At 65.7% G+C, this 57,286-nt stretch carries 54 protein-coding genes (1 of these 54 running past the window's edge); 16 read left to right on the top strand and 38 right to left on the bottom strand.

The window, feature by feature from the left end; all coding sequences use genetic code 11:
- Positions 1-155 carry the end of a quinone oxidoreductase family protein gene (locus MKK62_RS20790; protein WP_240258065.1) on the top strand. The gene continues 826 nt to the left of window position 1, outside the view, so 155 of the gene's 981 nt are visible here — the last part of the coding sequence; its start codon lies beyond the left edge, outside the window; it ends in the stop codon at positions 153-155.
- Here the strand turns inward: MKK62_RS20790 and MKK62_RS20785 are convergent, their stop codons facing one another.
- The 9 genes from MKK62_RS20785 to MKK62_RS20745 form a co-directional block, all read right to left on the bottom strand.
- A complete protein-coding gene (locus MKK62_RS20785) occupies positions 156-446 on the bottom strand; it encodes a WXG100 family type VII secretion target (RefSeq protein WP_240258066.1) in 291 nt (96 codons plus the stop codon).
- Positions 447-458: 12 nt separating this feature from the next.
- The gene (locus MKK62_RS20780) at positions 459-752 is read right to left on the bottom strand and encodes a WXG100 family type VII secretion target (RefSeq protein WP_240258067.1); all 294 of its coding nucleotides are present in this window, start codon (positions 750-752) and stop codon (positions 459-461) included.
- 48 nt (positions 753-800) lie between these two features.
- On the bottom strand, positions 801-2,444 hold the full coding sequence (locus MKK62_RS20775) for a PPE family protein (RefSeq protein ID WP_240258068.1): 1,644 nt from the start codon (positions 2,442-2,444) through the stop codon (positions 801-803).
- A 2-nt stretch (positions 2,445-2,446) separates the two neighbouring features.
- On the bottom strand, positions 2,447-2,755 hold the full coding sequence (locus tag MKK62_RS20770; protein ID WP_240258069.1) for a PE family protein: 309 nt from the start codon (positions 2,753-2,755) through the stop codon (positions 2,447-2,449).
- Between the two features lie 104 nt (positions 2,756-2,859).
- A complete protein-coding gene (locus tag MKK62_RS20765) occupies positions 2,860-3,819 on the bottom strand; it encodes a hypothetical protein (protein ID WP_240258070.1) in 960 nt (319 codons plus the stop codon).
- Positions 3,819-5,024: a JmjC domain-containing protein gene (locus MKK62_RS20760; protein WP_240258071.1), complete on the bottom strand. Its 1,206-nt coding sequence runs from the start codon at positions 5,022-5,024 to the stop codon at positions 3,819-3,821. Before MKK62_RS20760 ends, MKK62_RS20765 begins: the two co-directional genes overlap by 1 nt.
- The gene (locus MKK62_RS20755; protein WP_240258072.1) at positions 5,024-6,508 is read right to left on the bottom strand and encodes a PPE family protein; all 1,485 of its coding nucleotides are present in this window, start codon (positions 6,506-6,508) and stop codon (positions 5,024-5,026) included. The genes MKK62_RS20760 and MKK62_RS20755 overlap by 1 nt, the downstream gene beginning before the upstream one ends.
- Positions 6,509-6,623: 115 nt before the next feature.
- Positions 6,624-8,123 carry a PPE family protein gene (locus MKK62_RS20750; protein WP_240258073.1) on the bottom strand — a complete coding sequence of 500 codons (1,500 nt, stop codon included), beginning with the start codon at positions 8,121-8,123 and terminating at the stop codon, positions 6,624-6,626.
- Positions 8,124-8,223: 100 nt separating this feature from the next.
- On the bottom strand, positions 8,224-9,144 hold the full coding sequence (locus MKK62_RS20745) for a heme o synthase (RefSeq protein WP_240258074.1): 921 nt from the start codon (positions 9,142-9,144) through the stop codon (positions 8,224-8,226).
- Between the two features lie 257 nt (positions 9,145-9,401).
- Between MKK62_RS20745 and tkt the strand changes: the two genes are divergently transcribed.
- From tkt to pgl, 5 genes are all read left to right on the top strand, one after another.
- Entirely contained in the window at positions 9,402-11,504 is a 2,103-nt protein-coding gene (gene tkt, locus MKK62_RS20740) for a transketolase (protein ID WP_240258075.1), read from the top strand.
- Positions 11,505-11,518: 14 nt separating this feature from the next.
- The gene (gene tal / locus MKK62_RS20735; RefSeq protein ID WP_240258076.1) at positions 11,519-12,637 is read left to right on the top strand and encodes a transaldolase; all 1,119 of its coding nucleotides are present in this window, start codon (positions 11,519-11,521) and stop codon (positions 12,635-12,637) included.
- The gene (gene zwf, locus MKK62_RS20730; RefSeq protein WP_240258077.1) at positions 12,634-14,172 is read left to right on the top strand and encodes a glucose-6-phosphate dehydrogenase; all 1,539 of its coding nucleotides are present in this window, start codon (positions 12,634-12,636) and stop codon (positions 14,170-14,172) included. The genes tal and zwf overlap by 4 nt, the downstream gene beginning before the upstream one ends.
- 49 nt (positions 14,173-14,221) lie before the next feature.
- Positions 14,222-15,133, top strand: coding sequence for a glucose-6-phosphate dehydrogenase assembly protein OpcA (gene opcA / locus MKK62_RS20725; protein WP_240258078.1), 912 nt, complete (start codon positions 14,222-14,224; stop codon positions 15,131-15,133).
- 61 nt (positions 15,134-15,194) lie between these two features.
- Entirely contained in the window at positions 15,195-15,935 is a 741-nt protein-coding gene (gene pgl / locus MKK62_RS20720; protein ID WP_240258079.1) for a 6-phosphogluconolactonase, read from the top strand.
- Here the strand turns inward: pgl and MKK62_RS20715 are convergent.
- A complete protein-coding gene (locus MKK62_RS20715; protein ID WP_260060443.1) occupies positions 15,932-16,063 on the bottom strand; it encodes a hypothetical protein in 132 nt (43 codons plus the stop codon). The genes pgl and MKK62_RS20715 overlap by 4 nt on opposite strands.
- Before the next feature lie 56 nt (positions 16,064-16,119).
- Here MKK62_RS20715 and MKK62_RS20710 point away from each other — a divergent pair, with 56 nt between their 5' ends.
- Positions 16,120-16,509, top strand: coding sequence for an ATPase (locus MKK62_RS20710; RefSeq protein ID WP_240258080.1), 390 nt, complete (start codon positions 16,120-16,122; stop codon positions 16,507-16,509).
- Between the two features lie 49 nt (positions 16,510-16,558).
- On the opposite strand, the gene ppc is transcribed toward MKK62_RS20710, so the two are convergent.
- The 9 genes from ppc to MKK62_RS20665 form a co-directional block, all read right to left on the bottom strand.
- On the bottom strand, positions 16,559-19,351 hold the full coding sequence (gene ppc, locus MKK62_RS20705; RefSeq protein ID WP_240258081.1) for a phosphoenolpyruvate carboxylase: 2,793 nt from the start codon (positions 19,349-19,351) through the stop codon (positions 16,559-16,561).
- A 79-nt stretch (positions 19,352-19,430) separates the two neighbouring features.
- Entirely contained in the window at positions 19,431-19,667 is a 237-nt protein-coding gene (gene secG / locus MKK62_RS20700; RefSeq protein WP_240258082.1) for a preprotein translocase subunit SecG, read from the bottom strand.
- A 31-nt stretch (positions 19,668-19,698) separates the two neighbouring features.
- Positions 19,699-20,883: a PecA family PE domain-processing aspartic protease gene (locus MKK62_RS20695; protein ID WP_240258083.1), complete on the bottom strand. Its 1,185-nt coding sequence runs from the start codon at positions 20,881-20,883 to the stop codon at positions 19,699-19,701.
- Positions 20,884-20,967: 84 nt separating this feature from the next.
- Positions 20,968-22,170, bottom strand: a complete 1,203-nt coding sequence (locus MKK62_RS20690; protein ID WP_240258084.1) for a hypothetical protein — start codon at positions 22,168-22,170, stop codon at positions 20,968-20,970.
- Positions 22,171-22,351: 181 nt separating this feature from the next.
- Entirely contained in the window at positions 22,352-23,584 is a 1,233-nt protein-coding gene (locus tag MKK62_RS20685; protein WP_240258085.1) for a hypothetical protein, read from the bottom strand.
- Positions 23,585-23,703: 119 nt separating this feature from the next.
- Positions 23,704-24,489, bottom strand: a complete 786-nt coding sequence (gene tpiA / locus MKK62_RS20680; RefSeq protein WP_240258086.1) for a triose-phosphate isomerase — start codon at positions 24,487-24,489, stop codon at positions 23,704-23,706.
- Positions 24,490-24,505: 16 nt separating this feature from the next.
- Positions 24,506-25,717 (bottom strand): phosphoglycerate kinase, encoded by a 1,212-nt coding sequence (locus MKK62_RS20675; protein ID WP_240258087.1) that lies wholly within the window; start codon positions 25,715-25,717, stop codon positions 24,506-24,508.
- Positions 25,718-25,719: 2 nt separating this feature from the next.
- Positions 25,720-26,742: a type I glyceraldehyde-3-phosphate dehydrogenase gene (gap, locus tag MKK62_RS20670; RefSeq protein ID WP_240258088.1), complete on the bottom strand. Its 1,023-nt coding sequence runs from the start codon at positions 26,740-26,742 to the stop codon at positions 25,720-25,722.
- Positions 26,743-26,823: 81 nt separating this feature from the next.
- Entirely contained in the window at positions 26,824-28,572 is a 1,749-nt protein-coding gene (locus MKK62_RS20665; RefSeq protein ID WP_240258089.1) for a DUF3556 domain-containing protein, read from the bottom strand.
- Between the two features lie 210 nt (positions 28,573-28,782).
- On the opposite strand from MKK62_RS20665, the gene MKK62_RS20660 reads away from it, so the two are divergent.
- A complete protein-coding gene (locus MKK62_RS20660; RefSeq protein ID WP_240258090.1) occupies positions 28,783-29,415 on the top strand; it encodes a hypothetical protein in 633 nt (210 codons plus the stop codon).
- On the opposite strand, the gene whiA is transcribed toward MKK62_RS20660, so the two are convergent.
- From whiA to MKK62_RS20620, 8 genes are all read right to left on the bottom strand, one after another.
- Positions 29,412-30,389 (bottom strand): DNA-binding protein WhiA, encoded by a 978-nt coding sequence (gene whiA, locus MKK62_RS20655; protein WP_240264026.1) that lies wholly within the window; start codon positions 30,387-30,389, stop codon positions 29,412-29,414. The two genes, MKK62_RS20660 and whiA, sit on opposite strands and share 4 nt — an antisense overlap.
- On the bottom strand, positions 30,386-31,411 hold the full coding sequence (gene yvcK / locus MKK62_RS20650) for a uridine diphosphate-N-acetylglucosamine-binding protein YvcK (RefSeq protein ID WP_240258091.1): 1,026 nt from the start codon (positions 31,409-31,411) through the stop codon (positions 30,386-30,388). Before yvcK ends, whiA begins: the two co-directional genes overlap by 4 nt.
- Positions 31,412-31,460: 49 nt before the next feature.
- On the bottom strand, positions 31,461-32,387 hold the full coding sequence (gene rapZ / locus MKK62_RS20645; protein WP_240264027.1) for an RNase adapter RapZ: 927 nt from the start codon (positions 32,385-32,387) through the stop codon (positions 31,461-31,463).
- Between the two features lie 11 nt (positions 32,388-32,398).
- Positions 32,399-34,381 (bottom strand): excinuclease ABC subunit UvrC, encoded by a 1,983-nt coding sequence (gene uvrC / locus MKK62_RS20640; protein WP_240258092.1) that lies wholly within the window; start codon positions 34,379-34,381, stop codon positions 32,399-32,401.
- Positions 34,382-34,444: 63 nt separating this feature from the next.
- Entirely contained in the window at positions 34,445-35,905 is a 1,461-nt protein-coding gene (locus tag MKK62_RS20635; RefSeq protein ID WP_240258093.1) for an HNH endonuclease signature motif containing protein, read from the bottom strand.
- A gap of 84 nt (positions 35,906-35,989) precedes the next feature.
- Positions 35,990-36,460, bottom strand: a complete 471-nt coding sequence (locus tag MKK62_RS20630; RefSeq protein WP_240258094.1) for a PH domain-containing protein — start codon at positions 36,458-36,460, stop codon at positions 35,990-35,992.
- Positions 36,457-36,936, bottom strand: coding sequence for a 6,7-dimethyl-8-ribityllumazine synthase (gene ribH, locus MKK62_RS20625; protein WP_240258095.1), 480 nt, complete (start codon positions 36,934-36,936; stop codon positions 36,457-36,459). Before ribH ends, MKK62_RS20630 begins: the two co-directional genes overlap by 4 nt.
- Before the next feature lie 63 nt (positions 36,937-36,999).
- Entirely contained in the window at positions 37,000-38,277 is a 1,278-nt protein-coding gene (locus MKK62_RS20620) for a bifunctional 3,4-dihydroxy-2-butanone-4-phosphate synthase/GTP cyclohydrolase II (protein WP_240258096.1), read from the bottom strand.
- A 239-nt stretch (positions 38,278-38,516) separates the two neighbouring features.
- On the opposite strand from MKK62_RS20620, the gene MKK62_RS20615 reads away from it, so the two are divergent.
- A complete protein-coding gene (locus MKK62_RS20615; protein WP_240258097.1) occupies positions 38,517-39,104 on the top strand; it encodes a chitin-binding protein in 588 nt (195 codons plus the stop codon).
- Between the two features lie 170 nt (positions 39,105-39,274).
- A complete protein-coding gene (locus tag MKK62_RS20610) occupies positions 39,275-39,541 on the top strand; it encodes a hypothetical protein (RefSeq protein WP_240258098.1) in 267 nt (88 codons plus the stop codon).
- Here MKK62_RS20610 and MKK62_RS20605 read toward each other — a convergent pair.
- Positions 39,538-40,134, bottom strand: coding sequence for a riboflavin synthase (locus MKK62_RS20605; RefSeq protein WP_240258099.1), 597 nt, complete (start codon positions 40,132-40,134; stop codon positions 39,538-39,540). The genes MKK62_RS20610 and MKK62_RS20605 overlap by 4 nt on opposite strands.
- 93 nt (positions 40,135-40,227) lie before the next feature.
- Here MKK62_RS20605 and MKK62_RS20600 point away from each other — a divergent pair, with 93 nt between their 5' ends.
- Together MKK62_RS20600 and MKK62_RS20595 are read left to right on the top strand one after the other, a co-directional pair.
- Positions 40,228-40,947: an LppX_LprAFG lipoprotein gene (locus tag MKK62_RS20600; RefSeq protein ID WP_240258100.1), complete on the top strand. Its 720-nt coding sequence runs from the start codon at positions 40,228-40,230 to the stop codon at positions 40,945-40,947.
- Positions 40,944-42,497 (top strand): MFS transporter, encoded by a 1,554-nt coding sequence (locus MKK62_RS20595; protein ID WP_240258101.1) that lies wholly within the window; start codon positions 40,944-40,946, stop codon positions 42,495-42,497. Before MKK62_RS20600 ends, MKK62_RS20595 begins: the two co-directional genes overlap by 4 nt.
- Here MKK62_RS20595 and MKK62_RS20590 read toward each other — a convergent pair.
- A complete protein-coding gene (locus tag MKK62_RS20590) occupies positions 42,481-42,945 on the bottom strand; it encodes a hypothetical protein (protein ID WP_240258102.1) in 465 nt (154 codons plus the stop codon). The two genes, MKK62_RS20595 and MKK62_RS20590, sit on opposite strands and share 17 nt — an antisense overlap.
- 188 nt (positions 42,946-43,133) lie before the next feature.
- Here MKK62_RS20590 and MKK62_RS20585 point away from each other — a divergent pair, with 188 nt between their 5' ends.
- Entirely contained in the window at positions 43,134-46,220 is a 3,087-nt protein-coding gene (locus tag MKK62_RS20585) for an ATP-binding protein (protein WP_240258103.1), read from the top strand.
- A gap of 118 nt (positions 46,221-46,338) precedes the next feature.
- On the opposite strand, the gene MKK62_RS20580 is transcribed toward MKK62_RS20585, so the two are convergent.
- The 4 genes from MKK62_RS20580 to MKK62_RS20565 form a co-directional block, all read right to left on the bottom strand.
- Complete coding sequence (locus MKK62_RS20580) at positions 46,339-46,665, bottom strand: TM2 domain-containing protein (RefSeq protein WP_240258104.1); 327 nt, start codon at positions 46,663-46,665, stop codon at positions 46,339-46,341.
- On the bottom strand, positions 46,662-46,868 hold the full coding sequence (locus MKK62_RS20575; protein ID WP_240258105.1) for a hypothetical protein: 207 nt from the start codon (positions 46,866-46,868) through the stop codon (positions 46,662-46,664). Before MKK62_RS20575 ends, MKK62_RS20580 begins: the two co-directional genes overlap by 4 nt.
- A 2-nt stretch (positions 46,869-46,870) precedes the next feature.
- Complete coding sequence (locus MKK62_RS20570; RefSeq protein ID WP_240258106.1) at positions 46,871-48,223, bottom strand: neutral zinc metallopeptidase; 1,353 nt, start codon at positions 48,221-48,223, stop codon at positions 46,871-46,873.
- Positions 48,224-48,314: 91 nt separating this feature from the next.
- A complete protein-coding gene (locus tag MKK62_RS20565) occupies positions 48,315-48,848 on the bottom strand; it encodes an anti-apoptotic protein (protein ID WP_240258107.1) in 534 nt (177 codons plus the stop codon).
- Between the two features lie 227 nt (positions 48,849-49,075).
- Here MKK62_RS20565 and MKK62_RS20560 point away from each other — a divergent pair, with 227 nt between their 5' ends.
- The gene (locus MKK62_RS20560; protein WP_240258108.1) at positions 49,076-49,702 is read left to right on the top strand and encodes a hypothetical protein; all 627 of its coding nucleotides are present in this window, start codon (positions 49,076-49,078) and stop codon (positions 49,700-49,702) included.
- A gap of 39 nt (positions 49,703-49,741) precedes the next feature.
- Here the strand turns inward: MKK62_RS20560 and ribD are convergent, their stop codons facing one another.
- Together ribD and rpe are read right to left on the bottom strand one after the other, a co-directional pair.
- Positions 49,742-50,767, bottom strand: a complete 1,026-nt coding sequence (ribD, locus tag MKK62_RS20555) for a bifunctional diaminohydroxyphosphoribosylaminopyrimidine deaminase/5-amino-6-(5-phosphoribosylamino)uracil reductase RibD (protein WP_240258109.1) — start codon at positions 50,765-50,767, stop codon at positions 49,742-49,744.
- A complete protein-coding gene (rpe, locus tag MKK62_RS20550; RefSeq protein WP_434084973.1) occupies positions 50,764-51,453 on the bottom strand; it encodes a ribulose-phosphate 3-epimerase in 690 nt (229 codons plus the stop codon). The genes ribD and rpe overlap by 4 nt, the downstream gene beginning before the upstream one ends.
- 139 nt (positions 51,454-51,592) lie before the next feature.
- Between rpe and MKK62_RS20545 the strand changes: the two genes are divergently transcribed.
- Positions 51,593-52,396, top strand: a complete 804-nt coding sequence (locus MKK62_RS20545) for an SHOCT domain-containing protein (RefSeq protein WP_240258111.1) — start codon at positions 51,593-51,595, stop codon at positions 52,394-52,396.
- Between the two features lie 6 nt (positions 52,397-52,402).
- On the opposite strand, the gene MKK62_RS20540 is transcribed toward MKK62_RS20545, so the two are convergent.
- Together MKK62_RS20540 and fmt are read right to left on the bottom strand one after the other, a co-directional pair.
- Entirely contained in the window at positions 52,403-53,827 is a 1,425-nt protein-coding gene (locus MKK62_RS20540) for an RsmB/NOP family class I SAM-dependent RNA methyltransferase (RefSeq protein ID WP_240258112.1), read from the bottom strand.
- Positions 53,824-54,765, bottom strand: a complete 942-nt coding sequence (gene fmt, locus MKK62_RS20535) for a methionyl-tRNA formyltransferase (protein ID WP_240258113.1) — start codon at positions 54,763-54,765, stop codon at positions 53,824-53,826. Before fmt ends, MKK62_RS20540 begins: the two co-directional genes overlap by 4 nt.
- 52 nt (positions 54,766-54,817) lie before the next feature.
- Between fmt and MKK62_RS20530 the strand changes: the two genes are divergently transcribed.
- Positions 54,818-55,303 (top strand): DUF2231 domain-containing protein, encoded by a 486-nt coding sequence (locus MKK62_RS20530; protein WP_350355733.1) that lies wholly within the window; start codon positions 54,818-54,820, stop codon positions 55,301-55,303.
- On the opposite strand, the gene MKK62_RS20525 is transcribed toward MKK62_RS20530, so the two are convergent.
- On the bottom strand, positions 55,304-57,259 hold the full coding sequence (locus MKK62_RS20525; RefSeq protein WP_240258114.1) for an aconitate hydratase: 1,956 nt from the start codon (positions 57,257-57,259) through the stop codon (positions 55,304-55,306).
- Positions 57,260-57,286: the final 27 nt, after the last annotated feature.

Below are 57,286 nucleotides of genomic sequence, written 5' to 3'. Positions count from 1 at the left end.
AATTCGCTTGGCGCGCAGGCGAATTGTTCGACGCGATCGCCGATGGTTCGCTGAGCGTGGAAGTGAGCCACCGCTACCCGCTGGCCGATGCCGCACAGGCGCATCGTGACTTGCAGGGCCGTCAGACCATCGGATCGATCGTGCTTACGCCTTGACTAGCCGCCCCACTTGGCGCCTTCGGCCGAGTCACGGGCCAGCATCGAGGTCGTGTTGCTCTCGTGCGTGCTGGCCATCGCCCGGTACGACAACACCAATTGCTCCAGCGCCTGATTCCACTGCGCCTGCCACGCCTGGTAGCTCAACCCGGTGTCACCCTGCCACGCCGACTGCAACGCAGCCTGCTCAGCAGAGATGTCGGCACCCAAGCTCTGGATAGTGCCCGCATAGCCCGCCATATCCGCCGAATGCGCCAGCATCGCCGGGTAGTTGTACATGATCTGTGACATCACAAGTCCTTTCTAAAAACCCGGGTAGCTGCTCGCCGCAGCGCTGTCGGCGGCCACATACGTACCCGCAGCGTCACCCAGATTCGCCTGAGCGATGTCTAACAGCGAATTCACCTTCGCCGCCGCCGCCACGAACCGGGCATGCGCGGCCTGAAACGCCGCAGCACCGTCACCGGCATGAAACGCCTGCGCCGACAACGCTTCCTGCTCGGCCTGACCGATCGTCGAGCGCATCAAACCCGCCTTCGCGCCGAACGCCGACTGCGACGCCACCAACTGCGGAATGTGGGCATCCAACATACTCATTCGCGAAAATCCTTTCCTGACCCGATTAACGTTGCTAGACAGAAACTTTCAGTCGGCCGGCGACTCTTCCGCAGGCCAGGTGTTCGGCAGCATCGGCATCGTCGGCCCGTTTCCGAAACCGTCGTCGCTCAGCGTAGCCAATCCTGACGCCTGTTCACCGGCCTTCGACACGGTCCCCGAGAATCCCAGCGGACCCGCGCCGCGATCCGACGACTCCGTCACAGGATTCCATTCGGGATCGACATCGACGTTCATGTCAGCGAAGTCGTCGTAACGATCGCGCGTCGTGGTTCGGCGACGCCGCCGGGTCGGACGCTTCGCCGCGGCAGCGGCGGCCGCCGCGGCCATCTCCGGCGCCTTCGAGGAGCCTCGGGACGTCGGCTCCTGGCTCTTGGCCTGGGCGCTGAGCGCTGACCCGATGGTTGGTCCCCCGACGATGTAAGGCGGTGTGAAGCCGGGTCCGGCACCTGGTGCGGAAGGGGCGGTCGGCGTCGAGGTCGCGGCTGGGGCGCTCGCGGCGGTCGCCGATGTGGGTGAAGGCGCCGGCGCGCTGGGCGCAACCGACGAGGCGAGCACTGCCGGGGCTGGCGCCGCCACCGACAACAGCGGCGTCATTGCCACGGAATCGATTGGAGCCAAAGGAATTACCGGTTGTGCCAATGCCGCGAGGCCGGCTAGTCCCGCGCCGCTGGCCGCGAGGGGACTCAGTGCGGGGGCAAAGGCGACGAACAGCGCCGGGTTCTGCGACAGGAAGCTTGCGACCTCCAGGATGTGGGTGGGAAAGTCGAACAGTTGCCAGCTGATGAACCATTGGATGGCTTCGATCGGATTCTGTTGCAGCAGTTGGCCGAAGTACTGGAAGTCTTCGGTGAGCTCGAGTGCGCGAGCGACCCAGAACGAGACCTGGCCCGGATTGGTGTAAGCGTCGTAGGTTGCCCCGTTGAGAGTGCCCGCCGCGGGATCCCAGTTGTAGCCGAAGTTCTGCAGCCACTGTGCAAGCGCGTCGTCAAAAGGTGTGTCGACCGTGGGGTCGTGGGCGAGCTGGCTGTTGCCGATACCAAGTTTCTCCAGATCGTCCACGAGCCACTGCGGGAGTCCCAGCGGGTTGTCCCCACCGTCATCGTCGGAGCTGTCCGCCGGTTGCGCGGCATCGGATTTGAGAATCGGAGGCGCGGTGTCGGTGGTCGGGGTCGCCGCGACAGCGGTGTCGGCGACGGCCTGGTACGTGCTCATCGTGGTGGCGGCCTGGACCCACATCCGGGCGTAGTCGGCTTCGTTGACTGCGATCGGAATCGTGTTGATGCCAAAGAAGTTGGTGGCTTGCAGCACGCCGTGCACGATGTGGTTGGTGGCCAGCTCCGGCATCGTCGGCATGGCCGCCAGCGCAGCGGTGTAGGCAGCGGCTGCGGTCTCGTGTTGGGTAGCCGCCACGGAGCTCTCGGCGCTCGCCTTCGTCAGCCATGCCAGGTAGGGGACGTAGGCCGAGACGAACGACTCGGCGCTCGGACCCTGCCAGGCGCCCGCTTGCACCTCGGCCAACACCGTGCTGAGTTCCTCGGCGATAGAGGTGTATTCGGCGCTCAGCGAATTCCAGGCCCCCGCGGCCGCGAGTAGCGAGCTGGGCCCGGGGCCGCTGCTCAACAACGTGGAGTGCACCTCTGGTGGCGCAGCCATGTAGACGGGCGCCGTCATTGTCAGCCCCAGACGCCCGAGTACGACGCCGCTGCCGCTGCGTCGCCTGCGGCGTATCCGGCGCCCGAGTCCGCGACACCGACGCCCGAACGACCGAGCTCCTCGCCACCTTGGGCCACCGCGAGTGCATGCTGGCCGCCGCGAACGCTGAACCCGGCGGCGGTGTGCACCGAGACCGGATCGGCCGCCGCCGGCAGCACCGCGGTGATGACCGGCGCCGCCGCGGCCTGAGCGGACGCTAGTCGGGCCGTCAGGGCTTCAATGCGCGCGCTGGCGGCCTGCAGGCCCTCTGGAACGACGCGCAATGTCACGGTAGCCCTCCGATCACCATTATGAACATGATTTTCATTAGCATTTTTAGCACAGGGTGGGGCGATTGGAAACCCGAGCAGACGACGGCGAGCCCTCTAGTGGGCTACGGGCGCGAGCCCAATACGCGATAGCCGGCTTCGGCAAAGCGCACGACGGCTTCCCTCACCTCTTCAGTCACCAGCGCCGCTTGTTGCTGGCCGTGTGAAAAAATTTGTGGGTCAGCATCTTTCGATGAGTACCGCGACCGTTGCGTCATGCGCTCAATTGCCGCCTCGTCGATGTCGATGCCGAAATGCGGCGCGACGCGCTGCCACACTGCGGCAGGCAACTCAGCGTGGTCGACGCAGATCCGACCGGCGGGGCCGGCACTGGCGGACCACAGCATTGCGCCCAAGGCCCGGGCGACAAACTCGGCTCGGCTCATGGCTGGCACGTCGGCCGGGTCGATGCCAAAGCGCAGCGCCGTCTCCGCCGGCGGCGTGTGCTCTCCGAGCCACCTCGGCGGACCGGCCAGCAGTGACGCGACCACCTGAGCCGGGTCACGCTGAACCCACACCCACGGGGTGCCGGGAAAGGCCGCGGTGAGTATCTCCTGGCGGCGGATGTTCCAGCTAGTGCACTTGAGCACCAGGTGCTCCTCGTCACCGTGGCGGCGGCGGCCCAAGGCTCGCAGCAGAAGCCGCACCACCCGAACCAGGGTCGCACCGTCCACTCGTGCGGGATCCAGCCCTAGAAGCGCGTTCAGAGGCGAGGGTTCGGCGACCACCACCACTCCCTGCACCGTCGACAGCAGCTGAGACACCAAGGTCGATCCGCATCGCGAAAAGTGAAAGATCAGCCCGGCCGGGTCAAGTGAGGGCTCGTTGTCCAGGGCAGCCAAGACGTCGAGCCCGGTACGGACCAGCGGCTGGGCGCGGGGACCCCTGGACCAGCGGCCGACGGTCTGGTCGAAGAACGGCTCGCTGAACCGCTCGGCCGAGAGATCGGCCCAGTCGACCGTCGGAGACGGAGTGGACAAGTTGAATCTGACCGGCGTCCAGCGGGCGAGGTCGGAGACGTCCATCACTCGCTGGTCAGCCGGATGAGGAAACCCTGCAAGATCAGGGTGCGGACCAGCTCGATTCGCTCCGCCTCACCGAGCCCCGGGACGCCCGAAACCCGCAGCGGCTCAGTACTTTCAGCGAGAAATTGCAGGGCTTCCCGGTAATCGGGGCCCGCGTTGACGACCGATTGCGCAAAGTGCAGAGCCACGCCACTCGCATTGTCGGTCACCCGGCAATACAGTGGCTGGCACTTCAGCACTTCGGTCCGGTCGTCGACGTCGACGGCGTCGGCAATCCCCGCACCCAAGGGTTGGCATTGGCCGCGCTTGACTAGGTCGGCCTGCAGCGAATCAAGTGCTCCGGCAAGGGTTTCGGGATCGCTGAACCGCTCGGCGATGTGTTGTGCGAACGCGTCCAGATGCGTCCGAACTTCCGGATCGGACAGGAAACGAGGCGGCAGCTGAGCATGAATACGATCGTCAGTGTTGTTGAGTGCATTGAGCATTCGGGTTGCCAGCAGCAGAAGCGACGGCGCGTGCAAGCCGACCGTCAAGTGCGCCGACAGCTCCGAGGTCGATTCGGCCGCGTGGACTCGGCCGCGCGGCACATACAACACATCGCCGGTCTTCAGGCACACGTCGGTCGGCGCGGGCAGCTCCCCCGGTGCCACAGGCCCCTGGCTCGATATTCGGTGCGGCGCCACGTCGATGCCTTCGTACAGATGCCAGATCTTCGATCCCTGAATCTGCACGACCAGCGCGTCGTGGTCGTCGCAATGCGCGACGAAGCCCCGTGACTGCGGGGGTGTGAAGTAGGCGTTGACCTGAGTCGCGAAATCGAGCTCGACATCGATGGCATGTGCCAGCCTCGCAATGGGGCGCACATATCGCTGGACGCTTTCCAGCACGATGGTGTACCCGTCGGCGAAGTCCTGGCCGATGGCCGCGACGTCGAAAGCCCCGTCGGCGCGACGGTACACATACTGTTCTTTGCGCTCGGCCCCTCGGACCAGGCTGACCAGCGACAGGTGCGGCCGGAACACCGCGAGCAGAGCATCGACGGAGTCGGCCCCTTCGAGTAGCCCGGTGAAATAGTTCGGGCTGTCGCGGCTCACGTGATAATGCGACCTGCCCCAGATCTCGTCGAGGAAGGTGTCGACGGGCAGCGGGTCGAGCAGCCAGGCCAGCGACGCCTGGGTGTGGATGCCCGATGGGCGCTGCCGCATCAGTCTTGCGCTCCGCCTGCTTCCGCTTTCCAGGTGCCCGGCACCATTGGCAGCACCGCGCCGCCACCGAAATGGTCTTCGTCGAGCGTAGCCAAACCCGCTGCGGCCGTGGCGTGTTTGGGTACGGTGCCGGCAAACCCCAACGGTCCGGCACCGCGGTCGGACGCCGCCGTCGACCCGGCCCAATTCGGATCGACGTTGATGTTCATGTCCATGAACTCGTGAGCGTACCCGCGTACTCCCGCACGCCGGCGTCGTCGTGACCGGAGTTGCCCACCTTCGGCAGCGCTGGCGGCGGCGCCCGCGGCGAAGGGTTGCGCGGCTTTCTTTGCCTCGCCAGCGCGGGCACTGCCGGTCATCCCCGAACCCGATCCGATCCCGGGCGGACCCACCAGATACGGCGGTACGAACCCTGGCCCGGTTGCGGGCGGAACCGGCGTCGACGGCACCGTCGTGGCGACGGTGCTGGCCGGGAGGGCCGGCGACGAGACGGGCGCCGGCGTCGGCGCACCCGCCACACCGATCGCGACCGGGCTGCCGCTCAGAGCCGGCACCGGCGACGAGAGCGGAACCGGCGCTGCGATGTCGGCCGGCAGCTGCGCTGCATCGACCTGAATCCCGGCCAGTCCGGCCACACCGGCGACGCCGCCGGTGAGCACCACCGGCGCAAGGATCGGCAGCGCGTATAGCTCGGGGAATGCGCTGAGAAACTCTCCGAGGTGGCCGACCTCGTCGGCCACCAGTCCCCCGATGTCGGCCGACAGTTGGGTCAGGCCCTGGGCCGGGTTCTGCGCGAGCAAGGTGATGTCTCGCTGCAGGGTGTCGGTGATCTCGGTGATCCGGTTGACGTACCAGCTCAACTGGTATGGGTCACCGGAGTCGTCGTCGATGATGTCCTGCGTCGAGCCGTCGCTGCCACTGTCGGCGGGCTGCTGCGCACTGGCCGAGGTCACGATCGGCGGTGCCGCATCGGTCTGCGGTGCCGCGGCAAGCGCCGTGGCCGAAACCGCCTGATAAGTCGTCATCGTGGTCGCGGCCTGAGCCCACATGCGCGCATAGTCGGCCTCGTTCAGCGTGATCGGGATCGTGTTGACGCCGAAGAAATTCGTTGCGACGAGCACACCGTGCACCACATGGTTGGTGGCCAATTCCGGCAGTGTCGGCATGGCCGCCAGCGCCGCGGTATAGGCCGCTGCCGCCGTTTCGTGCTGTGTGGCTTCGGCCGCGCTCTTGGCGCTGGCGCGCATCAACCACGCCAGGTAGGGAATGTGGGCGGCCACGTAGCGCTCCGCGCTTGGGCCCTGCCAGGCGGAGGCCTCTACCGAGGCAAGCACGTCGCTGAGTTCGGCGGCGACGGCGGCGTACTCGGTGCTCAACGCCGTCCATGCGCTGGCCGCGGCCAACAGCGAACCGGGACCGGGGCCGCTACTCAGCAACGCCGAGTGCACCTCGGGCGGAGCGGCCATCCATACGGGGGCGGTCATGACCTCACATCCACCACCGAGCCGGCACACATGTCTGAGTCACGAACAGAGTGAATACGACGACGTGTCGTAGCTCAAGACTCGGTAGGGGTAGGGGGTATGCGCGAGAAGAACCTCAACTGGGCTCCGATCCGGCCCAGGTGTTCGGCAGCATCGGCAGAGTCGGCCCGTCGCCGAACCCCTCGTCGGACAGCGTGGCTAGCCCCGCCGCCGGCTCACCGCGTTTACGCACCGTTCCGGCGAAGCCGAGCGGTCCCGCCCCTCGATCCGAGGCCTCGGGCGAGACGATCCAGTCCGGCTCGACTCCGATATTCATGAATTCATGGGCGTGCGAGCGCAATCGGCCACGCTGACGCCTGCGTGCCCGGCTTCGGTCCGTGACGCCGGCGGCCACCGCCTCGGCCGGCGCTGGAGCCTTCGACGCGCCCCGCGACGTCGGCTCGTGCGTCTTGGCCCGCGCGCTGACCGCCGATGTCAGGGCAGCGCCGCCCACCGCGTACGGCGGCGCGAAGCCTGGACCCCCGCCGGCCGGCGGACCCCCGCTCGCGGTCATCGTGGTCGGCGCCGGAGAACTCGCCACGGATGGTGCATGGCCGCCGCTGGTTCCCAGGCCGCCGATGGTGGAGACCGACGGCGCCGTGTTCACCGGTGCGGGCATGGCCGGGGTAACGGGCGAGGTGACGACGGGCGGGAGGGCCGCGCCGGAGATACCGGCAAGCCCGGCAAGCCCGGCGAGGCCGCCGAACCCCGCAAGCGCGGTCACGGGAACCGCGACCGCCAGTAACAGCGGCGCCGCTTGCACCAAGGGATAGAAGAGGACTGCGGAGTGGAACACTCCCCAGCCGAGTGCTCCGGCGAGCGCCGGGGTCATGCCCGGAATCTGCTGCAACGCCGAACTGAGGCCGGTCGCGAAGGACACCGCGTCGATGGGCCAGCCGTTCGGATAGAGCAACTTGCCCAGCGGCCAGGTCACCTGCTGGGTGAAGTCGCTGATGATCTGCGCCAATTGGTCCTGCCACGAGGTGTCGGCGACGGCAGCGGCGGCTTGCGTTGTAGCGGAGGTGGTTTCGCCGCCGGCGGCGACGATTCGAGGTGCGGGCACAGCCGGTGGTACCGATGCCAGGGCCGCTCCGGCGGCGGCCTGGTATGTGCTCATCGTGGTGGCCGCCTGGACCCACATGCGGACGTAGTCGGCCTCGTTGAGCGCGATCGGGATGGTGTTGATGCCGAAGAAATTCGTTGCGGTCAACACCCCGTGCACCACGTGGTTGGTCGCCAATTCCGGCAGTGTCGGCATGGTGGCCAGCGCCCCGGTGTACGCCGCGGCCGCGGTTTCGTGGTGGGTGGCAGCGGCGGCGCTGTCCGCGCTGGCCTGGGTGAGCCACGCCAGGTAGGGCGCGTGGGCGGCGACGTACTGCTCGGCGCTGGGCCCCTGCCAGGCGCCGGCCTGCACCCCGGCCAGCATCGCGGTCAGTTCGTCGGCGACGTCGGCGTATTCGGCACTCAGCGCCGACCAGGCGCCGGCCGCGCTGAGCAGCGAACCGGGGCCGGGGCCGCTGCTGAGCAACGTCGAATGCACTTCCGGGGGTAGCGCCATCCAGATCGGCGCGGTCATGGCCTCATCACAATGGGTCACTAAAAACTACGCCGCGTCGTAGTCGCAAGACCCCGTCGGGGTATGGGGTATTCGCAGGTCCGCGACCTGCCGCTCTGGATTAGACCCGCAGGAGCGTCGGCAGCGCGAGCGCCGAATCGAGCGCCAGGGCGCAGAACACCACGGCGAGATAGTTGTTGGATTGCAGGAACAACCGCAACGGCTTGACCGGCTCACCACGCCGCACGCCGGCGTACAGCTGATGTGCCATTGCCAAGAACCACACGCCCGCCACGACGGCGACGGCGGTGTAGAGCCACCCGGCGGCCAGTGCGAGGGCCAGCGTCGCCGCGACCGTCAACCAGGTGTAGATCAGGATCTGCTTGGTGACCTGACGTTCCGTCGCGACCGCCGGCAGCATCGGGACTCCAGCGGCCTGGTAATCCTCCTTGTAGCGCATCGCGAGTGCCCAGGTGTGCGGCGGCGTCCAGAAGAAGATGATCGCGAACATGACCAGCGCCGGCCAGCCGATCGTGCCGGTAACCGCCGACCAGGCGATCATCACCGGCATGCAGCCGGCCGCGCCGCCCCACACCACGTTCTGCGACGTGCGGCGTTTGAGCAGCAGCGTGTAGATGAAGACGTAAAACGCGATCGTGCCCACCGCCAACAGGCCTGAGAGCAGGTTCGTAGTCCACCACAGCCACGCGAACGATGCGACGCTGAGCGCCAGCCCGTAGATCAGGGCATTGCGGGTGGGCACCGTCGCGCGCGCCAACGGTCGCCGCGCGGTCCGCTTCATCTTCTTGTCGATGTCGGCGTCAGCCACGCAGTTCAGCGTGTTGGCCCCGGCGGCCGCCAGCATGCCGCCGACCAGCGTGTTGAAAATCAGCAGTGGATTCACGCTGCCTCGGTGGGCCAACAACATCGCCGGAATCGCGGTGACCAGCAACAGCTCGATGACCCGCGGCTTGGTGAGCGCCAAATAGGCCAGCAATGTGCCGCTGACTCGGCTCGGCGCAACGCGCTCGCGAATGCTCACGCAATGACTCCTCGGATCACAGCAGCGCGCAGCTTCTACTACGCACGATGGTAGACGGCACAACTTGCCCAGCATGCACCGCAGGGTCCATTGACAGCCAATCGGCAAGCTGCGACGCCCAACGAGGGAGTTGACGGGGCCTGAACAGTCGACAGGTGAAACATCCTTCTACGCGCCGGCAACATTCCGGCATTAGGGTGGACGTGGACCTTTTCCACAGAAAATTCTGCCGACGCCGAACCCGAGGACTTCAGTACGTGACCACACTCGAAGACATCTCGACCCTGACCCAACCGCACCACCCGGATGACTGGACCGAGGTCGATTCGGCCGCGGTCGACACCATCCGGGTGCTGGCCGCCGATGCGGTGCAGAAAGTGGGCAACGGACATCCCGGAACGGCGATGAGCCTCGCCCCCCTGGCGTACACGTTGTTCCAGCGGGCGATGGTGCATGACCCCAGTGACCCGCATTGGCTGGGCCGCGACCGCTTCATCTTGTCGTGCGGCCACAGCAGCCTGACGCTGTACCTGCAGCTGTACCTGGGCGGTTTCGGCCTCGAGCTGTCTGACATCGAGTCGCTGCGCACCTGGGGATCCAAGACGCCCGGGCACCCTGAGTTCCGGCACACCAAGGGCGTGGAGATCACGACGGGCCCACTCGGTCAGGGCTTGGCGTCGGCGGTCGGCTTCGCGATGGCCGCCCGCTACGAACGCGGCCTGTTCGACCCCGACGCGGCGCCGGGAACCAGCCCGTTCGACCACTACATCTACGTGATCGCCTCGGACGGCGACATCGAAGAGGGCGTGACTTCTGAGGCGTCGTCGCTGGCGGGTGTACAGCAGCTGGGCAATCTGATCGTGTTCTACGACCACAACGAGATCTCGATCGAGGACGACACCAACATCGCACTGAGCGAAGACACCGCCGCGCGCTATGAGGCCTACGGCTGGCATGTTCAGCGCGTCGAGGGCGGTGAGAACGTCGTCGGGATCGAAGAGGCCATCGCCAACGCGAAGGCCGTCACCGACAAGCCGTCGTTCATCTCGCTGCGGACGATCATCGGTTATCCAGCACCGAAGCTGATGAACACCGGCAAGGCCCACGGCTCGGCGCTCGGTGACGAAGAAGTCGCGGCGGTCAAGAAGGAACTTGGCTTCGACCCCGAGAAGAAGTTCGAGGTCAGCGACGAGGTGATCAACCACACTCGGGGGCTCGTGCAGCGCGGCAAAGAGGCCCACGAGAAGTGGAACACCGACTTCGAGGCGTGGGCTGAGCGCAACCCCGAGCGCAAGAAGCTGCTGGACCGCCTGACCGCCGAGGAGCTGCCGGACGGCTGGGACGCCGACATTCCGCACTGGGAGCCCGGTGACAAGCCACTGGCCACGCGCGCCGCGTCGGGCAAGGTGCTCAACGCGGTCGGCCCGCATCTACCCGAGCTGTGGGGCGGTTCGGCCGACTTGGCCGGCAGCAACAACACCACCATGGACAACGTGAAATCGTTTGGGCCGCCATCGATTTCGACCAAGGACTACACGGCCGACTGGTACGGCCGCACCCTGCACTTCGGAATCCGCGAACACGCGATGGGCTCGATCCTGTCCGGCATCGTGCTGCACGGTCCGACCCGCGCCTACGGCGGTACGTTCCTGCAGTTCTCCGACTACATGCGACCGGCGGTGCGACTGGCCGCGCTGATGGACATCGACACCATTTACGTCTGGACCCACGACTCGATCGGGCTCGGCGAGGACGGCCCGACACACCAGCCGATCGAGCACCTCGCCGCACTACGGGCCATCCCCAAGCTGTCGGTGGTCCGGCCCGCCGACGCCAACGAGACCGCCTACGCGTGGCGCAGCGTCTTGGCTCGCGGCAACGGCAGCGGTCCGGTCGGCCTGATCCTGACCCGCCAGGGTGTCCCGATTCTCGAGGGGACCAACTTCGAGGGCGTGGAGAAGGGTGGATACATCCTTAATACAGGGGCTGGCGGTAGCGAAGATCAAGAGCCGGACGTGGTACTGATCGCCACCGGCTCCGAGGTTCAGCTGGCTGTCGAAGCGCAGAAACTGTTGGCGGACAAGGACATCGTGGCTCGGGTGGTGTCGATGCCATGCGTCGAGTGGTTCGAGTCTCAGTCCGAGGAGTACCGCGACAGCGTGCTGCCGCCGTCAGTGTCGGCCCGCGTCGCGGTCGAGGCCGGCATTGCGCAGAGCTGGCACAAACTGGTCGGCGATACCGGTGAGATCGTTTCGATCGAGCACTACGGGGAATCCGCCGACGAGAAGACTTTGTTCCGCGAGTTCGGGTTCACCCCGGAAGCCGTCGTCGACGCCGCCGAACGAACAATCGACAACTAACCGAAGGAAACTCGATGACTCAGAATCCCAATCTCGCCGCGTTGAGCGCCGCGGGTGTCTCGGTCTGGCTGGACGACCTGTCCCGCCAGCGCCTGCAGTCCGGCAACCTGCAAGAGCTGATCGACACCAAGAGCGTCGTCGGGGTCACCACGAATCCGTCGATCTTCCAGAAGGCGCTCGCCGAAAGCGACGCCTACGACGGCCAGATCGCCGAGTTGGCCGAGCGCGGCGCCGATGTCGACGCCACGATCCGGACGGTCACCACCGACGACGTCCGCAACGCGTGCGATGTGCTCACCCCGCAATGGGAGAACTCCGACGGCGTCGACGGACGCGTCTCGATCGAGGTCGACCCGCGGCTGGCACACGACGCCGAGAAGACGGCCAAGCAGGCAATCGAGCTGTGGAAGATCGTCGACCGGCCAAACCTGTTCATCAAGATCCCCGCGACTGAGGCCGGCCTTCCCGCGATCACTTCCACCCTCGCCGAGGGCATTTCGGTCAACGTCACCCTGATCTTCTCGGTCGAGCGTCACCGCGCGGTGATGGACGCCTACCTGGCCGGTCTTGAACAGGCCAAGGCGGCCGGTCACGACCTGTCCAAGATCCATTCGGTGGCATCGTTTTTCGTCTCACGCGTCGACACCGAGATCGACAAGCGTCTGGAGAAGATCAACACTCCGGAAGCCCTCGAGCTGCGCGGCAAGGCCGCTGTGGCCAACGCCCGGCTAGCCTATGCCGCGTACCAGGAATACTTCGTCGGCGGGGAACGATTCGCCGCACTCGAAGCCGACGGGGCTCGGGTGCAGCGCCCGCTGTGGGCCTCGACCGGCGTGAAGAATCCCGACTACTCGGACACTCTCTATGTCACCGAGCTGGTCGCCCCCAACACGGTGAACACCATGCCGGAGAAGACAATTGACGCCGTGGCCGACCATGGAGTGGTGTCGGGTGACACTGTGACCGGGACGGCCGCGTCCGCTCAGGAGGTCTTCGACAAACTCGACGCGGTCGGCATCGACGTGACCGACGTCTTCCTCGTTCTGGAGAACGAAGGGGTGCAGAAGTTCGAGGAGTCGTGGAGTGAGCTGCTGGAGGAGACGCAAAAGCAGCTTGACTCCTCCGACAAATGAGCCGCGCCGACGGGCAGTGGCACAACCCCTTGCGGGACAAACGCGATAAACGTTTGCCCCAGATTGCGCCTCCGTGCGCGGTCGTGATCTTCGGCGTGACCGGCGACCTGGCTCGCAAGAAGGTCGTGCCCGCCATCTACGACCTGGCCAACCGGGGTCTACTGCCGCCGGCGTTTTCCCTCGTCGGATTCGGCCGACGCGATTGGGACGACGAGGCGTTCGCCAACGAGGTTTGCCAGCTCGTCAAAGACCACTCCCGGACACCGTTCCGGCAGGTGATCTGGGATCGCTTGGCCGAGGGGTTGCGCTTCGTTCAGGGCGCGTTCGACGACGACGCGGCCTTCGCCCAACTGGCCGAGACGTTGGAGAAGCTGGATGCCGAGCGCGGCACCGGCGGCAATCACGGTTTCTACCTAGCCATCCCACCGAAGAGCTTTCCCGCGGTGCTGGAACAACTTCAGAAGGCCGATCTGGCAACCGCGCAGGACGGCAGCTGGCGACGGGTGGTGATCGAGAAGCCGTTCGGTCACGACCTCGACAGCGCCCGCGAACTCAACAAGGTGGTCAATAGCGTCTTTCCCGAAGAGTCGGTGTTCCGTATCGATCACTACCTCGGTAAGGAGACCGTGCAGAACATCCTGGCCATGCGATTCGCCAACCAGTTGTTCGACCCGATCTGGAACGCGCACTACGTCGACCACGTTCAGATCACCATGGCGGAGGACATCGGCCTTGGCGGACGCGGCGGTTATTACGACGGCATCGGCGCGGCCCGCGATGTCATTCAGAACCACCTGATGCAGTTGCTGGCACTCACGGCGATGGAAGAGCCGGTCAGTTTCCATCCGTCGGAGTTGCAAAGCGAAAAGATCAAAGTGCTCTCGGCGGTACAGCTGGCGGAACCGTTGGACCAGAACACGTCTCGTGGCCAGTACACCGCGGGATGGCAGGGCGGCGAGCACGTCGCCGGACTCCTCGACGAGGAGGGATTTTCGAAAGAGTCCACCACCGAGACCTTCGCCGCGATCACTCTCGAGATCAACACCCGCCGCTGGGCGGGCGTGCCGTTTTATCTGCGGACGGGAAAACGCCTCGGGCGCAGAGTGACCGAGATTGCTCTCGTCTTCAAGAGGGCGCCGCACCTGCCGTTCGACGCGACGATGACCGACGAGCTCAGCGCCAACGCAATCGTGATCCGAGTCCAACCCGACGAAGGCGTCACGCTGCGCTTCGGCTCCAAGGTTCCAGGCAGCGCCATGGAGGTCCGCGACGTCAACATGGACTTCTCCTATGGGGCCGCGTTCACCGAGGAATCTCCGGAGGCCTACGAGCGGTTGATCCTCGACGTGCTACTGGGCGAGCCGTCGCTGTTCCCGGTCAACGAGGAAGTCGAATTGGCGTGGAAGGTCCTCGATCCCGCCCTAGAGCATTGGGCTGAACACGGCAAGCCCGATCCGTACGAGGCGGGTACGTGGGGTCCGGCGTCGGCGTTCGAGATGCTGCGCCGGTCCGGACGTGAATGGCGGCGCCCGTGATCCGCGCCGTCGACGATGCAGTACGCAGTTCTGAGGAGGAGCGGCGCCCGTGATCCTTGACCTTCCTCAAACCAGCACCAATCAGGTCAGCAAGAAGCTGGACGCTCTGCGCGAAGAGTCCGGAGCCGTCAACCTCGGAAGGGTGCTGACGCTTGTCATCGCGACAGACAACGAGAAGCTGCTCGAAGAGTCGATCGAAGCCGCCAACGCGGCCAGTCACGAGCACCCGAGCAGGGTGATCGCCGTGACCAACGGCGACACCGATGCCACCGAGGCACGACTGGATGCGCAGCTGCGGGTCGGCGGTGACAGCGGGGCCGGCGAGGTGGTGGTGCTGCGACTGTCCGGGCCGCTCGCTGGGCACCACGGCAGCGTCGTCATCCCGTTCCTGTTGCCCGACATCCCCGTTGTGGCCTGGTGGCCGTGCGAGGCTCCCGAGGTGCCAGCCCAGGATCCATTGGGCCAGTTGGCGGTTCGGCGAATAACGGACGCGACCAACGGAGCCAACCCGCTGGCGGCGATCAAGAGCCGGTTACCGGGCTACACCCCGGGCGACACCGACCTGGCGTGGAGCCGGATCACCTACTGGCGGGCTCTGCTGGCCTCGGCGCTCGACCAGCCGCCCTACGAGCCGATCACCTCGGCGTTGGTCTCCGGGTTGAAAGACGAACCGGCTCTCGACATACTGGCCGGCTGGCTGGCCAGCCGCATCGACGGGCCGGTGCGCCGCGTGGTCGGCGAGCTGAAGGTCGAACTGGAGCGTTCCAGTGAGACGGTGGTGCTCAGCCGGCCACAGCAGGGGGTCACCGCGACGTTGAGTCGCACCGGCAAGCCGGACGCGCTTGTACCGCTGCAGCGTCGCGATGTTCCCGAGTGCCTCGCAGAGGATCTTCGGCGACTGGATGCCGACACGATTTACTACGCGGCGCTCGAGGGTATCGACCGGGTGGAGTACGCATGAGTCGCGCCGGCGGGCCAGAGCCGCACCGCACGAGCGGTGCTACTGAGGAGGAGCGGCGCAGATGACTCCAGAAGTTCAGACGTTCGACGATAGCGACGCCTTGGTTGCCGCAGCGGGCGAACGATTGATCAGCGCGATCGCGGCAGCGATCGATGCACGCGGCAAGGCGCAAATCGTGCTGACCGGCGGCGGGAACGGCAATGGCCTGATGCGCTTCCTTGCCACGCAGAGCGATCGGATCGACTGGGCCAACGTCCACTTGTTCTGGGGCGACGAACGCTACGTCACCGAGGACGACGACGAACGCAACGACAAGCAGGCCCGCGAGGCGCTGCTCGATCACGTCGACATTCCGGCCCGCAATGTGCACACGATGCCGGCCGCCGACGGCGAGTTCGGCACCGACCTGGCCGCCGCTGCGCTGGCCTATGAGCAGATCCTGGCCGCGAACGCCGACCCCGGAGAACCGGCTCCGGATTTCGATGTTCACCTGCTGGGTGTGGGCCCTGAGGGACACATCAACTCGTTGTTTCCGGACACCCCCGCCGTCCGTGAGAAGACCCGTCTCGTGGTGGACGTCGAGGATTCGCCGAAACCGCCGCCGCTGCGAATCACATTGACGCTGCCCGCCATTCAGCGATCACGCGAGGTCTGGCTGCTGGTGTCGGGAGCCGGAAAGGCCGAAGCGGTCGCCGCCGCAGTGGGTGGCGCCGACCCGGTGTCGATCCCGGCGGCCGGTGCGATCGGTCGCGAGCACACCATCTGGTTCCTGGACAAGGACGCCGCCAGCCAGCTGTCTTAGCCGGCGCGCCGCTCGGCCATGCCGTCCGCGTAGCCGCGCTCGTACTCCTGGCGGCGCTCGGCGGTGTTGGCTGGTATCGCGCGGCCGATCACCGCGGCGCGGTGCTGTTCACAATCTCGGGAGTGCATATCCGATCAGACGGATATGCGGTACCGCGGGTTCCCTCGCCCGCCATAATGACGGCATGGCAGATAGAAGCGCCGGTGATCGCCCGGCGCGGCAGCGGATCAAGACCCTCACCCAGGCGGCGATGAACGCCGACGTCACCGTCAACCAGCTGGAGGACGTCTTGGGCGGCTTGGGCAACACCCTCGGCGATTTGAACACCTCACTGACCAACCTGAACAACGCCGTAGACCGGTTGGACGAAGGGCTCGACCACTTCGAGGCCACCCTCGGCCGGATTGACGATCTGATGAAGCGGCTGGTGACTCTGGTGGCGCCGGTCGAGGCGATCGTCGAGCGCATCGACTACATGGTCGGCGTCGGCGAGACCGTGATGTCGCCGCTGTCGGTCACCGAGCACGCGGTGCGCAACGCCTTCAATGCCTTACGGAGCCGCGGTAGCCGCTAGACCATGCCCGAGTCGCAGTGCAATGCGCCGAATGTAATTCACTGTTGATCTATCCGCTGTTGCGCAGCGCGCTGGCCAGCCCGTTCATGGTCAGCAGGATTCCGCGCTGAACCAATTCGTCGTCGTCGCCGGAGCGGTAGCGGCGCAACAACTCGACCTGCAGATGATTCAGCGGCTCCAGGTACGGGAAGCGATTGAACACCGAACGAGCCAGAGACGGGTTGTCGGCCAGCAAGTTGTCTTGTCCGGTGATCAGCTGATGAGCCTTGATACTTCGCTGGTGCTCAGCGGCGATCTTGTCGAACACCTTGCGCCGCAACGACTCGTCCTCGACGAGCTCGGCGTAACGCGCCGCCAGACCGAGGTCGGATTTGGCGAGCACCTGTGCCATGTTCGACAGCACGGTCTGGAAGAACGGCCACCGCTCGTAGAGTTCGCGCAGCGTTTCCAGGCGGCCCTCGCCGCCGGCGATCCACTCTTCGATCGCCGTGCCGGTCCCATACCAGCCGGGCAGCATGACCCGGGATTGGCTCCAGGCCATCACCCACGGAATCGCGCGCAGGTCGGAGATCGACGACGTTTGCTTACGGGACGTCGGCCGGCTGCCGACGTTGAGCGCACCGATTTCGCTGACCGGCGTGGATTGCAGGAAGTACTCCACGAATCCGTCTGTCTCGTGCACCAATTCGGAATAGGCGCGCTGTGCGCGGTCGGCCAGCTCGTCGAGGATCTCGTAGGCCGGCCCGGCAGCGTCACCGAGCCCTTCGACGTCGAGCAGGGTCGATTCCAGGGTCGCCGCCAGCAGTGTCTCCAAATTGCGCTGCGCCATCTGCGGTTCGGCGTACTTCGCCGCGATCACCTCGCCCTGCTCGGTCAGCCGCAGCGAGCCGTTTACCGCGCCCGGCGGTTGAGCCAAGATGGCCTGATAGCTCGGTCCACCACCACGACCGACCGTGCCGCCACGACCGTGGAAGAGTCGCAACCGAATACCGGTCTTGCGGGCTGACTCGACCAGGTCGAGTTCGGCTCGGTACAGCGCCCAGTTGGCGGTCAGGTAGCCGCCGTCTTTGTTGGAGTCGGAATAGCCGAGCATTACTTCTTGGCTGTCGTTTCGCGCCCGGACGATGCTCTGGTAGACCGGAAGGTCAAGCGCCGCTTCGAGAATCGATGCGCCTCGGCGCAGGTCGTCGATCGTCTCGAACAGCGGGACGATGCCGACGGGCGCGTACGGCGTTTCGGCCGCAGCGTCGAGCAGCCCGCATTCCTTCAGCAGCAGCCCGGCCTCGAGGAAATCGGAGACGGAGCGGCACATCGAGATGATGTAGTTGGGCACCGCTTCCGAGCCGTAGATTTCCACCGCCCGCGCGGCGGCGGATACGATGGCGAGCTCCTTGCGAGCCAGTTCCGACAGCTGTTCGCGGTCGCCGATCAGCGGACGTCGAGTGCCCAGCTCCGCAGCAAGAATGTTCACCCGCTCGTCTTCGCTCAACGAGGCGTAATCCGGATGCACACCGGCCCACGCCAACAGCTCGGCGACGACTTCCTCGTGAACGTCGGAGTTCTGCCGCATGTCGAGCCCGGACAAATGAAAACCGAAGACGTGCAGAGCTTCTCGTAACCGTGCCAGCCGGTCGTCGGCGAGCAGCCTACTTCCGTTGGCGCGCAGCGAGGCATCGACCACGTCGAGGTCGGCCTGCATCTCCTCTGGTGTGGCATACGGCGGTAAGCCGAGATCGAGCAGATTGTCCGGCTCCCAGTCGAGGATGTGCGCCGCGGTGGCGGTGAGCCGACCGTGGATGACACGTAGCGCGCGGCGGTAGGGTTCGTCGCCGCGGGCCGGCTCGTCACACGCTTCGGCAAGCGCGGTCAGTTCGTCGGTGACGGCGACGAGGCGCGCCGACATCGACAGCTCCTGCTCCAACGCGCTCAGCTCGGCAAAGTAGTAATTCAGCGCCGTATAGGCGGCGCTACCGGTGGCCAGCCGCACGACATCCGCGGTGACGTTGGGATTGCCGTCACGGTCGCCGCCGATCCAGGAACCCGGCCGCAGGATAGGTTCGGAAAGCAGGTCGGCGTCGGGCCAGCGGCTGCGCAGCGCCTCGCGCACGCCGGCGTTGACCTTCGGCACGACGTCGAAAAACGCAGCCGAGTAATACCGCAACCCGACCGCGATCTCGTCGGAAATCTGTAGCCGCGAAAGCCGCACCAACGCGGTCTGCCACAGCGTCAGCACTTGCCGTCGCAGCTCGGTCTCGACGTCGTTGCCGTCGTCGGTCTCGGTCTTGCCGTGAGCGTGCAACCGCATCAGCTGGGTGATCCGGTGCTGGGTGTCGAACACCGTGCGTCGACGGGTCTCGGTCGGATGGGCGGTGATGACCGGTGAAACCAGCGCGCCGGTCAGGGCGTCGGCGACTGTCTCGGTGTCCAGGTGTGCCGCGTCGAGCTTCAGGTACGTCGCGGCCAGGCTGCTGTCCTGCGGCGGTTCACCGTCGGCGACGTGGATGGCGCGGCGTCGCTCCCGGTGGATGTCCTCGGCGACGTTGGCCAACAACGCGAAGTGGCTGAACGCCCGGATGACGGGAATGGCCCGGCGAATGTCGATCCCGTCGAACATCCGGGCAACCTCGGCCCGTTCGATCTCCGAGCGACGCACCTGGAACGACGCCAGTCGCGCCCGCTCGACCAGATCGAATATCTCGTCGCCGTTCTGTTCGCGGACGGTGTCGCCGAGGATCGTCCCGAGTAGACGAATGTCTTCGCGCATCGGCTCGGTCAATTCGCGACCTAGGCGGGTGCGTTGCACCGCGCCGAAGGGCTCGAGCGAGTCGGGTGCTTCAGCCATGCCTACCAGTATCGGGGTGGTTGGCCGACTTCGCCTTTCGTGCGGCGTGAGGGTGACGCTCGCGACTCTCGGCCTGCGATCAGGCGTTGTACTTGATGCGCAACGCCATGCCGATGATGGCGACCAGCCAGATGCCCACGACGAACAGCGTCAACCGGTCGAGGTTCTTTTCCACCACCGTCGACCCGGACAAGCTGGACTGCACGCCGCCACCGAACAGCGTGGACAAACCGCCACCCTTGGCGCGGTGCAACAGCACCAACAAGACCACCAGGATGCTGGTGATCACCAGGGTGATCTGCAGGGCCAACTCCATGGAGGACACCTTACCGGCCCAGCAAGACGTATCAGCCGGTCGGGCCGTAGAAGGACATCGTGCCGTCGTCGTAATTGATGTAGATCGCCTGGCTCAGGAACGGCACCACACCGCTGTTGACGTAGGTCCCGGAGACGACCGTCGGAGCTGTGCTCTGGTTGAGGCTGTCCGTGCCCACGGTGTACTGGTAGAGCAGATTGCCGCCCTGCTCGTCGTAGACCGAGATCAGCGAACCTTGTTGCAGGTTGGAGCCGATGGACGCCGGAATGGTGCCGTAGACACCACCGGAGTCGACGTTGGTGAGCACACTTGTGCCGTTCGTCACGCCGTTCGTCGTTACGGTCTCGTACAACGTGGTGATCGGCGCGCCGTCGACGGTGAACAACGGCTCGGCGGTGTTCGGGCCGATGGTCATCACGCCGTTGGGGATGTCGACCGTCACCCCGCCGAAGCTCTCCAGGGGGCTGACGGTCGGCCCGTAGGCGTTGTCGCCGATGCCGAGGACGCCGTCGACGTGGTTGGCGTCCAGGAAGGTCTGGAAGTTGTTGAACGGATCCAGCCAGTTGTTGGACCAGGACCACACTTCGACGTCGACAGGGCCGGTCGTGCTTAATACGCCGTCGCCGTACACCGTGGGCACATCGTCGTAGACCAGGTACAGATAGCCGACCCCGCCGCTGTAACCGCTGATGCCGAAGTCGCTCGGGAAGCCGAGGTTGAGCAGATTCTGGAACGCCGCGAGGTCTGTCTCGCCGAGCCCAGTCCAGGGGATCACCAAACCGGCGGAGCCGGTGTCGACCAGCAAGGTGTTCGCCACACCGCCGATCGTGGTCTCGATCGTCGGCTCGGTGACGATCTCCATCGTGATCGGGATGTCGTAAGTGGTGGTGACCAGTGCCGCGGCCGGTTCGGCACCGGTTGCTGCGGCGGTGAGGGCGGTATCGGTTGTCGGAAGTGCGACGTCGAGTGACTCCAGGCTGGCGAGGAAGGTGTCGGCCCAATTCGTCAGGTCCAACGCGGAATCGAAAAGTTCGATCGAGTCCGTCAATGAGGTCAGAATGGGCTGAACGATCGGGTCGAGCAGGTCTTCGAAATCCGCCCTGCCCGGCGCCGCCGAACCCGTCGCGATCGCCGCCGCAGCAGCGACCGCGCCGAGGCTAACCCCCACTCCAGAGACGAAGCGGCGCAGCGACTTTCCAGCGTGGCGACGTGTCATTCTCTAAGGCTGCGCTCAGCCGGGTATTACTTCCTGTCGAGAACGCGAACTCATACCGAACTGAAAAATTCGGTCGTCGTTAGGTCAGCTGGCTAGCGGACCCCAGTAGGTTTTGTCGGTGGCGTAGTCGAAGTAGGCCTCGTGGGTGAAGAACGGCACGACCCCGCTGTCGATCGCGCTACTCGAGATCACCGTCGGTGCCGTGCTCTGGCCGATGCTGTCGGTACCGACCTGGTACGAGTAGAGCAGCGTGTTGCCCTGGTAGACCGAGATCGTGTCGCCTGACGCGACGCCGGAGTGCGCGATGGACGACGGGATGGTGCCGTAGACGCCACCCGAGTCGAGGTCGTTGGAGATCGTCCCGGTTCCGGTCACCACACCGTCGTGGGTCACGGTCTCGGTCAGGCCGCCGACGATCGGCGATCCGGTGAGCCAGGTGCCGCCGGTCAGCGGGTTGTCGCCCCCGACGATCAGCTGCTTCTCCGGCCCGACCAGGTCGACGAGCACACCGCCGTAGCCTTCGAACGGGCTGGTCGTGGGGCCGGCCGTGCTCGGGCCGACGCCCAGGATGCCGTCGACGTGGTTATTGGCGAGGAAGCTCTGGAAGTTCTCGAAAATGTTGGCCGGGTTGGTCGACCATGAGAACAGCTCGACGTCGACGGGGCTGGTCGTGCTGAGCACGTCCGTGCCGTCGGTGCCGTAATCGACCGGTACACCGTCGTAGGTGAGGTAGAAGTATTCGACTCCCCCGCTGTAGCCGCTGAAGCCGAAGTTGTCGGGCAGGCCGAGCTTGAACAGCTCCTCCAGCGCCGAGAAGTCGTTGCTCCCGAGCTCTTGCCACGGGATGACGAGGCCGCTGGAGCCGGTGTCAACCAGCAGCGTCGAGTCATCGCCGGCGCCGATCGCGGCCTGAATGGTCGGCTCGGTGACGATCTGCATGGTGATGGGCAGCGTGTAGCTGGTGGCGGCGTCCGCGGCGGGCTCAGCGCCACCCGTCGACGCGGCGGCGGCGGCCGTGTCGGCAGCCGGCAACGCGACGTCCAAGGAACTGTTCAGGCTGGCCAGCAGGGTGTCGGTCCAGCTGGTCAGGTCCAGCGCTGCCGCCGGATCGAACAACGCAACCGAATCCGTCAGCGACGTCAGAATCGGCTGGACGATCGGGTCCAACAGGTCCTCGAAATCCGCGTGCGCAGGTGCGGGCGCCCCGATCGCCACTGCGGCGGCGGCGGCCACCGCCCCGGCGCTTGCGCCGAGTCCGACCAGCTTGTTGCGCAACCGACGTGCCATGCGAGTGACCCCCGACGAGTTGGTGGGCGAACGAGCCCACGAACCTTAACGAACCTGTATTTCTTTCAGGTTTCGTTAAGCTAGCTGGGAGGTCCCTGCAAATCAACCCACACGCATACCCAATTCAAAGAACCTGAGGTAACGGCCCCTGCGCACCGCGCCGCCCGGCGCGTCGTACTGACTAGGTCGCGGAGGTCAGGCTGTCGATGTACGTCGTGTCGTTGGCGTAGTCGATGTAGAGCGGATGGTCTACCAGCGCGTAGTAGCCGCTGTCGATCGAGGTGCCCGACGTCGACAACGGCACCCCGCCGCTGGGGACGGTGTAGGAGTACAGCACCGTGGCGCCATCCTTGACCGTGATGGTGTCACCCGCGGTGACACCGGAGATCGTCGACGGAATGGTCCCCTGGACGCCACCGGTGTCGAGGTCGTCGGAGATGCCCGTCGCGGAACCGACTGAGCCGCCGCTGCTGTTCGTCACCGTTTCGGTCAGGCCGGTCAGCGTCGATCCGTTGTTGGCGACGCTGTCCAGGGACTGGTACGGGTTGGAGCCGCCGATGATCAGTTGATCGTTCTTCAGGTCGACAAGCGCACTGCCGTAGCTGTCGAACGGACTCACACCGGCCCCGCCGTTGACGTTGTCGCCGATGCCCAGGATGCCGCCCTGCGAGTCGTTGCCGGCGAGGAAGTTCTGGAAGGCGTCATTGGTGAATAGGCTTCCGAAATCAGACGGGTTCCACGAGTAGACCTCGACTTCGACGGGGCCGTTCGTGGTGAGGCCGTCGGCGTAGGAGACCGGCAGGTCGTTGTAAGTCAGGTAGATGTAGTCCACACCGCCGCTGTAGCCACTCTCGCCGAAGCTGCTGGGGGCCCCGAGACTCAGCAGTGTGTCCCACTCCGTCAGCAGGTTGCTACTGCCGGTGATATCGGTCAGAGGGACGACGAGGCCGCTGGACCCGGTGTCGACAAGCACCGGCAGTGAAGTGCCGCCGTCGACCGAGGCCTGCACGGTCGGCTCGGTGCCCTCCATCAGGGTGATGGGAAGGTCGTAGGTGGCCGAGGTCGCGACGGCAGCCGGCTCGGCCGACGACGCTGCGGCCGCCAGCGCCGAATCCGTCGACGGCAACGCGAGGTCGAAGTTGCCCAGGCTGGCCAGCAAGCTGTCCGTCCAGCTGGTGATGTCCAGCGCCGCAGCGGGGTCAACGGCCGAAACCGCGTCGGTGAACGACGTCAGCAACGGCTGGATGATCGGGTCGAGCAGATCTTCGAAGTCAGCGTGGGCGGGGGCCGCGGTCACCGCGGATCCGGTCGCCATCGCGGCTGCGGCAAGAAACACGCCGGCACCCGCACCAACGCCTACCAAGAGGCGGCGGCCGAGCTTCGGCGCCTGCGCTTTACGGTCGCGAACCGACATTGTCTCCCCCGGGATTGTTTGGCTCGGCTATGAGCACGACAGGACAAACCTGTGCGTCTTTTAGGTTTCGATTAGCTAAGCCTGCCTGTGCCACGATCGCAACCCGTAGCCGGCGCCGGTTACGGCAGCGGGCCGCCGGCGGCGATGGCGGACAGAGTCGCGAACTGCTCGCCGTCCAGCGATGCGCCCCCCACCAGGGCTCCGTCCACGTCTTCCTGCGCGACGATGTCACCGATGTTCTTGGCGTTCACCGAGCCGCCGTACAGCACGCGCACCGAGTCGGCGATCTGCGGCGTGGCCAACGATCCCAATTCCTTGCGGACAGCGGCGCACACTTCCTGCGCGTCAGCCGCACTGGCCACCCGGCCGGTGCCGATCGCCCAGACCGGCTCGTAGGCGATCACTGTCTTGCCGATCTGCTCGGCCGACAGCCCGGCCAGCGACCCGCGAAGCTGGTTCTGGCAGTGGCTGACGTGTTCGCCGGCCTCGCGCACTTCGAGGTGCTCGCCGATGCAGACGATCGGAGTCAGCTCATGTTTGAGGGCGGCTGCGGCCTTCGCCGCCACCAGCGCGTCGTCCTCGTGGTGGTAGGTGCGCCGCTCGGAGTGACCGACCACGGCGTAGTGGCAGCCCAGCTTGGCCAGAAACGCTCCGCTGATCTCGCCGGTGTAGGCCCCGGAGTCGTGCGTGGACACATCCTGGGCGCCGTAGGTGAGGCGCAGCTTGTCGCCGTCGACCAGAGTCTGCACACTGCGCAGGTCGGTGAACGGCGGGATGACCGCGACGTCGACCTTGTCGAAGTACTTGTCGGGCAATGAGAACGCGATCTTCTGTACCAGTGCGATGGCCTCGAAATGGTTGAGGTTCATCTTCCAATTGCCGGCAATCAGCGGCTTGCGGCTCATACCCACGGTCCTTTACTCAACTGCTCAACACTTCGAGACCGGGAAGGGTCTTGCCCTCAAGGTATTCCAGTGACGCCCCGCCACCGGTGGATATGTGGGAGAAGCCGTCTTCGGGCAGGCCCAGCGCGCGCACTGCGGCGGCGGAGTCACCGCCGCCCACCACGCTGAACGCGCCCTTGGCGGTCGCCGCGGCGATCACTTCGGCGAGGCCTCTGGTGCCGGCGGCGAACGCGGGGAACTCGAACACGCCCATCGGCCCATTCCAGAAGATCGTCTCCGCGTTGGCCAGTAGCTTCGTGAACCGGTCGACCGAGCCGGGTCCGATGTCAAGCCCCATCTTGCCGTCCGGAATCGCTTCGGCAGCAACGGTTTCCGGCGGTGAGTCGGCCGCGAATTTGTCGGCCACCACGATGTCGACGGGCAGCCGGATGACGTCGGCGTAGGTGTCGAGCAGCTTTTTGCAGGTCTCGATCATCTCGGTCTGCAGCAGCGACGTGCCGACGGACAATCCCATTGCGGCCAGGAACGTGTAGCACATGCCGCCGCCGATCACGATGCTGTCGGCCTTCGTGGCGAGCTGCTCGATGACGCCGAGCTTGTCGGACACTTTGGAGCCGCCGAGGACCACCGCGTACGGCCGCTTGGTCGATTCGGTCAGCCGCTCGAGCACCGCGACTTCGTCGGCGACCAGCGTGCCGGCGTAGTGCGGCAACAGCGTCGCGACGTCGTAGACCGACGCCTGCTTGCGGTGCACCACCCCGAACCCGTCAGACACGAATGCGCCTGTCTCGCCAACCAATTCAGCGAGTTCTTTGGCCAACTCCAGCCGCTGCGCGTCGTCTTTGCTGGTTTCCCTTGGGTCGAACCGGATGTTCTCCACCAGCAGGACATCGCCGTCCGCCAGGCTCAAGGAACGGCGAGTGGCGTCCTCGCCGACGACATCGGCGGCCAACTGGACGTCCGTACCCAGTTCCTCGCCCAGTTTCGTGGCAACCGGCGCCAGCGACAGCGCCGGGTCCGGCTTGCCGTCCGGGCGTCCCAGGTGTGCGGTCACCACCACTTTGGCGCCGGCGTCCGACAACGCCTTGATCGTGGGAACTGACGCGGTGATGCGGCCGGCGTCGGTGATGACGCCGTCGTTCAGCGGCACATTCAGGTCGGAGCGGACAAGCACCCCACGACCCGAAACACCTTGCGCGAGAAGGTCGTTGAGGTTCGGGAGAGCCACGATTACAGCGACTTGCCGACCAACGCGACCAGGTCGACGAGGCGGTTGGAGTAACCCCACTCATTGTCGTACCAGGAAACCACCTTGGCCTCGTTCTCGATCGCCTTGGTCAGTCCGGAGTCGAAGATCGAGCTATGCGGGTCGGTGACGATGTCGCTGGAGACGATCGGCGCGTCGTAATACTTGAGGATGCCCTTCATCGGGCCATCGGCTGCGGCCTTCATCGCGGCGTTGATCTCGTCGGCGCTGGCCGACTTCTTCAGCTCCGCGGTCAGGTCGGTAACGGAACCGGTCGGGATCGGGACTCGCAGCGCGTAGCCGTCGAGCTTGCCCTTCAGCTCCGGCAGCACCAAGCCGATGGCCTTCGCGGCACCCGTCGAGGTCGGAACGATGTTCAGCGCCGCAGCGCGCGCCCGACGCAAGTCCTTGTGCGGACCGTCCTGCAGGTTCTGGTCCTGGGTGTACGCGTGGACGGTGGTCATCAGACCCTTGACGATGCCGAACTCATCGTTGAGCACCTTGGCGATCGGGCCGAGGCAGTTCGTGGTGCACGACGCATTGGAGATGATGTTCTGGCTGCCGTCGTACTTGTCGTCGTTGACCCCCAGCACGATGGTGATGTCCTCGTCGGTGGCGGGCGCGGAGATGATCACCTTCTTGGCGCCGGCATCCAAATGGCCCTTGGCCTTTGCGGCGTTGGTGAAAATGCCGGTGGACTCGACCACGACGTCGACGCCCAGGTCGCCCCAGGGCAGCGCCGCCGGGCCTTCCTTGACCGCGAGCGCCTTGATCTTGTGACTGCCGACGACGATGGTGTCTTCGCCCTCCAGGCTGACGTCAAACGGAAGCCGGCCCAGGATGGAGTCAAATTTCAGCAAGTGCGCGAGGCTGGCGTTGTCGGTCAGGTCGTTGGCCGCCACCACCTCGATGTCGGTGTCGGCTCCCGCGGCCTGCTGCGCCAGCAGGGCCCGGTAGAAGTTGCGGCCGATGCGACCGAAGCCGTTGATGCCTACCCGGACCGTCACGTGTGTCTCCTTCGATGCTGACTCGATGCTCGCCAACAGCCTAGTAGCTGGGACAATGCGTCGCTAATCCGGTGGTTTAGCTCACGCGTTTCGGTGCGTGACCGGGTGGACCGGGAACTCATCGCCGGGTTCCGGCCACGGCTGGCGGGCCAGCATGTCGTCGACCCGGACATAGCCCTCCTCGATCAGTCCAGTCTTGGCGTCGACGATGCGGTACCACTGCTTTTGGGTCTGAATCGGCTGCCCTTCGAGGATGATCACCCGCAGGTCGCCTTCCTCCAATTGGCAGCGTCGCTGTACTGCCTCGACGAGTTGCTCGTTGTGCAGATGGCCCTCGCCGAAATTCCAGCCGATCAGCGGGCCGGCGACGGTCTCGCCTTCACGGCACGCATAGTCCTCCACTTTGTCGAGTGCGCGTGGCAACAGGCCGTTCAGCGCTCGACCGTGGACGTGCATGGACCGAAAGGCGCGAGCTTTGTCGCTGATGATCTCGGCCGTGTTCGGGTCGTACAACCGGGCGATCTGGCGGGCTGTCAGCGCGGAACTCTTGACGACGTTCTCTTCGATTTTGTCTTCCACGCCCGCGCGGAAACACCAGACGCTCGATGCCCAGTTGCCGGCGTAGTACCGCAGTGCGGGCAGGAATGAAATCTGCTGCGGGAACATGTTTCCCACCACCGGAATCACCAGAAGCGCGACCAGAAGCATCGCCAGCAGGAGCGGGGAATTGAGGTCGTAGATCACGATGGTGCCGTAATGGCCGAAGAGGTAGAACAGCGAGAAGATGAAGAAGATGTTCCACTCCAACGGCACACCCATCGGCAGGTTGGAAATGATGTTGAGGTGGAAGACGACCATGAAAGCGATCAACCACCAGCGCCATGGGTGATCACCGCCGGCGAACACCAGGATCGCCGGCACGATGAGCTCGGCCGTCGTGCCGCCACCGTGAGCCATCAGCTTGGGAATCCAGGTGGGCCTGACATCGTCGACCGGGTCGCGATAGAGCCGGCGCTTGAGCCAGTTGAACGGCTTGCCGCGCAGTAGGGCGTTGTTGCTCGTCATTGCCGCGACGACGTACGGAAAGTGGTGATTGAGCTTCGATGTCGCCGCGCCCCACCACAATCCGAGCATCACAATCTTGAACGCGGCAATTTGGTCGGTAAACGGGAAAAACAAGATCAGCAGTTTCAGCCAGTAGTGCTCTCCGCGGGCGGCTAGAAATATGGTCTTGTCGCGCAGACCTAGTAGGGCCAGCGCGATGATCGCCGGCAGCACCAGGCGTGCGTCGAGCAACCCCACGTCGCCACCACCGGTGACCGGACCGCCGTGGCCCGGCGCAAGCAGCGCCCACACCCCGGATGCCAGCACGATCGCGTATAGCAAGACGTCGACCACGGTTCGGGTGTCACCGCGGGTGAACGGCACGTCGTTCGGCCATGGGGGCAAGCGAATTGTCTTGGGCCGCAACCAGTACAGGAATCCGCCGATCGGCGGCATGAAGCGTGCGGTGAGCGGCCCTGAGCCGCAGCCCAGCCCGAGTACCTCGAACAGCAGCGTGAAGATGATCAGCTTCTGATAAACGATCGGCTGCATCCACCACTCTTCGATCCGGCCCAAGCCGCCGAGACCCGGCGTCAACGAGATGACCGCAGCGGCGCCGGCGGCGTAGGCGGCCATCTTGATCACGTAGAGCAGGTAGATGGCCGACGGGGTGCCGAAGCCGTGCTCGACCCAGTGCCGAGTCACCACCTGCATCCGGTCGGCTACCGACCGCGTGTGCCAGGTTTCGGGGTCGACGTCCGGAAGATCCGGGGTGATGAATCCCATCACGGCCTCATTTCAGGTCTGCCACCGTTGGCCAGAACAATCTAGCGGGATCACCAAGGCAGTCTTGAGGGTTGCTGTGGGTGTCCGCGTCCTCGTTGACCTCAGAACGGCTATCGGATAGAAAACCTAATGAACTCTTGGGATTCGTTAAGGAACGTCATGTCTGATACCAATACTTGCGCCCGACTGCTGGCGGGAGGAGCGGGAGCCGTGTTCTTGGCGATGCTCGCGAGTCCCCTCGCCCACGCCGACGCGGATGCGGCCTACGGAGATCTGGCGAACCTTTACGTGGACGCCAGCACTTTCAGCAACTCCTTCGGCGCGTACGAGGACCTGCTCTTCGATTCCGACCTCACGCAAAACCTCTTTGCGGCCAGCGTGTCAAACCTCTTCGCGCAATCACCCTCTGCCGCAACAGCATCCGATGAGGTGAATGCCGCATTGACCGAAGGACACACCGTCGCCACGGAGTTGGATGCCCTCGAGACGTATCAGCCCGCCAGCGTGGTGGCGGCCACCGACGGCAAAGACATTCCCGCGATTGGCGACGCGGCCATGTTGCAAGAACAGATTAATGCCGCGATCGCTGACCTTCCGGCTGTCACCGCACAGGACGAGACGAATCCGCTGCTCGTCGCTGAACTGAGCGCATTAGCGGGTACCGAGTTGAACTTGACCGACTACGCGGGCAACCTGGGCGAGCAGTTGGCCAATGGCAGCCCGGCCGGCCTGACGGCAGAAAACACCCTCTTCATTGCTGAAGGTTTGGCGGTGTTGAGCAACGTCCAGAGCACGTCGGAAACGCTGACGCTTCTCGCCGACCTGAGCAGCCTCGGCCTCTAGGCGTCTTCCAGTAGATCTGGAGTCACCGCGGATTCGGTGTCCGGAATCCCGTCGACCTTGGCCTTCCGGTCGGCCATCGACAGCAGCCGCCGAATACGGCCGGCCACAGCGTCTTTCGTCATCGGCGGGTCCGCCAGGCGACCGAGTTCCTCCAGCGACGCCTGACGGTGTTCGACACGCAGCTTGCCCGCCGCGGCCAGATGATCGGGCACGCCTTCGCCCAGAATTTCCAGCGCCCGCTCGACGCGGGCGGCTGCGGCGACCGCCGCCCGCGCCGATCGCCGCAGATTGGCGTCGTCGAAATTGGCCAGCCGGTTGGCGGTCGCGCGGACCTCGCGGCGCATCCGCCGCTCTTCCCAGACCAGCCGGGTGTCCTGGGCGCCCATCCGGGTGAGCAGCGCCCCGATCGCCTCGCCGTCACGCACGACAACCCGGTCGGCGCCGCGGACTTCGCGCGCTTTGGCGCTGATCCCGAGCCGGCGCGCGGCGCCCACCAGAGCCAACGCCGCCTCGGGTCCGGGGCAGCTGACCTCCAGCGCCGACGAACGACCTGGCTCGGTCAGTGACCCGTGCGCCAGGAAGGCGCCGCGCCAGGCAGCCTCGGCGTCGCCGATGCTCCCGCCGACCACCTGCGCCGGCAACCCCCGCACCGGACGGCCGCGCAGATCCAGCAACCCGGTCTGGCGGGCCAGCGCCTCGCCGTCGTTGGCCACCCGCAGCACGTAGCGCGTCGTCTTACGGATTCCGCTGGCAGACAACACATGTACGACGGCGTTGTAGCCGTACAGGTCGAAGATGTCTTTGCGTAGCCGTCGGGCAATGCTGCCCAAATCCACCTCGGCTTCGACGACTACCCGGCCGCCTACGATGTGCAGACCGCCGGCGAAGCGCAGCAGCGACGTCACCTCGGCTCGCCTCGCGCTGACCGCCGTCACCACCAGGCGGCTCAGTTCGTCCTTGACTTCGGCCGTCATCGCCACGCGTCGTCACCCCTCGGTCCGTTGCGACCCTCTTTGTCCGCTTCCGTGGACGCCGCGGCAGGCGGCCGACCGGTGTCGCGCACGCCGACCCCGTCCAGCGCCGCGGCCAGTCTGCCCGGGTCATGTAAAGGTGTACCAGGCCTGGACACATCCGCGAATTGAACTTCGGCATTCAGTAAGGTCGCGGTCCGGCGCAGTTGCTCGCGTTCACGCTCGCTCGGCACCCGCTCGGCGTCGATGATCACGTCGTGAACGGTGAAACCCGGGGCGTGCTGGGCAAGTACGTGGAGATGGCGCTCGACCGAAAACCCCGCCGTCTCCCCCGGCTCGGCCACCAGGTTGAGCACCAGCGCCCGGCGGGCCGAGGTTGCCTGGAGCGCCGCGGCGAGACCGGGTACCAGCACGTGCGGGATGACGCTGGTGAACCAGGAGCCTGGGCCCAGCACCACCAGATCTGCGGACAGGATGGCGTCGACGGCCTGCCGGGTGGCCGGCGGATCCCCCGGCAGCAGCCGCACTCGGCGGACCTTTCCCGGGGTGGTGGCGATCGCGACCTGACCGCGAATCGCGCGGAACATCCGCGGGTCGGACTCCAGGCCCGAGACGTCGGCCTCGATCTGCAGGGCGATCGGGCACATCGGCAGGACGCGTCCGCGAACCCCAAGGATCCGGCCGACCTCGTCGAGGGCCGCGACGGGATCGTCGAGGACCTCGCTGAGACCGGCCAGCAGCAGATTGCCGATCGGGTGCCCCGACAGGGCGCCGCTGCCGCCGAACCGGTGTTGCATGATCGTCGCCCACAGACGGCCCTGCGGGCTGTCAGAAGCCAACGCCGCCAACGCCATCCGAAGATCGCCCGGCGGCACCACGTCGAGTTCGCTACGCAAGCGACCCGACGAACCGCCGTCGTCGGCAACCGTGACGATGGCGGTGACGTGCGGCGTCAGACGGCGGGCCGCGGACAACGTCGCGTACAGCCCATGCCCTCCGCCCAAGGCTACGATTCTTCGGCTCATTGGCGCCGCTCCTCAGCATCGCTGCGCTCTGCATCGTCGTCGGCGCGGCTCATTCGCGGCCCAGATCCCGGTGTAGCACTCGCACCGTCAGCTGCTTGTCGGGTGCGAGGAGTTGCGCCAGCGCCTCGGCGATCGCCACACTGCGGTGTTTGCCGCCGGTGCAGCCGATCGCCACGGTCATATAGCGTTTGCCCTCTCTGCGGTAGCCGTCGACTATCACGGTCAGCAATCGATGGTAGGTCTCGAGAAATTCCGCCGCCCCGGTCTGGCCCAGCACGTAGTCACGGACCGCGGGGTGCTGGCCGGTCAGCGGCCGCAGTTCATCGACCCAGTGCGGGTTCGGCAGAAATCGGACGTCCATCACGGTGTCGGCGTCCATCGGCAGGCCGTACTTGAAGCCGAAGGACTCGACGGTGACGCTGGTTTGCGCGACAGTCTCGCCACCGAAGGCGCGTTCGATGCTTTCCCGCAGTTCTCGCACGGCGAGCGTCGAGGTGTCGATGATCAGGTCGGCGGTCGCGCGGACCGGCGCGAGCATTTCCCGTTCGGCGGCAATGCCTTCGGCCAGCGTCTGCGAACCCTGCAGCGGATGGCTGCGGCGGTTCTGCTCGTAGCGGCGCACCAGCATGTCGTCGGAGGCCTCCATGAACAGCACCCGCGGGCTGATATTGCGGGTAGCCAGGTCGTTACGCACCCAGTCGAGGTCGCCGGTGAATCCGCGTGAGCGCACGTCCATCACGATCGCCAACTGTGTGATTCGTGATCCCGCGTCCAGGCCGAGGTCGACCATGCGGGTGATCAACTGCGGCGGCAGATTGTCGGCGACATACCACCCGAGATCCTCGAGCACCTTGGCCGCAGTGCCTCGTCCGGCACCGGACAACCCGGTGACCAGAACCACATCGATGCCGGATTCGGTTCCCGTGTCGTGGTTCTCGGCCTGCTCCAGCGACCCGGCTTGATTCGGCCCGTCCATCCCCTCGCCCGTCATCCGGATGCTCGTTCTTCGATTCGACCCTGCGTTGTGGTATCCGGCCCGGCAACCGGGTCGTCGCGCAGCGCGTCCAGCACTGCCGTCGCCGTCGCCACCCCGATACCGGGAACGGAGGTGATCTCGTCGACCGTAGCCTCCTTCAGACGGGCCAGTGAGCCGAAATGCGTAACCAATGCTTTGCGACGATGCTCTCCCAGTCCGGGCACCGAGTCCAGCGCCGACGCGGTCATTCGCTTGGACCGCTTGCTGCGGTGGTAGTTGATCGCGAATCGGTGGGCCTCGTCGCGGACTCGCTGTAGCAGATACAGTCCCTCGCTGTTGCGCGGCAAAATGATCGGGTCCGGCTCCGAGGGCACCCACACCTCTTCGAGTCGTTTGGCCAGACCGATGACCGCGACGTCGGTGACCCCGAGTTCTTCAAGCACCGCGCTGGCCGCGTTGACCTGTGGGGCGCCGCCGTCGACGACGTAGAGGTTGGGCGGGTAGGCGAAGCGCCGTGACTTGCCCTCGGGTGACAGGACTTTCGGGTCCTCCTGGTCCTGGACATGCCGGATGAATCGGCGGCGGGTGACCTCGGCGATCGAGGCAACATCGTCGGACCGGCCCTCGCCGGCGGCTTCCCGGATGCCGAAGTGGCGGTAATCCGACTTACGGGGTAGTCCGTCTTCGAACACCACCAATGATCCGACCACGTCGGTGCCCTGGACGTGGCTGATGTCGACGCATTCGATCCGCAGCGGCGCCTCGGCCAAACCCAGTGCGTCCTGAATGTTCTGCAGCGCAGCGGATCTGGCGGTGAAGTCACCGGCACGCTTCAGTTTGTGTTGCTGTAGCGCCTCTTTGGCGTTGCGCTGCACTGTTTCCGCCAGTGCCTTCTTGTCACCGCGACGGGGAACCCGCAGCGCGACCCGCGAGCCGCGTAACCCGGTAAGCCAGGTCGACAGTTCCTCGGCATTGGGCGGTAAACACGGCACCAGCACTTCGCGCGGCACCGGATTGACGGATTCGTCGGCGGCACCATCGAGCTCGGCTTGGTCGCCGTAGAACTGCGTGAGGAATTGCTCGACGAGTTGCGCTTCGCCGGAATCATCAGGATCGCCGGGCTTTTCGACGATCCAACCGCGCTGTCCACGAACGCGACCGCCGCGGACGTGGAAAACCTGGACGGCGGCTTCGAGGTCGTCGTCGGCGAATGCGACGACGTCGGCATCGGTGCCGTCGCCGAGCACCACGGCCTGCTTCTCCAGCGCACGCTTGAGCGCGCCGAGGTCGTCACGCAGTCGCGCCGCGCGTTCGAAGTCGAGGTCCTCCGCCGCCGCATGCATCTGCTGTTCGAGGCCACGGGCGAATTTGTCGGTCTTGCCAGACAAGAAGTCGCAGAAGTCGACGACGATCTGGCGGTGTTGCTCGGCGCTGACCCGGCCGATGCACGGAGCCGAACACTTGTCGATGTAGCCAAGCAAGCACGGACGGTCGATCTGGTTGTGGCGCTTGAATACCCCCGCAGAGCAGGTGCGGGCCGGGAAGACGCGGGTCAGCAGGTCCAACGTCTCGCGGATCGCCCAGGCGTGTGAGTAGGGACCGAAATAGCGGACACCTTTGCGCCGGGGGCCGCGGTAGACCATCAGCCGCGGATATTCCTCGTTCAGCGTGACAGCGAGCACCGGGTAGGACTTGTCGTCCCGGTAGCGGACATTGAATCGCGGGTCGAACTCCTTGATCCAGTTGTATTCCAGCTGCAGCGCCTCGACCTCGGTGTTGACCACCGTCCACTCCACCTTGGCGGCGGTCGTCACCATCTGGCGGGTGCGCGGGTGCAGGCCGGCGATGTCGGCGAAGTAGGAGTTCAGTCGACTGCGCAGGCTCTTCGCCTTGCCGACATAAATCACCCGTCCGTATTGGTCGCTGAACCGGTATACGCCAGGCTCGACCGGGATGGACCCGGGTGCAGGGCGGTAGGTCGCGGGATCAGCCACGGTGTCCAAGGCTAGTCCGATGCGCCGACGTCGCTTGCGCCAACTCGACGCGGACTGGGCGTCCTAGAATGGCGGCGGATCGGGATCGGCGCCAATCGGCGACGGTACGTCCGCCGCGACGCTGCGCGCGGCCTGGGCCTCGCGGGCAATGTGATTTTCCCGGCGTTCGGCCGCGATGCGACGGGCGCGGTTCTGCGCTCGCGTCCGGCGTCGTCTGGGCATCATCGCGTTCCGCTCGCCGCAGTAGCCGTTGCGCGTCCCGTCTGGGGGCGCCGGAACGTCGCCCGTCGGCGCGCAGAGACTCGGAAACAGAGCGGCACTGCCCGGCGTGGTCACGTAGATATGCCCGTCAGGCAGCTGCCAAATCACCGTCCCATCGGGGAGCTGCGTGTCACGCCATCCTCCGAAAGTTTTGAGGAGATGATGTTTTCGGCACAGCAACTTGAGATTCGATGGGTGCGTCCAGCCGCCCGCGCTGTAAGCGACGGTATGGTCCACGTCGCAGTCGAAGGCCGGTTTGTCGCAGCCCGGGGCGCGACACGTCAGGTCGCGACATCGGACAAAATCAGCAAGCTTGGCCGACGGAACATAACGCGGCTCGGGCTCATCCGCGGGCAGAAGGACTGGCTGCAGTCGGGCATTCTTCGCCATTTCCGCCACCGTCTCTGCGGAGATCAGCCCGTCCGCTCCGGGCATCAGGCCGGGCGCCACGCCGCTGCCTTCGACGGTGGACTGGTCGGCGACCACATGTATGACGACATCGCTGTTAAGCACACGCGCCGCGGCGGCGCAGTCGGACGAGCCGCAGCCGCACACCAACCTCTCGGCGCCGGATGCCAGAGCGCCCAGCGCGTCGGCTCGACGCTGTTCGCGGGTGCGCGGGTCCGCGTCGCACACCGTTGCCGCCAGCTCGTTCAATCGAAGGTTGATGGCCTGTCCGTCGGTGGGCAGCACGTTTCCCGTGACGTACGCAAGATGTGAGTCCGCGATCACGTCGACATAGCGATCCCTGAACACGTCCTTCGCTCGCCGCACCGCGTCTCGATCTGACCTGGCAACCGCGCGGTCGACTTCGGCTGCGAGCCGCCCCTGCGTCAAAGATGGATATCGCGAGAGCCGCACCGCCAGAAGCGCATCGACTCGCGCGAGCGCCTCAGCGTCGGTGATCAGGTCGGTGCGGAACACGATCGTCTGGAAGGAGCGATAGTCGATCTGGCCTGCGAGGAACAGGCTGCCCACTTCGGGGAGTCGCTGTCGCATCGCCATGGCGTAGCGGAGATAACTCGAACCCATAGCGAGGCTGCACCCCAGGGCGGCGGACACCTGCGCGGCGACCGCGTCCCAGGTGTCGATCGCCTCGTCGGCATGCTCCCCCGAATCGCGCAGGCGCAGAACGAACAACTCACCGATGGCCATCAGACGCCGCGCGGCTGCCTGCGCCTCAGCTCGGCCCGCGTCACTGATCTGGTCGATCAGCGCAGCCGACTCGGGACTCGGCCGCGAGGCATACCATCGTTCGAACATGTGTTCGACACTACCAGCATCTACTGACTCGGCGAAACACGATCGAATCCCTGTGGATAACCGCCAAAATGGTTGTCTGCCAAGTTATGTCGATGCTAGGTCGGGGCGGTAGCGCGCGACCAGTTCTCGGACGGTGTCCATCGCGGCCACGGCGCGGTCCTTGTCGACGGACTGGATCGCCATCAGCGGAACGTATTCGTCGTCGGGCAAATCGATGCGGGCCCATCGCGCCCCCAGCGGAAATGACACGTCCACCACGTCATCCCAGGGGACCAGACGGTCGCTGATCACGTTCCGCACCGAGAGCCCGGACGGGCCGATTCGCAATCGGGGACGGGCGAACAGCAGCACCAGGCCGGCCAGAACGACGCCGAGCACCACCATCGCGATCTGGTCGGACGTCTGAAAGATCACCCCGGTTGACCCGAGCTTGAGCAGCAGAGCGATCACCACATGCGCGATGACGAGGACCGCCGCGGCGGCGTAAGCGACGTAGGGCGTCAGGCGAGGCCGCAGTTGTGCATCCCAGGTGTCCTGGCCCGGCTGCGCGGTCACGACTTTCCGCGAAGCTCGCGCAGGGTGAGTGCGGTACTCAGCGCCGCGGCCGTCGCCTGTCCACCGTTGTCCTCGGCGGAATCGGGCAGGCCCGCACGATCCAGCGCCTGGGCTTCGGTGTTGGTGGTCAGCACGCCATTCGCCACCGGAGTGGACTCGTCCAGCGAGACACGGGTCAGCCCTTGGGTTACCGCGTCGCAGACGTAGTCGAAATGCGGTGTCTGGCCGCGTATTACCACACCCAAAGCCACGACGGCGTCGTGATTCCGGGCTAGGGCCTGTGCGACGACCGGAATCTCGATCGCCCCGCGCACCCGCACCACCGTGGGGTTCTGCACGCCCCACTGGTTGGCGATCAGCTGCGCGCGGTCGAGCAGCTGATTGCAGATCGTGCTGTGCCATGTGCTCACCACGATTGCCAACTTCAGAGCGGAAGCGTCCTGCGACGCGATGTCGGGTACCCCGGCACCGCTCATATGCGCCGCTCTTCCCGGCGACCGCCCGCACCGTTATCGGCGGTCATATACGCCGCTCCTTGGTCACAGGGCCCCACCGAATTCGCCTGAAAGATGGATAGATTCGTGATATTCGTCCAAGCCCGCCAGGTCGTGACCCATGCGGTCGCGCTTGGTCATCAGGTAGCGAATGTTCTCTGCGTTGGCCCGCACCGGCAGCGGCACCCGCTCGATGATGTGCAGCCCGTAGCCGTCCAGACCAACCCGCTTGGCGGGGTTGTTGGTCAGCAGCCGCATCGACCGCACCCCGAGGTCGACGAGGATCTGCGCTCCAGTGCCGTAATCCCTTGCGTCAGCTGGCAATCCGAGCTTGAGGTTGGCGTCGACGGTGTCATCGCCGGCGTCCTGCAGCTGGTAGGCCTGCAGCTTGTGCATCAGGCCGATTCCGCGTCCTTCATGACCGCGCATGTAGAGCACCACGCCCCTGCCTTCACGGGCAACCATTGCCATCGCGGCATCCAGTTGCGGGCCGCAGTCGCAACGACGAGAGCCGAAGACGTCTCCGGTCAGGCATTCGGAGTGAACGCGAACCAGCACGTCGTCACCGTCATAATTCGGTCCGGCGATTTCGCCCCGAACCAGCGCCACGTGTTCGACGTCTTCGTAGACGCTCGAGTAGCCGACCGCACGGAATTCGCCATGCCGGGTCGGGATCCGCGCCTCGGCGATCCGCTCGATGTGCTTCTCGTGCTTTCGCCGGTATTCGATCAGGTCGGCGATCGCGATCATCGCCAGCCCGTGCTCGTCCGCGAAAACCCGGAGTTCGTCGGTCTGGGCCATCGCGCCTTCGTCCTTTTGGCTGACGATCTCGCAGATCGCACCGGCGGGCGACAGGCCGGCCATCCGTGCCAGGTCGACCGCGGCCTCGGTGTGCCCGGGGCGGCGCAATACCCCACCGTCCTTGGCGCGCAACGGAACTACGTGGCCCGGACGGGTGAAGTCGTCGGCGATACTGCTCGGGTCAGACAGCAACCGCATGGTCGTCGCCCGGTCTGATGCCGAGATACCGGTTCCCACACCAATTTTCGCGTCGACAGTGATGGTGTAGGCGGTGCCGTGCTTGTCTTGGTTGACGGCGTACATCGGCAGCAGGCCGAGCCGGTCGCAGATGTCGCCGTCCAGCGGCACGCAGAGATACCCCGATGTATAGCGGACCATGAAAGCGACCAGCTCCGGGGTCGCCTTCTCGGCCGCGAAGATGAGGTCGCCCTCGTTCTCTCGATCTTCGTCGTCCACTACGACGACGGCCTTGCCGGCCGCGATGTCGGCGATCGCGCGCTCGACCGAGTCCAACCTCGTCATCGCAGCCACCTTGTCAGAATTACACCCAGAGCCCTCAGGCATTACCTCCAGTATGAACCACCACGTGCCGTTCGTTATTGCCACTGGTCACCCAGCGGACACGTTGGTCACACCACGTGCCGGTGCAACCTGCGCAAAAGGTTTCCAGAGGCAGCACGTAGCCGATTCATAGCTTGTCTATTTAACGTTTCCTACGTCGGGGGAAAGTCCGCTAGATACCGAAAGGTAGGTACAGGACCATGACACTCAAGCAATTACTTGCCGGCGCAAGCGTCGCTGGCGCATTGGGCGCCGCCGCGTTGGGGGTGGGCACCGGCATTGCGAGTGCCGCGCCAGGTGACCACGGCGCGGCGACGGTAAGCCACGCACCCGTACCGCTGGACCCAGGCCACGGACCGGGTGGGCCTGCTGGCCCTGGTGGTCCCGGTGGCCCTGGTGGTCCCGGTGGCCCTGGACCGGGCGGCCCCGGCGGACCAGGATTCCACGGACCCGGCGGCCCGGGCGGACCCGGTGATCACGGACCTGGTGGCCCTGGGGACCCGGGCTTCCACGGACTCGGCGGACCCGGTGGGCCCGGCGGACCCGGCGGAGCGTGGCATGGTGACGACCACCGCGGCTACTTCCATGGCGCCCCGTGGGGCGATGGACCTGCACCCTGGGGCTGGGGCGAACCACCGCGACCGGCATGGGATCGTCCGCTGCCGCCACCGGGTGGCCCGTGGAACTACGGCCCGATCAACTACTACGGGTACAACGAGACCCCCTATTGGAACCCCCAGTTCAACCAGTTCGGATTCGACTTCTTCGGAGTTTGGATCCCGCTGTAAAGAATTCCCTCACCAGACGCCCGCTTCGCCGATCGGCGGAGCGGGCGTTGCCCTTTGCCCCGGCCAGCGAGTTTTCTGACGAGTAACAGTTTGCTGACAGCTCGGCGCAGCTTCGGCGACGACTCGACAATCTCAGCGTCGCTACAGGTTCTCGGCGATAACCTGCTCCCATGGCGACGTCGCCCCTGACTCGGTCCGCGCGCGCTCTGACCGTCGGTCTGGCGCTCGTCGGCGCTGTGTGTGCCGGCGCGGCATCAATGAACGGCGCGGCGGCATCGGCCGCTTTTGCGGGAGTCATCGCGGTCGAGGAACCGGGGCCACCTCCGCCGCCCGATCCCACACTGGGTGCGCAGCCACCTGCCGATCCGGGAACCCCGCAGGTTGGCACACGGCCGCACCGACGCCACATCGACGGCGACCCGGTGATGCGCCGCTAGCGCTCGTTGCTCATCAAACGCTCGACGTACTTCGCGATCACGTCGACTTCGAGATTCACCTGCGTGCCCGCCTCGGCCAGGCCCAGCGTCGTCAGCTCGCGCGTCGTGGGAATCAGCGACACCTCGAACCAGTCGTCGCCGAGCGCCGACACGGTCAGCGAAATGCCGTCCACCGTGATTGAGCCCTTCTCCACGACGTAGCGGGCCAGCTCGGTCGGCAGCCCGATGCGGACGACTTCCCAGTGCTCGGCCGGCGATCGGCTCAGAATTTCCCCGGTGCCGTCGACGTGGCCCTGCACAATATGCCCACCGAGCCGGCTGTTCAGCGCGGCGGCGCGCTCGAGGTTGACCGGGCTGCCGGCAACCAGCCGGCCCAGGCTCGAGCGGCTCAGTGTCTCCCCCATCACATCCGCGGTGAACTGCCCGCCGGGCAACACCTCGACCACCGTCAGGCAGACGCCGTTGACAGCGATCGAGTCGCCGTGACCGGCATCCGACGTGACCACTGGACCTTGAATGGTGAACCGTGCGGAATCTCCCAGGTCATCCTTGCCGACGACCTCACCTAGCTCTTCGACGATTCCGGTGAACACCGCCTCAGGCTAGTGAGTCGCGGGCGCCCGCGCGACGTCCCAGCCACCTTGCGCGTCACGAACCGTTCTCCGCGACCCGCTACGCTGCAACTTATGCAGACGCGTAAGCCGTTTGGGCCCATCCTTGCCGTCCTCGCCTCCCTTTCGATCGCCGCCGCATTGATCAGCGGCTGCTCGTCGTCCAAGCAATCCGGTGCTCCGCTGCCGGATGCGGCGACCCTGATCAAGGAGTCCACGCAGAGCACCAAGAACGTCAAAAGCGTGCATCTGGTCTTGGCGGTGAACGGCAAGATCAAAGGCCTCCCCGTCAAGTCCCTGACTGGTGACCTGACCACCACGCCGCAGACCGCAGCTCAGGGCAACGCGAGCATCATCTTCGGCGGGTCGGACATCGACGCACCCTTCGTCGTGATCGACGGGACCCTGTACGGGGCGCTCACTCCCGGTCAGTGGGACAGCTTCGGTAAAGCCTCCGACCTGTACGACCCCTCGACAATCCTCAAGCCCGATGTCGGTCTGGCCAACGTGCTGGCCAACCTCAGCAACCCGAAGGCGCAGGCCCGCGAGAACATCGGCGGGCAGAGCACGATCAAGATCACTGGCACGGTCTCGGCGGACGCCGTCAACGGCATCATGCCCCGCCTGAAGGCGACTCAGCCGCTGCCGTCGACCGTCTGGATCGAAGAGAACGGTGACCACCAGCTGGTGCAGACCTCGCTGGAGCAGAGCCCGGGCAATTCCCTGCAGCTGACGCTGTCGAACTGGAATGCCCCGGTTCAGGTCACCAAGCCTCCGGTCGCCGCGGCACCGTGACCGCGTCGCAGCCGCACCACGCGGGGCGCGTCGTCGCGATCAGCGCCGGCAGCCTCGCCGTCTTACTCGGCGCCCTCGACACCTACGTCGTGGTCACGATCATGCGCGACATCATCGGCACGATCGGGATCCCGGTGAACAAGCTGCAGCGCATCACCCCGATCATCACTTGGTACCTGCTGGGCTACATCGCGGCGATGCCGTTGCTGGGCAGGGCATCTGACCGATTCGGCCGGAAACTGCTGCTTCAGGTGAGCTTGGCCACCTTCCTGGTCGGCTCGGTCATCACGGCGCTGTCCACCAACCTCGATGTGCTGGTCGTCGGCCGCACCATTCAGGGCGTGGCCAGTGGCGCGCTGCTACCGGTGACCCTCGCCTTGGGCGCCGACCTGTGGGCGCAACGCAATCGCGCCGGCGTGCTCGGCGGGATCGGTGCCGCGCAGGAGTTGGGCAGCGTGCTCGGTCCGCTGTACGGCATTTTCATCGTCTGGTTGACCAGTCGCTGGCAGGACGTGTTCTGGATCAACGTGCCGCTGGCGCTGGCCGCGATGGTGATGATCCAGTTCAGCCTCCCGTCCCGCGACCGTACCGCCGAGCCGGAGAAGATCGACGTGATCGGCGGGTTGCTGCTGGCGATCACCCTTGGCCTGGCCGTGATCGGTCTGTACAACGCCAATCCCGACGGCAAGCACGCGCTGCCCAGCTACGGGCCCCCGCTGATTCTTGCCGCCGTTGTCTTCGCGGTGATCTTCTTTGTGTGGGAACGCTTCTCGCGCACCAAGCTGATCGAACCCGCCGGAGTGCACTTCCGTCCGTTCCTGTCCGCGCTCGGCTCGTCACTGTGCGCCGGTGCGGCGCTGATGGTGACGTTGGTCGACGTCGAACTGTTCGCCCAGGGTGTGCTGAGCAAAGATCAGGACGAGGCCGCGATGCTGTTGCTGTGGTTCCTGGCGGCGTTGCCGATCGGTGCGCTTGTCGGTGGCGCCATTGCGACCAAGGCCGGTGACCGGTTGGTGGCCTTCGCCGGCCTGCTGATCGCCGCGGGCGGTTATTGGCTGATCTCGAAGTGGTCGGTTGACCTGCTGAGCCAGCACCACGATCTGTTCGGGCTCTCGCTGCCGGCGCTCGATACCGATTTGGCTGTCGCTGGCATCGGACTCGGGTTGGTGATCGCCCCGCTCACCTCCGCCAGCCTGCGGGTGGTGCCGTCGGCGCAGCACGGCATCGCGTCCGCGGCCGTCGTGGTGGCGCGCATGACCGGCATGCTGATCGGCGTGGCGTCTCTGAGCGCCTGGGGTTTCTATCAACTGCCCCACCTCGTCGCGAGGCACGCGGCGGAGTTGCCGCCGCACGCCGGCCTCGCCGAGCGAGTGCTGCACCAAGCCAGCATGTATCGCGAAGCCTTCGCGGACATGTACGGCCAGATCTTCAAGGTGACCGTCGTCGTCTGTATCGTCGGCGCGCTACTGGGTCTGCTGATCGGTTCGCGCAGGGTGCACGCCGACGAGCCCGACGCGGTGGGCGTCGAGCCTGTCACCCCGAGGGTGTGATCACAGTTTCGAGCGCTGCCGTCCAGTCCGCGTTCGACGAGACGTAGAACGCGACGTCGCCAGACGGCAGCTCTACGATCAGGTGCGAACGACCGCCTCGCACAGACGTTTTGAAGACCTTCGCCTCACGTACGCCGACGATGTCGGTAACCGGGATGTCGATCAGGTTGCCGGTTACGGTGACGAAGATCAGCCGCCGCGCGGTGAGCGCGATAGTGCCGTTGTTGTTGACGACGGGATAGCCGGGAGCGGTCGCGTCCCGGTATACGCCCTTCTCCGGCAGGCGAATTGGCGTCTCGGATTGGATCGCCGCCGCGAGCCTCGCCTTGGCGGCGCGGGCCCTGCGCCGCCACCACAGAGCGATCGGGATCCAGATCAACGCCTGAACCGCAGCGATTCCCAGCACCAGTAGCGCGACGAACTCAACGACGCTCCAAGCGTTGTGCACAGTGTCCTCCCACGCCGCCTCGTCAACCCATGCTTACTTCAGGTTCGCCCGGGCTTCAGTATGCGGGGAAAGTCTCAGCAATTCACAGCCTTCCTGCAGGAAACTCCGCTTGTGCCTTTCAACCAGCACGCGGCGTCAACGACGGCCATGTATCGTGTGAGCGCTAGCAACGGTCAGTTACTTCGCTGGTGGTTGAGGTCATGGTCGAATACCTGCTGTCCGGAGCGGTCGAGGTCCGTGTCGACGGCACCCCGACGTCACTCGGCGGGCCGAAACAGCGCTGCGTTTTGGCCGTTTTGCTGGCCAACCACGGGACTCCCGTCAACGTCGACCGCCTGATCGACGCCGTTTGGGAGGACAGGCCGCCCCCGAAAGCGCTGTCCTCGCTTCGGGCTTACGTCACCAATCTGCGGCGCATCCTGCCGGTGGCGGCCAGCCACCCTCCGTCAACCCACGCGCGGCTGGCTTCTCGGTCATCGGGCTACCAACTCACGCTCATCGATGGCGATTCGGTCGATTTGCACCGGTTCGAAGCGCTGGTCAAAGACGGCCGAGCGGATCTCGTAAGCGGCGCGGCGACAAGCGCTTTCGACAAGCTCGACAGGGCGCTGACGTTGTGGCGTGGGGACCCCTTCGGTGAATTCACCCACAGCGGTTTCGCCCATGCAGATGCGACGCGCTATATTGCGCTGCGGCACACGGCGATTGAAGCGCGGTTCGATGCGGCTCTGCAGTCCGGCTACGGCAGCGACTTGATTCCCGAGATCGAGGCCGCCATTACCACCGACCCTACCGAGGAGCGGTTGTGGGGCCATCTGATGGTGGCGCTGTACCGGCAGGGCCGTAGCTCAGACGCGGTGCGCGCCTTCGACCGGGCCCGGGTGACGCTGGAGCGCGAACTCGGGACCGTTCCCGGCGACGGTTTGCAAACCCTCTACCGCAAGATCTCCGACAAGTCCGACGACTTGCATCTCAGGCCGGCGGCCAGTCGATCCACCATCTCCGCCGGCCCGGACCTGCACGCGCGGATACTGTTCGTCGGCCGGGCAGGCGAACTGGACAGCATTGCGGCCGCCCTGCGCGGCACACGTGCGGGCTCGGGCAGCCTTATTCTGCTGACCGGTGAAAGTGGCATCGGCAAAACCGCTCTTGCACAGTCGGTTTCGGTGCCGGCCACACAGTCAGGGATAGTGGTGGCATGGGCGGCGCATCCGCCCGGTGTCCGGTTACCGTTGATGTGGACGTGGATCCAATTGCTTCGTCGACTTGGCGACGAACTCGGCCAACCCGCTCGCCGCGCGGTGCGGGGCGTGGCACCCGGTGTGGTCGACGCACTCGTTCCCGAATGGAACGACCGCGACACCGTCAGCGCCGGTGTCCGAACCGCCGCCACCGGGTTCGCACTGACCGAAGGAGTGGTCGCCGCACTATGTGAACTGTCCAGGGCGCGAACGCTGTTACTCGTCCTCGATGACCTGCACCTTGCCGACTCCCCTTCGGCCGACGCACTCGCACTGCTCAGCGCGCAACTCGGAAGATTGCCAATCCAGGTCATCGGGAATTGGACATATTACGGTAGCGGTCGGCCGATCAACCGGCCCACATTCGAGCGGCTCGTCCGACTGGAAGCCTCGCGCACTATTCACCTCGACGGCATCGGACGCGACGCGGCCGCTACCCTGGTCGACGCGTTGACTGGAACAGCGGTCGAAGGTGATGTGTCACAGTATGTCTGGGACCGCACCGAGGGAAACCCGCTCTACATCAGAGAACTCGTCTCCGTCCTGGTGGCGCACAACCGGCTTCACGACGTCTCCGAGGGGTGGGCCGGTGACGTCTCCGCAGCCGTCGCCGGAATGGTCGGGCAGCGGCTGAGCCGCCTGGACCGACCCAGCAGAAGCGCGCTCGCCGCCGCCGCGGTGATCGGCGCCGAGTTCGACACCGCCGAGCTTGCAGACGTCGTCGACCTTCCCGTGTCGACAGTGCAGGCACGGCTGCGGCCCGCCTATGAGACCGGACTGCTCGACGAGATTGCGGGACGGCCGGGCTGCTACCGGTTCGGCCATGGGCTGCTGCACGACGCGGTACTGACACAGGTGCCGGGCTCCGAACGTGCCTCGGTGCACGCCGCGATCGCCGCGCTCGGTGCCGCCGGGGTCACCACCGCCGCGTACGAGGACGTCATATCCGTGGCCGACCACGCGTGGCGGGCGGGTGTCGAACTCAATCCCGAGACGGCTCTGGACATCTACGAGGTCTCGATTCGGCGCGCGCTGAGCCGAGCCGCGTACGACGACATCGTCGTTCTCGCCGAGCATGCGCTGCAGGTATGCCGCAGACTGCCACCCAAACCGGAACCCTTGCAACGGCAGGCCAGCCTGTGGCTTCATCTTGCCGGGGCCCGTGCGATTCTCGACGGCCAGAACAGCCCGGCCGCTGCGTCGGCGGTCCAGCGCGCCTTCGAGATCGGCGAGCACGCCAGCGGCCGGCATTACCACGGCGCCGTGGCAATGCAGTGCTACATGCTTTGTGTCCGAGGACGTCTCGACGAGGCACAGGCCATCGCCAGCGGGCTCGTCGCGCAGTACGCCGCGTCCGGTGACCCCGACATCGGAGTCTCGAGTCATTTCGTGCAAGTCATGCTGCACACGCTGCGCGGCGAACACGAGGCCCAGGAGGCAGTCGCCGAAACCATGATGGCGCGCTTCCCTCCGCCCGAAACCGCCGCCGACCCTCTGGTGTTCTTTCACCCGCGGGTGTACTGCTGGCTGAGTTTGGGGCGGGCGCTGCTCGGCGACCGCGGCGGGGCACACCGACAGCGCCGTGTCGCACTGGAACTGGCGCAGAGCCGGCGCGCGCATTTCGACATTCTTGCCGCCAAACTCGTCCGGGTGGAGATCAACGCGATCTTGGGTATCACCGAGGGCACCGCCGCCATGGCCGCGGACGTGTACCGGGAGATGCTTGCCGCCGGCTCGCCGCAGTGGGCCGCCTGCGCTCGGATGATCGGTGTGTGGGCACAGACCCTGTCCGGGTCCGGCGGCGACCGAGAAGTCGCTTTCGACGCGTTCCGCGACTACACCCACGACGGCAGCATGGTGATGACCCCATTCTTCCTGGCGCTCATCGCGGACATCGAAAGTCATTACGGCTACGTGGATCACGCCCGACAACTGCTGGCCCGTGCGCAGGCGGTCGCCGAGACGACCGGCGAGCACGTGTGGGACGAACAACTGGCCCGCCGGGTCGCGGGTATCGCGGCCGCTACTGGGTAGCTCGAGATCCAGCCGCCGCGAAAGGTGTTGTGGGCCGGCGAGACAAGGCCCACTCGGGATCTGCCAGCCGCCGACGTCCGGGTAGGTGACCGCGCCGCGCAGCCAGGTTGACCGCCGATCATTCCCGAAGGATGCGGCCCTGGGCGTCCGGCACTTTGCCGGCAAGGATCATGATGGCGTCAATCAGCGGCCACAGCCCGCCGATGCCACACGTCAGCCACGTCGCGGCGATTTGCGCGATGCCCATCCCGGTGTAGCCGAGGTAAAACCGGCCCACATCAAGAGATCCAAAGAACAAGCCCAATAGCCCGGCGGTGACTTTGCTGCGGTCCGACAGCGGCCGGCCGTAGGCGTCGACGGCCACGGGCCAACCGGGCGGCGGAGGATATCCCGGGGACGGATAGCCGAAACCGTCTTCGGGATAAGGGTATTCGGGCGTCGTCATGTCAGGTCTGGCACCTTTCGTTGTTCCTGGACACCGCGGCGCAGTCGACGGATGCCCTTGACGGTGAACACCACCGTCCCGATCACCGCCAAACTCGCGTAGACGGTGAACGCGACCGTGAAGATCGTCGTCAGTACATTGATGACCGCGACGGCGGCGCCCAAGGCGAGAAAGCCGAACGAAAAGCCGAGAACCGTGAACACCGTTAGCGCGTCACGCAGGCCTTGGCGCCGTTCATGACTCCGTCGCGGTAGGCGTCGACGCGGACCGATCCGTGCCCTTGGCGCGCCACGTCACCAGACCCGCGGAAGACGATCAGCGCCGTGATCCCCTTATCGAGGTCACCCGGCGACATCTTGAAAGCGCTTTCCGGGCGGTCCTCCAATAGGATGCTGGCAGCCCAGGCACCGGCCATGCAGTCGGCACGCAGCGAGGTGAGCTTGTCAGTCGCGTCTTGACCGCCGTGCGCCAGCACCGCCAGTCCGTATTGGGTCGCGATCAGGGTGGCGACCGCGAAATCACCGCCCTGGTCGTAGATCTGAGGCATCGCCTTGACGGCGTCGAATCCGACGTAGTCCTCCGGTACGCAATAGAACAGCACGTAGTCGCTGGTCGGCTGCCCTCCACAGGTGGGTGGATCGGCCGGGTTGAAGGCCCTCGCCGGCTGCAGCGGTGTCCAGGGCTGCCCGGTCAACTTGGGATAGACCTGAGACCAGTAGTCCTCCAGATCATTCGGGACGCCGCTGATGATGTCCTCGTAAGGTGCGTTGCCGCCGCTCTCGACGTCGGCGGCGTTGGTGAAGGGAATCTCGACGACCGGCGGATCGCCGACCTTGTAGCCCTTGCACGATCCCGCGCCGTTGTCGAATCCGGTGCGGAACGAGTTCACCCGGTCGAAGCCGCTGCCGTGGGCCTGAGGATCGCGCTTCTCGGTCCCTGGCTCGTCGCGAAGGAAAAGGAAGCCGGCGAGCGCATTGTCGAGGTCGTCTTCGCTGGCTTTGAAGGCCTCGGTTTTGGCCGCATGAGCCGCCCAGGCCCCGGCGAAGCAGTCGGCCTGAATCTCCTTGACCACGGTCGGACCTTGGAAGTCGGCTCGCGCTTGGATGGCATGGCCCCACTCATGGGCCAGCACGACCGGAATCACGAAGTCTCCGAAGCGCTTTCGCAGGTCAGGCAGCAACTTCTCGACGTCCCATGCCACATCGTCGGCCTTCGAGCAGTAAAACGCGTTGCCGGAGATGTCGGCGGCCGCCTGGGCGCACGGTGCGAATTGACCCGACGACGGCGTGACCGCGTAGAAGCCGCCTTTCACCGGGGTGTAGTCGTGACCGTAGAGCTTGGGGAACTCACCTTCCCAAAAGGTCTGCAAGTCGGCGATTGCCTTGATGACGATCTTGTTGACCGGATCCGAGGCATTCCCGTGGATCTGCACCGAATCCGCGGCGGCGGCGGGAGCGGCGGCGGGTGTCGACGATTTCGTCGAACTGCACCCCGCACATGCCAAAACCATCACCGCAGCAAACACAGAAGCACGTGAATACCACCCGATTTTCGGCATTTGCCGTCCTCTTTTAAGTCGATTATTGATTCGCAGCGCGAAAACTGTACGCACCGATGATTGGAAATTGATTGGAACACGCTCGCGTCCATTATTTGGCTTGGTCGTCAACCTTGAAATCGAAGTGCACGTCACCGGCCTCGACATCGCTGACGGTGACCGTGACGCCGTAGGTCTGCCCATCGTCTTTCAGGTCGCAGCGCAACGTCGACCCCACGGCGCCCTTCAGGTTGTCGGGACACGTCACAGCGTCGGGCTTGCGGCCAACCTTCTGGGTGAGCTGTTCGCTGACCTTGCTGGCGACCAGGTCCTTATCGACCGTCTCGACCATGTCGAACTCAACGTCATCGCCTTTTACGCTGGTAGCGGTGACGTTGACGTTGTAGTCCTGGCCCTTGATCTTCATCGCGCAGTTCAGCTGGGCACCGACCTCGCCCTTCAATCCGTCCGGACACGAGACCGAATCCGGCTTGTTGCCGGCGGCGTCGCTCATCTTGGCAGTGATCTGTTTGGCGATATCGTCCTTGCTCACCATCTTCGGCCCGCTCGAGCACGCGGCAAGGCCGATCAAGGTGCCCGTGATCGCGCTGGCGACAACCAATGTCCGGGGTATCGGATTAATCATGTCCAACCTTTCAGTCGTCACCCGGGATAGATGAATCGGCGAAGTATTGCACGCGAAAGATCGGAACTGCCTTGCATAGAACGTAAACAATGCGTAAATGACTGCCACTCATATCGCGCAATATCGCGCCTCGATATGTGACTGTCAGCTACTATTCCGACAACCCGATAACGTCCCACATCGAACACCGCACGGGCGGGCGGGCCACTCGGCGAAGGAGCGCATCGATGAAAACTCCAGTGATCGCGGTCGCGGGCCTGACCGCATCCGCCGTGCTGTTAGGGCTATCGGCAACCGGTTGCAGTAGTAAGTCGGACAAGCCGGCGTCGACGTCATCGACGGCCTCGGCCACTGCCAAGAACTCTTCCAGCTCCGAACCGAGTCCGGCGGCGGCCGAGTCGGGTGGTTACGCCAAACTGTTGATCAAGCCCGAGGACATCGCGCTGCCGGGCGACACCTTCTCCGCCGCGCCGCCGACCGAGAACCCGAACGAAAAGTCCGGTGTAGCAACCGTTTTCAGTAACCAGAGCGACACCCGCGAGATCGGTGACACGATCATGATCCTGCCCGATTCGGCGGGCGCCGCAACCGCCTTGGACGGCGCGAAATCGGCGCTGGGCAGCAGCGTGACAGGCGGGGAGCCCCAACCAGCGGCGGTCGGCGAAGGCGGCACGATCGTGCAGGGCACCTCGCCGGACGGCTCGAAGTCGGTCACAGTGTTGCTGTTCACCGAAGGCAAAGCCTTTGTCACGCTTGAGTTCGACGGCAAGACGGACGACCCGGTGCCGCCCGCGTTTGCCGCTGACATCGGCCAGAAGCAGGACGCCGCGATCAAGAGCGGCCTGGCCGGCTGACCAGCTTGGTGCCGCGATTCCGGGACAGCGCTTAGCGCTTTATCGCGGCACCAAGCTCAGCACCAGGTCCGGGCCGACGCGCTCGACACCGTCATAGCGCCAGCGCAGGGCGCGGGCGATGCTGGGCACGCCAACATCGTCGACCGCGGTGATCGGACCGCCGAGCAGGATCGGCGCGACATAGGCCAAGATCCGGTCGATAGCCCCGGCGCGCAGGAACGCCCCGGCAAGTGTCGGGCCGCCTTCCAGCAGCACGTCGGTCCGATCGGACAACGCCCTGAGCACTTCCGCCGGATCACGGGTGCGGATCACCATGGTGCGCGAATCGTCGTTGAGAACCTTTGCTTCCGAAGGTATCTCGCGCATTCCCACGACAACCCGCATCGGCTGACGGTCCGCGAGACCGCCGTCGGCAAGCCGGGCCGTCAACGTCGGATCGTCGATAAGGACCGTGCCGGTGCCCACGACAATCGCGTCCGCCGTTGCCCGGCGACGGTGTACGTCGGCGCGCGCGGACTCGCTGGTGATCCACTGGCTGGAGCCGTCCGCGGCGGCGCTGCGGCCGTCGATGCTGGTGGCGTACTTCCACGTCACGTGGGGCAATCCGGTGCGCTGCTTGTGTAACCATTCGCGTAGCGGTCCGGCCGTCACCAAGTCGGCCCCTACGTCGCTCACGACGTGCACCCCAGCGGCGGCCAACCGTGCCGCGCCGCCCGCGGCCGCGGGATTCGGATCGCTCACCGCGTACACCACCGTCGCAACGCCCGCCGCGATCAGTGCGTCGACGCATGGCGGGGTCTTGCCGTGGTGGTTACACGGCTCCAGGGTGACGACAGCCGTGCCGCCGGTCGCCAGCTGCCCCGCCCGGCGCAAGGCCATCACCTCGGCATGCGCACTACCGGTCCGCTGGGTGCCGCCGACCCCAACGACCCGGCCGTCACGATCCAGGATCACGGCGCCGACCGGCGGGTTCGGATAGGTCTTGCCCTTGACCAGATTGGCTTGCTCGACCGCCAACTGCATGGCGGAGTCGTAACCCACGGACGTTGCCGCCGGGTTGCTCATCGGCGCAGATGCGGTGAGACCGCGCCAGCCTGTCGCCGCAACGCCTCGACTGCTGCGGCAGGGTCGTCGGCGCCATAGACCGCCGAGCCGGCGACGAAGCAGTCGACACCGGCCTCGGCGGCCTGTTCGATGGTGTCGGCGTTGATGCCGCCGTCGATCTCGACCAGGATCGTCAATTCGCCGGAGTCGACAAGTTTGCGCACCTCGCGCACCTTGCTGAGCACTTCGGGGATGAATTTCTGACCGCCGAAGCCGGGCTCGACCGACATCACCAGGAATGTGTCGAAATTTTTGAGGATGTCCAGGTACGGGTTTAGCGGGGTGCCCGGTTTGATGCTCAAACCCGCTTTGGCGCCGGCGGCGCGGATGTCGCGGGCCACGCTGACCGGGTTGTCGGTCGCCTCGGCGTGGAAAGTGACGTTGTAGGCCCCTGCCTCGGCGTACGGCGGCGCCCACCGGTCGGGGTCTTCGATCATCAGGTGGCAATCCATTGGGATGTCGGTGGCAGCCAACAGGCTCTCTACCACCGGCAGACCGAGGGTCAGGTTCGGCACGAAATGCGCATCCATGACGTCGACGTGCAGCCAGTCCGCGCCTTCGACGTCGGCGGCCGCGTCAGCCAGCCGAGCGAAATCGGCGGCGAGAATCGACGGGGCGATCAGTGGTCGGTCGGTCGTGCCTGACATGAACGTCACCTTACTGGGAGCCGACCCCACCCACGACGCGCGTCGAATGTCGTGGAAGGGAGACTTCGTGGCGGTGTGTCCTGGCGGGCGTGGTGGATTTGCGTAACCTCGAGTTGTCGACGACTGCAAAGGATCTGCCATGACGAAGGCAACGGTTACGCCCGACGCGGAAAGGGCCATCGACGAGATCGCCCAGCGCTACCAATTGTCCCGCCAAGCCGTGCTGGCGATGCTGTTCGCCGTCGACGCCGGTGGTCGAACCATGGCGCAATTCAACATCCCTGAACTCGGCGGCTCGGGACAGTGGATGCGCGGCGGCATGACGATGGTCGGCGACATGTTCAACAACGCGCTGAAGGCTCGAGTCGACGCGTTGTGCGGCGAGCTCGCCGAGTTGCTGACCACGACCACGGTGTTTCCCGCCTCGCCGGCAAGCGCAGCGGGTGGATTCACGTCCGCCAACTGGTGGCCGGCAGAGCTGGGCGTTCCGAGTGCGACCGGAGCCCAAAACGAGGCACGGTACGCGATCTTTCCCAACACCCGGCGGCTCGCACTTCAGATCAACGGTGTGACAAGGGTTTACGACACCGGCGAACACCGGATCGGCGGAGTGCAGCAACAACAAGGAAGCGGAGTCGGCTCAGTGGCTTTCACCAGTCAGCTCGGCACCTTCGCAGTCACCACGCTCCCAGAATTGGGCGACCAGCAAGTGCACGAGACTCCCGTCGCAGCGCCCACACCGCAACACCAGTCCCAGTCCCAGTCCAGCCCGACGCCACCGGCCGCAGCGCCCACTCCCGTCGCATCGCCGGAACCGCAGAGCTCTGCTGATGCGAACGCCATCGTGGCTGCCATCGAGTCGCTGGCCGGACTGCATCAACGCGGCATCCTGTCGGACGAAGAATTCGCCGCGAAGAAGGCAGAACTACTCGCCCGGCTGTGACATCGGTCAGTCGTCTGACTTGACCAAAGCCGCGGCGAACATGGCGTCGGTGCCGTGGCGATGCGGCCAGAGCTGAACATAGGGACCGTCGCCCAGGTCGTTCAGCCCCGGGAACAGCGGACGGGTGTCCAACGCGGACACCGGGTATCGGCGCAACGCATCGCCGACGACGCCGACCGTCTCGGCGAGGTGGGGCGAACAGGTGGCGTACAGAATTACGCCGCCCGGGCGGGTGAGCGCTATCGCGGCCGCCAGCAATTCCCGTTGCAGCCTTGTCAGCGGCGGGACGTCGGACGGCTGACGCCTCCACCGGGCGTCGGGGCGGCGCCGTAACGCACCCAAACCGGTACACGGCGCATCGACGAGCACCCGGTCGAAACCCGCGTCGAGTCCGCTGCTGCGACCGTCGACCTGCAGGACCTCGACCGGCAGGCCACGGGTGTTCTCGACGACCAGCTCGGCACGGTGCGGAGCCGGCTCCACCGCGGTGACTCGCGCCCCGGATTCGGCCGCCAATGCGCCCAGCAGCGCCGTCTTGCCACCCGGGCCCGCGCACAGGTCCAGCCATCGGCCGCCGTCGTCGGCCACGGGCGCCAAAGTCATTGCGCGGGCGACCAATTGGCTACCTTCGTCCTGGACCAGCGCCTGTCCGTCGCGTACCGCCGCAAGCTGCGCGGGGTCGCCGGCGGGCAGGTACACCGCATAGGGCGAGAATCGGCCGACGCTGCCGTCGACCGCCGACGCCAAATCCCCCGCGGTCAAGACGCCGGGTCGGGCCGCCAAATGCACCTGCGGCCGAGCGTCATCGGCGGCCAGGGCCGCACCGAGTTCTCCTGCGGCGCCACCCAACGCGTCGACGAACGACTGGGCGATCCAGCGCGGGTGGGCGTGCATGAATGCGGCATGCCCGATCGGGTCGGCCGATTCGGCGGGTGCCAGCTCCTCGAGCCAGGACGCCTCGTCGCGAGTGCTGATCGTGCGGAGTACGCCGTTGACGAAACCTGCTCGTGCCGAATCGAATTCGATCCCGGCTTGTTCGACCGTGGTAGAGACGGCGGCGTGCGCGTCGACGCGGGTGCGTAGCAACTGATAGGTGCCGAGCCGCAGCAGGTCGAGCAGCACCGGATCGATGGTGTCAGGGGACCTGTCAGCGGCGGCACCGATGACCGCGTCCAGCAATCCCCGGATGCGACTGCTGCCGTACGTCAATTCGGTCGCGAAGGCGGCATCACGACCGCTGATCCCGCGCTCGCGCAACAGAACCGGCAGTAGCAGGTTCGGGTAGGCGTCGCGTTCGCGCACCGCCCGCAGCACATCGAAGGCGGCCCGTCGTGCCGGATCCAGGGGCTTGCGCCTCGGCGGCCGCGGCGAACGCTGCGCATTCCGACTTCCCGGCCGATCGCGGTGCGGCTTATCACGCGGCGGGTTCATGACGCCCGCACCGAAGGTTCGAGACGCGCTCCCCTGGCCCAATCCACGGCGTTCATCGGCTTCTTCCCCGGCGCCTGCACCTGTCCGAGTCGCACCGCCTGCGACGCCGTGCCGATTCGAACGCTGCGACGATCGACGTGAATGTCGCCGGGTGACAACGGCTTCGGCAGACTCTGGCTGTCGGTGTCGAGATATACCGGGCCGAGCTTAACCCGCAGATCCCCGATCAGGGTCCAGGCACCGGGATTGGGTGTGACGGCACGGATGCGGCGTTCCACGACTTCGGCCGGCAGGTCCCACCGCACCCGCGCCTGTTCGACAGTGATCTTCGGCGCCACGCTCACGCCGTCGGTGGGCTGCGGCACCGGCGTCAGCGACCCGTCGGCGATACCGTCCAGGGTCGTGGACAACAGCGCCGCACCCGAAACCGAAAGGCGGTCAAGTAGATCCCCTGCGGTGTCGATCGGGCGCACTGACTCCGTGACCACCCCGTAGACCGGGCCCGAGTCAAGGCCGGACTCGATCCGGAACGTCGTCGCGCCGGTGACGGTGTCGCCGGCGGCGATGGCCGCCTGCACCGGAGCCGCGCCGCGCCAAGCCGGCAGCAGCGAGAAGTGCAGATTGACCCAGCCGTGGGTGGGAACCGCCAGCAGGTCGTCGCGCAGCAGCGCGCCGAAGGCCACCACCGGACAGCACTCCGGCTCCAGCGCCGTCAATTCGGCGACGAACTCGGCGGAATTGGGCCGCTCCGGTCGCAGGACCGGGATGCCGTGCTCCAGGGCGAGGCCGGCCACCGGCGACGGCTTCGGCGTGCCGTGCCGACCTGAAGCAGCGTCCGGCCGGGTCAATACCGCGACCACGTCGTGGCGTGGCGAGTCGATCAGACTACGCAGCGCGGGCAGCGCGGGCTCGGGTGTTCCGGCAAAGACAAGACGCACCGGCACAGTGTAGGAAGTAGTCGCGGCCGACTGACGAGCTAGGGAGCGCGCAATGACATTGACCACGATCGCGGGACTGCCCGCGCATGTGCTCCTGGTACACGCTCTGGTGGTGCTGGCTCCGCTGACCGCGCTGCTGGAGATCCTGTGCGCGCTGCGGCGCGCCGCCCGCCGGCACCTGGTGTGGCTGGTTCTTGCCCTGGCTGCCGTGACGGCCGTGCTGACACCGGTCACCGCGAATGCCGGCGGTTGGCTCTACGACCGTGAACGCCATCACCGCGACATTTTGAATGTCCATGCCGATCGCGGCGGCGAGATGATCTATTTCTCGATTGCGTTACTCGCGGTTGCTGTCTTACTGGCCGCGCTTCACCGTCGTGAGGTTCGCGCGTCCTCGCCGGGACGGGGTCTCGGCATCGTGGTCGCCCTCATCACGATCGTCGTCGGGTCGGCGTCCGTCGTCCAGGTGGTCCGCATCGGCGACTCGGGCGCCCGGTCGGTGTGGGCGAACGAGCTGACCAAATCGGACAAGCCCTAGCTACTGCTCTCCCTCGGCAAGGCGCGGGATGAGCCCACCGGCCAAGACATCCTTGACTTGCCGCGGTGAAAGCCGATGGCGCACAGTAAAAGACGTATCCTTGGCGACGTTGTCGACCTGCAAGGTGTCTGTCTCGGCGAGTGTGTCGCGGATGCCCTTGATGCGCAGTGTGTCGTCCTGCTCGATGTCGTCGTAGTCGTCGGGATTCTCGAACTCGAGTGCCAGTACCCCGAAATTGGCGAGGTTCTGCCAGTGGATACGCGCGAACGACTTGGCGATCACGACCGACAGCCCGAGGTGCCGCGGTGCGATTGCCGCGTGCTCCCGCGACGAGCCTTGCCCATAGTTGTCGCCGCCCACGATGATGTGGCCGGTCTCTTCTGCTTCCCTCGCCCGTTCGGGATACGACTCGTCGATCTGGGTGAAGCTGAATTCCGCGAGCTTGGGAATGTTCGACCGGTAGGGAAGCGCCCGGGCGCCCGCCGGCGAGATCTCGTCGGTGGAGATGTTGTCGCCGACCTTGAGCAGCACCGGCGCCTCGATCTCGTTGGGTAACGGCGGAAGGTCGGGCAGGCTGGAGACGTTGGGCCCCTTGACCGGTTCGACCTTCTTCGCCTCGGCTTCCTCCAACGGCGGCACCAGCATCGCGGTGTTCACCGCGGACTGGCGCGGCAGGTCCAGGTTCGGGTAGTCGACGCCGTTGTCATGCGCCCAGTCGCGCGGATCGGTGATCACCCCCGTCAACGCCGATGCGGCGGCGGTCTCCGGTGAGCACAGCCACACCGAATCCTCCTTGGTGCCGGAGCGACCGGGAAAGTTGCGCGGCATCGTCCGCAGCGAGTTCCGACCAGTCGCCGGCGCCTGACCCATGCCGATGCAACCCATGCATCCCGCCTGATGAATGCGGGCGCCGCTGATCACCAAATCCGTTGTGGCGCCCATCTTCGTCAGATCGGTCAGGATCTCGCGCGACGTCGGGTTCACGTCGAGACTGACGCTCGGCGATGTCTGCCGGCCGGCGACCATCGCCGCGACGATCGCGAAATCACGCAGGCCGGGGTTGGCGCTCGATCCGACCACTGCCTGTGCGATCTCTTCGCCGGCCACCTCGCGCACCGGCACCACGTTGCCCGGCGACGACGGCTTGGCGATCAACGGCTCGATCTGGGACAGGTCGATCTCTTCGTCGATGTCGTACTCCGCATCCTTGTCGGCGAGCAACTCCACCCAGTCGTCCTCACGGTCCTCGGCGCGCAGGAATTCGCGTACCACCTCGTCACTCGGGAAAACCGTTGTGGTGGCGCCGAGTTCGGCACCCATATTCGCGATGACGTGGCGATCCATCGCCGACAGCTTCGCCAGGCCCGGGCCGTAATACTCGATAATCCGGTTGACCCCGCCCTTGACATCGTGACGACGCAACATTTCCAGGATCACATCTTTGGCCGAACACCACTGCGGCAGTTCGCCTTCGAGCTTGACGCCCCATACTTCCGGCATCCGGATGTGGAGCGGACGGCCGCTGATCGCCAGTGCGACCTCCAAGCCGCCGACACCGATCGCCAGCATGCCGAGCGAACCGGCTGCCGGGGTGTGCGAATCCGATCCGACCATCGTTTTGCCGGGAATTCCGAACCTCTGCATGTGTGTCGGATGCGAGACGCCGTTGCCCGGTTTGGAGAACCACAGACCGAACCGCTGCGCGGCGGTGCGCAAATATTCGTGGTCCTCGGCGTTCTTTTCGTCGGTCTGCAACAGGTTATGGTCCACGTACTGCACGCTCACCTCGGTGCGCGCACGGTCAAGTCCCAGCGCCTCGAGTTCCTGCATCACCAGCGTGCCCGTCGCATCCTGGGTCAGCGTCTGATCGATGCGGATGGCGATTTCCTCACCCGGCGTCATCTCGCCGGATTCCAGATGCGACTCGATCAACTTACGAGTGACGTTAAGAGGCATGGCGACCGTCCTCGGTGACGTAGGTCA

The sequence above is a fragment of the Mycobacterium paraterrae genome (assembly GCF_022430545.2).
Lineage (GTDB): Bacteria > Actinomycetota > Actinomycetes > Mycobacteriales > Mycobacteriaceae > Mycobacterium > Mycobacterium paraterrae.
This window is presented reverse-complemented; position numbering and strand designations above follow the sequence as displayed.

Coding starts and splice junctions, on each gene's coding strand:
- MKK62_RS20785 (WP_240258066.1), bottom strand. CDS start 446: ATGTCACAGATCATGTACAACTACCCGGCGATGCTGGCGCATTCGGCG.
- MKK62_RS20780 (WP_240258067.1), bottom strand. CDS start 752: ATGAGTATGTTGGATGCCCACATTCCGCAGTTGGTGGCGTCGCAGTCG.
- MKK62_RS20775 (WP_240258068.1), bottom strand. CDS start 2,444: ATGACGGCGCCCGTCTACATGGCTGCGCCACCAGAGGTGCACTCCACG.
- MKK62_RS20765 (WP_240258070.1), bottom strand. CDS start 3,819: ATGGACGTCTCCGACCTCGCCCGCTGGACGCCGGTCAGATTCAACTTG.
- MKK62_RS20760 (WP_240258071.1), bottom strand. CDS start 5,024: ATGCGGCAGCGCCCATCGGGCATCCACACCCAGGCGTCGCTGGCCTGG.
- MKK62_RS20755 (WP_240258072.1), bottom strand. CDS start 6,508: ATGACCGCCCCCGTATGGATGGCCGCTCCGCCCGAGGTGCACTCGGCG.
- MKK62_RS20750 (WP_240258073.1), bottom strand. CDS start 8,123: ATGACCGCGCCGATCTGGATGGCGCTACCCCCGGAAGTGCATTCGACG.
- tal (WP_240258076.1), top strand. CDS start 11,519: ATGACTCAGAATCCCAATCTCGCCGCGTTGAGCGCCGCGGGTGTCTCG.
- zwf (WP_240258077.1), top strand. CDS start 12,634: ATGAGCCGCGCCGACGGGCAGTGGCACAACCCCTTGCGGGACAAACGC.
- pgl (WP_240258079.1), top strand. CDS start 15,195: ATGACTCCAGAAGTTCAGACGTTCGACGATAGCGACGCCTTGGTTGCC.
- MKK62_RS20715 (WP_260060443.1), bottom strand. CDS start 16,063: ATGCACTCCCGAGATTGTGAACAGCACCGCGCCGCGGTGATCGGCCGC.
- MKK62_RS20710 (WP_240258080.1), top strand. CDS start 16,120: ATGGCAGATAGAAGCGCCGGTGATCGCCCGGCGCGGCAGCGGATCAAG.
- ppc (WP_240258081.1), bottom strand. CDS start 19,351: ATGGCTGAAGCACCCGACTCGCTCGAGCCCTTCGGCGCGGTGCAACGC.
- secG (WP_240258082.1), bottom strand. CDS start 19,667: ATGGAGTTGGCCCTGCAGATCACCCTGGTGATCACCAGCATCCTGGTG.
- MKK62_RS20695 (WP_240258083.1), bottom strand. CDS start 20,883: ATGACACGTCGCCACGCTGGAAAGTCGCTGCGCCGCTTCGTCTCTGGA.
- MKK62_RS20690 (WP_240258084.1), bottom strand. CDS start 22,170: ATGGCACGTCGGTTGCGCAACAAGCTGGTCGGACTCGGCGCAAGCGCC.
- MKK62_RS20685 (WP_240258085.1), bottom strand. CDS start 23,584: ATGTCGGTTCGCGACCGTAAAGCGCAGGCGCCGAAGCTCGGCCGCCGC.
- tpiA (WP_240258086.1), bottom strand. CDS start 24,489: ATGAGCCGCAAGCCGCTGATTGCCGGCAATTGGAAGATGAACCTCAAC.
- MKK62_RS20665 (WP_240258089.1), bottom strand. CDS start 28,572: ATGGGATTCATCACCCCGGATCTTCCGGACGTCGACCCCGAAACCTGG.
- whiA (WP_240264026.1), bottom strand. CDS start 30,389: ATGACGGCCGAAGTCAAGGACGAACTGAGCCGCCTGGTGGTGACGGCG.
- yvcK (WP_240258091.1), bottom strand. CDS start 31,411: ATGAGCCGAAGAATCGTAGCCTTGGGCGGAGGGCATGGGCTGTACGCG.
- rapZ (WP_240264027.1), bottom strand. CDS start 32,387: ATGGACGGGCCGAATCAAGCCGGGTCGCTGGAGCAGGCCGAGAACCAC.
- MKK62_RS20635 (WP_240258093.1), bottom strand. CDS start 35,905: ATGTTCGAACGATGGTATGCCTCGCGGCCGAGTCCCGAGTCGGCTGCG.
- ribH (WP_240258095.1), bottom strand. CDS start 36,936: ATGAGCGGTGCCGGGGTACCCGACATCGCGTCGCAGGACGCTTCCGCT.
- MKK62_RS20620 (WP_240258096.1), bottom strand. CDS start 38,277: ATGACGAGGTTGGACTCGGTCGAGCGCGCGATCGCCGACATCGCGGCC.
- MKK62_RS20615 (WP_240258097.1), top strand. CDS start 38,517: ATGACACTCAAGCAATTACTTGCCGGCGCAAGCGTCGCTGGCGCATTG.
- MKK62_RS20610 (WP_240258098.1), top strand. CDS start 39,275: ATGGCGACGTCGCCCCTGACTCGGTCCGCGCGCGCTCTGACCGTCGGT.
- MKK62_RS20600 (WP_240258100.1), top strand. CDS start 40,228: ATGCAGACGCGTAAGCCGTTTGGGCCCATCCTTGCCGTCCTCGCCTCC.
- MKK62_RS20580 (WP_240258104.1), bottom strand. CDS start 46,665: ATGACGACGCCCGAATACCCTTATCCCGAAGACGGTTTCGGCTATCCG.
- MKK62_RS20570 (WP_240258106.1), bottom strand. CDS start 48,223: ATGCCGAAAATCGGGTGGTATTCACGTGCTTCTGTGTTTGCTGCGGTG.
- MKK62_RS20565 (WP_240258107.1), bottom strand. CDS start 48,848: ATGATTAATCCGATACCCCGGACATTGGTTGTCGCCAGCGCGATCACG.
- MKK62_RS20560 (WP_240258108.1), top strand. CDS start 49,076: ATGAAAACTCCAGTGATCGCGGTCGCGGGCCTGACCGCATCCGCCGTG.
- ribD (WP_240258109.1), bottom strand. CDS start 50,767: ATGAGCAACCCGGCGGCAACGTCCGTGGGTTACGACTCCGCCATGCAG.
- rpe (WP_434084973.1), bottom strand. CDS start 51,453: ATGTCAGGCACGACCGACCGACCACTGATCGCCCCGTCGATTCTCGCC.
- MKK62_RS20545 (WP_240258111.1), top strand. CDS start 51,593: ATGACGAAGGCAACGGTTACGCCCGACGCGGAAAGGGCCATCGACGAG.
- MKK62_RS20540 (WP_240258112.1), bottom strand. CDS start 53,827: ATGAACCCGCCGCGTGATAAGCCGCACCGCGATCGGCCGGGAAGTCGG.
- MKK62_RS20530 (WP_350355733.1), top strand. CDS start 54,818: ATGACATTGACCACGATCGCGGGACTGCCCGCGCATGTGCTCCTGGTA.
- MKK62_RS20525 (WP_240258114.1), bottom strand. CDS start 57,259: ATGCCTCTTAACGTCACTCGTAAGTTGATCGAGTCGCATCTGGAATCC.